The organism is Primorskyibacter flagellatus, assembly GCF_900176485.1.
GTDB lineage: Bacteria > Pseudomonadota > Alphaproteobacteria > Rhodobacterales > Rhodobacteraceae > Primorskyibacter > Primorskyibacter flagellatus.
On record NZ_FWYD01000015.1, the window covers coordinates 1 to 57,671 of the forward strand.

50 protein-coding genes and 1 pseudogene (1 of these 51 running past the window's edge) are annotated in these 57,671 nt (G+C 59.2%); 12 read left to right on the top strand and 39 right to left on the bottom strand.

Annotated elements, in window-relative coordinates; genetic code table 11:
- The coding region (locus B8991_RS15045) for a hydantoinase/oxoprolinase family protein (RefSeq protein ID WP_084353825.1) at nucleotides 1-1,739 on the bottom strand (1,739 nt) is incomplete at its 3' end.
- Nucleotides 1,740-1,826: 87 nt separating this feature from the next.
- Nucleotides 1,827-2,756, bottom strand: coding sequence for a helix-turn-helix domain-containing protein (locus B8991_RS15050; protein ID WP_235866648.1), 930 nt, complete (start codon nucleotides 2,754-2,756; stop codon nucleotides 1,827-1,829).
- 584 nt (nucleotides 2,757-3,340) lie between these two features.
- Here B8991_RS15050 and B8991_RS15055 point away from each other — a divergent pair.
- The 3 genes from B8991_RS15055 to B8991_RS21525 all read left to right on the top strand — a co-directional run bounded on the left by B8991_RS15055 (nucleotide 3,341) and on the right by B8991_RS21525 (nucleotide 5,458).
- Entirely contained in the window at nucleotides 3,341-4,714 is a 1,374-nt protein-coding gene (locus tag B8991_RS15055; RefSeq protein ID WP_040701702.1) for an aspartate aminotransferase family protein, read from the top strand.
- Between the two features lie 258 nt (nucleotides 4,715-4,972).
- Entirely contained in the window at nucleotides 4,973-5,101 is a 129-nt protein-coding gene (locus B8991_RS22185) for a hypothetical protein (protein ID WP_007120576.1), read from the top strand.
- A 24-nt stretch (nucleotides 5,102-5,125) separates the two neighbouring features.
- Nucleotides 5,126-5,458, top strand: coding sequence for an endonuclease toxin domain-containing protein (locus B8991_RS21525; RefSeq protein WP_017467357.1), 333 nt, complete (start codon nucleotides 5,126-5,128; stop codon nucleotides 5,456-5,458).
- Nucleotides 5,459-5,517: 59 nt separating this feature from the next.
- Here the strand turns inward: B8991_RS21525 and sugE are convergent, their stop codons facing one another.
- The 4 genes from sugE to tnpA form a co-directional block, all read right to left on the bottom strand.
- Nucleotides 5,518-5,847, bottom strand: a complete 330-nt coding sequence (gene sugE / locus B8991_RS15065; protein WP_017467358.1) for a quaternary ammonium compound efflux SMR transporter SugE — start codon at nucleotides 5,845-5,847, stop codon at nucleotides 5,518-5,520.
- A gap of 32 nt (nucleotides 5,848-5,879) precedes the next feature.
- On the bottom strand, nucleotides 5,880-7,583 hold the full coding sequence (tnpC, locus tag B8991_RS15070) for an IS66 family transposase (RefSeq protein WP_065331082.1): 1,704 nt from the start codon (nucleotides 7,581-7,583) through the stop codon (nucleotides 5,880-5,882).
- A 69-nt stretch (nucleotides 7,584-7,652) separates the two neighbouring features.
- Nucleotides 7,653-8,000: an IS66 family insertion sequence element accessory protein TnpB gene (gene tnpB, locus B8991_RS15075; protein ID WP_017467473.1), complete on the bottom strand. Its 348-nt coding sequence runs from the start codon at nucleotides 7,998-8,000 to the stop codon at nucleotides 7,653-7,655.
- On the bottom strand, nucleotides 7,997-8,362 hold the full coding sequence (tnpA, locus tag B8991_RS15080; RefSeq protein WP_065331083.1) for an IS66-like element accessory protein TnpA: 366 nt from the start codon (nucleotides 8,360-8,362) through the stop codon (nucleotides 7,997-7,999). The genes tnpB and tnpA overlap by 4 nt, the downstream gene beginning before the upstream one ends.
- 120 nt (nucleotides 8,363-8,482) lie before the next feature.
- On the opposite strand from tnpA, the gene B8991_RS15085 reads away from it, so the two are divergent.
- Nucleotides 8,483-8,695 carry a DCL family protein gene (locus tag B8991_RS15085; protein WP_084353826.1) on the top strand — a complete coding sequence of 71 codons (213 nt, stop codon included), beginning with the start codon at nucleotides 8,483-8,485 and terminating at the stop codon, nucleotides 8,693-8,695.
- Nucleotides 8,696-8,926: 231 nt separating this feature from the next.
- On the opposite strand, the gene B8991_RS15090 is transcribed toward B8991_RS15085, so the two are convergent.
- A complete protein-coding gene (locus tag B8991_RS15090; RefSeq protein ID WP_007120621.1) occupies nucleotides 8,927-9,202 on the bottom strand; it encodes a WGR domain-containing protein in 276 nt (91 codons plus the stop codon).
- 174 nt (nucleotides 9,203-9,376) lie between these two features.
- On the opposite strand from B8991_RS15090, the gene B8991_RS15095 reads away from it, so the two are divergent.
- Entirely contained in the window at nucleotides 9,377-10,798 is a 1,422-nt protein-coding gene (locus B8991_RS15095; protein ID WP_040701697.1) for a phospholipase effector Tle1 domain-containing protein, read from the top strand.
- Between the two features lie 18 nt (nucleotides 10,799-10,816).
- Here the strand turns inward: B8991_RS15095 and B8991_RS15100 are convergent, their stop codons facing one another.
- The 5 genes from B8991_RS15100 to B8991_RS15120 form a co-directional block, all read right to left on the bottom strand.
- Nucleotides 10,817-12,724 carry a type IV secretory system conjugative DNA transfer family protein gene (locus B8991_RS15100; protein ID WP_084353827.1) on the bottom strand — a complete coding sequence of 636 codons (1,908 nt, stop codon included), beginning with the start codon at nucleotides 12,722-12,724 and terminating at the stop codon, nucleotides 10,817-10,819.
- 16 nt (nucleotides 12,725-12,740) lie between these two features.
- Complete coding sequence (locus B8991_RS15105) at nucleotides 12,741-14,681, bottom strand: relaxase/mobilization nuclease domain-containing protein (RefSeq protein WP_084353828.1); 1,941 nt, start codon at nucleotides 14,679-14,681, stop codon at nucleotides 12,741-12,743.
- On the bottom strand, nucleotides 14,674-15,387 hold the full coding sequence (locus B8991_RS15110; RefSeq protein ID WP_232272178.1) for a helix-turn-helix domain-containing protein: 714 nt from the start codon (nucleotides 15,385-15,387) through the stop codon (nucleotides 14,674-14,676). The genes B8991_RS15105 and B8991_RS15110 overlap by 8 nt, the downstream gene beginning before the upstream one ends.
- A 432-nt stretch (nucleotides 15,388-15,819) precedes the next feature.
- The gene (locus B8991_RS21530) at nucleotides 15,820-15,996 is read right to left on the bottom strand and encodes a hypothetical protein (protein ID WP_165198475.1); all 177 of its coding nucleotides are present in this window, start codon (nucleotides 15,994-15,996) and stop codon (nucleotides 15,820-15,822) included.
- Between the two features lie 634 nt (nucleotides 15,997-16,630).
- The gene (locus tag B8991_RS15120) at nucleotides 16,631-16,969 is read right to left on the bottom strand and encodes a DUF736 domain-containing protein (RefSeq protein WP_037207756.1); all 339 of its coding nucleotides are present in this window, start codon (nucleotides 16,967-16,969) and stop codon (nucleotides 16,631-16,633) included.
- A 582-nt stretch (nucleotides 16,970-17,551) separates the two neighbouring features.
- Here B8991_RS15120 and B8991_RS15130 point away from each other — a divergent pair.
- Together B8991_RS15130 and B8991_RS15135 are read left to right on the top strand one after the other, a co-directional pair.
- Nucleotides 17,552-18,475 (top strand): SIR2 family protein, encoded by a 924-nt coding sequence (locus B8991_RS15130; protein WP_143514619.1) that lies wholly within the window; start codon nucleotides 17,552-17,554, stop codon nucleotides 18,473-18,475.
- A gap of 9 nt (nucleotides 18,476-18,484) precedes the next feature.
- Nucleotides 18,485-20,230 carry an ATP-binding protein gene (locus B8991_RS15135; RefSeq protein WP_084353831.1) on the top strand — a complete coding sequence of 582 codons (1,746 nt, stop codon included), beginning with the start codon at nucleotides 18,485-18,487 and terminating at the stop codon, nucleotides 20,228-20,230.
- A 43-nt stretch (nucleotides 20,231-20,273) separates the two neighbouring features.
- Here the strand turns inward: B8991_RS15135 and B8991_RS15140 are convergent, their stop codons facing one another.
- The 3 genes from B8991_RS15140 to B8991_RS15150 are packed head-to-tail and all read right to left on the bottom strand — an operon-like array spanning nucleotide 20,274 to nucleotide 26,279.
- On the bottom strand, nucleotides 20,274-22,445 hold the full coding sequence (locus B8991_RS15140) for a DEAD/DEAH box helicase (protein ID WP_084353832.1): 2,172 nt from the start codon (nucleotides 22,443-22,445) through the stop codon (nucleotides 20,274-20,276).
- 5 nt (nucleotides 22,446-22,450) lie between these two features.
- Entirely contained in the window at nucleotides 22,451-23,758 is a 1,308-nt protein-coding gene (locus B8991_RS15145; RefSeq protein ID WP_084353833.1) for an ATP-binding protein, read from the bottom strand.
- Complete coding sequence (locus B8991_RS15150) at nucleotides 23,751-26,279, bottom strand: tellurite resistance TerB family protein (protein ID WP_084353834.1); 2,529 nt, start codon at nucleotides 26,277-26,279, stop codon at nucleotides 23,751-23,753. The genes B8991_RS15145 and B8991_RS15150 overlap by 8 nt, the downstream gene beginning before the upstream one ends.
- 416 nt (nucleotides 26,280-26,695) lie before the next feature.
- Here B8991_RS15150 and B8991_RS15155 point away from each other — a divergent pair, with 416 nt between their 5' ends.
- From B8991_RS15155 to B8991_RS15170, 4 genes are all read left to right on the top strand, one after another.
- Nucleotides 26,696-27,277 (top strand): plasmid pRiA4b ORF-3 family protein, encoded by a 582-nt coding sequence (locus B8991_RS15155; RefSeq protein WP_235866649.1) that lies wholly within the window; start codon nucleotides 26,696-26,698, stop codon nucleotides 27,275-27,277.
- Between the two features lie 246 nt (nucleotides 27,278-27,523).
- On the top strand, nucleotides 27,524-28,354 hold the full coding sequence (locus B8991_RS15160; protein WP_084353844.1) for a type IV toxin-antitoxin system AbiEi family antitoxin domain-containing protein: 831 nt from the start codon (nucleotides 27,524-27,526) through the stop codon (nucleotides 28,352-28,354).
- Complete coding sequence (locus B8991_RS15165) at nucleotides 28,344-29,261, top strand: nucleotidyl transferase AbiEii/AbiGii toxin family protein (RefSeq protein ID WP_084353836.1); 918 nt, start codon at nucleotides 28,344-28,346, stop codon at nucleotides 29,259-29,261. Before B8991_RS15160 ends, B8991_RS15165 begins: the two co-directional genes overlap by 11 nt.
- A gap of 13 nt (nucleotides 29,262-29,274) precedes the next feature.
- Nucleotides 29,275-30,114 (top strand): hypothetical protein, encoded by an 840-nt coding sequence (locus tag B8991_RS15170; protein ID WP_084353837.1) that lies wholly within the window; start codon nucleotides 29,275-29,277, stop codon nucleotides 30,112-30,114.
- 95 nt (nucleotides 30,115-30,209) lie between these two features.
- Here B8991_RS15170 and scpB read toward each other — a convergent pair whose 3' ends face one another.
- Complete coding sequence (scpB, locus tag B8991_RS15175) at nucleotides 30,210-30,806, bottom strand: SMC-Scp complex subunit ScpB (RefSeq protein WP_084353838.1); 597 nt, start codon at nucleotides 30,804-30,806, stop codon at nucleotides 30,210-30,212.
- A gap of 2 nt (nucleotides 30,807-30,808) precedes the next feature.
- Nucleotides 30,809-31,693: a DUF1403 family protein gene (locus tag B8991_RS15180; RefSeq protein ID WP_084353839.1), complete on the bottom strand. Its 885-nt coding sequence runs from the start codon at nucleotides 31,691-31,693 to the stop codon at nucleotides 30,809-30,811.
- A 156-nt stretch (nucleotides 31,694-31,849) separates the two neighbouring features.
- Here B8991_RS15180 and B8991_RS15185 point away from each other — a divergent pair, with 156 nt between their 5' ends.
- Entirely contained in the window at nucleotides 31,850-32,947 is a 1,098-nt protein-coding gene (locus tag B8991_RS15185; protein ID WP_084353840.1) for a tyrosine-type recombinase/integrase, read from the top strand.
- 97 nt (nucleotides 32,948-33,044) lie between these two features.
- On the opposite strand, the pseudogene B8991_RS22330 reads toward B8991_RS15185, so the two are convergent.
- The 22 genes and pseudogenes from B8991_RS22330 to B8991_RS15300 all read right to left on the bottom strand — a co-directional run.
- Nucleotides 33,045-34,403 (bottom strand): annotated as a pseudogene (locus B8991_RS22330) (ParB/RepB/Spo0J family partition protein); the annotation flags it as partial.
- 179 nt (nucleotides 34,404-34,582) lie between these two features.
- A complete protein-coding gene (repC, locus tag B8991_RS15195; RefSeq protein ID WP_037954835.1) occupies nucleotides 34,583-35,794 on the bottom strand; it encodes a plasmid replication protein RepC in 1,212 nt (403 codons plus the stop codon).
- A gap of 213 nt (nucleotides 35,795-36,007) precedes the next feature.
- Complete coding sequence (gene repB / locus B8991_RS15200) at nucleotides 36,008-36,937, bottom strand: plasmid partitioning protein RepB (RefSeq protein WP_037954833.1); 930 nt, start codon at nucleotides 36,935-36,937, stop codon at nucleotides 36,008-36,010.
- Nucleotides 36,921-38,114 (bottom strand): plasmid partitioning protein RepA, encoded by a 1,194-nt coding sequence (gene repA / locus B8991_RS15205; protein ID WP_009827042.1) that lies wholly within the window; start codon nucleotides 38,112-38,114, stop codon nucleotides 36,921-36,923. Before repA ends, repB begins: the two co-directional genes overlap by 17 nt.
- A 192-nt stretch (nucleotides 38,115-38,306) precedes the next feature.
- Nucleotides 38,307-39,218, bottom strand: a complete 912-nt coding sequence (locus tag B8991_RS15210) for a DUF2493 domain-containing protein (RefSeq protein ID WP_009827041.1) — start codon at nucleotides 39,216-39,218, stop codon at nucleotides 38,307-38,309.
- Nucleotides 39,219-39,530: 312 nt separating this feature from the next.
- On the bottom strand, nucleotides 39,531-40,577 hold the full coding sequence (locus B8991_RS15215) for a DUF7146 domain-containing protein (protein ID WP_009827040.1): 1,047 nt from the start codon (nucleotides 40,575-40,577) through the stop codon (nucleotides 39,531-39,533).
- A complete protein-coding gene (locus B8991_RS15220; RefSeq protein ID WP_009827039.1) occupies nucleotides 40,574-44,971 on the bottom strand; it encodes a strawberry notch-like NTP hydrolase domain-containing protein in 4,398 nt (1,465 codons plus the stop codon). Before B8991_RS15220 ends, B8991_RS15215 begins: the two co-directional genes overlap by 4 nt.
- Nucleotides 44,972-45,097: 126 nt before the next feature.
- Nucleotides 45,098-45,397, bottom strand: a complete 300-nt coding sequence (locus B8991_RS15225; RefSeq protein ID WP_009827038.1) for a type II toxin-antitoxin system RelE/ParE family toxin — start codon at nucleotides 45,395-45,397, stop codon at nucleotides 45,098-45,100.
- Complete coding sequence (locus tag B8991_RS15230; protein ID WP_009827037.1) at nucleotides 45,390-45,641, bottom strand: type II toxin-antitoxin system ParD family antitoxin; 252 nt, start codon at nucleotides 45,639-45,641, stop codon at nucleotides 45,390-45,392. Before B8991_RS15230 ends, B8991_RS15225 begins: the two co-directional genes overlap by 8 nt.
- Nucleotides 45,642-45,691: 50 nt before the next feature.
- Nucleotides 45,692-46,336, bottom strand: a complete 645-nt coding sequence (locus B8991_RS15235) for a hypothetical protein (RefSeq protein WP_009827036.1) — start codon at nucleotides 46,334-46,336, stop codon at nucleotides 45,692-45,694.
- Between the two features lie 105 nt (nucleotides 46,337-46,441).
- The gene (locus B8991_RS15240; RefSeq protein WP_009827035.1) at nucleotides 46,442-46,918 is read right to left on the bottom strand and encodes a DUF6915 family protein; all 477 of its coding nucleotides are present in this window, start codon (nucleotides 46,916-46,918) and stop codon (nucleotides 46,442-46,444) included.
- 1 nt (nucleotide 46,919) lies between these two features.
- Nucleotides 46,920-47,303 (bottom strand): DUF6878 family protein, encoded by a 384-nt coding sequence (locus tag B8991_RS15245; protein ID WP_009827034.1) that lies wholly within the window; start codon nucleotides 47,301-47,303, stop codon nucleotides 46,920-46,922.
- Nucleotides 47,304-47,381: 78 nt separating this feature from the next.
- Complete coding sequence (locus B8991_RS15250; RefSeq protein ID WP_009827033.1) at nucleotides 47,382-47,678, bottom strand: hypothetical protein; 297 nt, start codon at nucleotides 47,676-47,678, stop codon at nucleotides 47,382-47,384.
- Nucleotides 47,679-47,794: 116 nt separating this feature from the next.
- Nucleotides 47,795-48,175 carry a DUF3768 domain-containing protein gene (locus B8991_RS15255; RefSeq protein ID WP_009827032.1) on the bottom strand — a complete coding sequence of 127 codons (381 nt, stop codon included), beginning with the start codon at nucleotides 48,173-48,175 and terminating at the stop codon, nucleotides 47,795-47,797.
- A gap of 126 nt (nucleotides 48,176-48,301) precedes the next feature.
- Entirely contained in the window at nucleotides 48,302-50,473 is a 2,172-nt protein-coding gene (locus B8991_RS15260) for a ParB/RepB/Spo0J family partition protein (RefSeq protein ID WP_009827031.1), read from the bottom strand.
- Nucleotides 50,474-50,638: 165 nt separating this feature from the next.
- A protein-coding gene (locus B8991_RS15265; RefSeq protein ID WP_197918801.1) for an IS3 family transposase occupies nucleotides 50,639-51,765 on the bottom strand; the annotation gives its coding sequence in 2 pieces (ribosomal slippage) (nucleotides 50,639-51,495 and nucleotides 51,495-51,765; 1,128 coding nt in all).
- 204 nt (nucleotides 51,766-51,969) lie between these two features.
- Nucleotides 51,970-52,428, bottom strand: a complete 459-nt coding sequence (locus B8991_RS15275; RefSeq protein WP_007120589.1) for an acyl-CoA thioesterase — start codon at nucleotides 52,426-52,428, stop codon at nucleotides 51,970-51,972.
- A gap of 73 nt (nucleotides 52,429-52,501) precedes the next feature.
- Nucleotides 52,502-53,383: a helix-turn-helix domain-containing protein gene (locus B8991_RS15280; RefSeq protein WP_232272173.1), complete on the bottom strand. Its 882-nt coding sequence runs from the start codon at nucleotides 53,381-53,383 to the stop codon at nucleotides 52,502-52,504.
- Between the two features lie 52 nt (nucleotides 53,384-53,435).
- On the bottom strand, nucleotides 53,436-54,638 hold the full coding sequence (locus B8991_RS15285; protein WP_007120591.1) for a CaiB/BaiF CoA transferase family protein: 1,203 nt from the start codon (nucleotides 54,636-54,638) through the stop codon (nucleotides 53,436-53,438).
- A complete protein-coding gene (locus B8991_RS15290; RefSeq protein WP_007120592.1) occupies nucleotides 54,638-55,792 on the bottom strand; it encodes an iron-containing alcohol dehydrogenase in 1,155 nt (384 codons plus the stop codon). The genes B8991_RS15285 and B8991_RS15290 overlap by 1 nt, the downstream gene beginning before the upstream one ends.
- A gap of 18 nt (nucleotides 55,793-55,810) precedes the next feature.
- A complete protein-coding gene (locus B8991_RS15295) occupies nucleotides 55,811-56,971 on the bottom strand; it encodes an acyl-CoA dehydrogenase family protein (protein ID WP_007120593.1) in 1,161 nt (386 codons plus the stop codon).
- 15 nt (nucleotides 56,972-56,986) lie between these two features.
- A protein-coding gene (locus B8991_RS15300; protein ID WP_007120594.1) for an IclR family transcriptional regulator crosses the window boundary here: on the bottom strand, nucleotides 56,987-57,671 show its 3' portion. 110 nt of this gene lie beyond the right edge of the window; 685 of the gene's 795 nt are visible here — the last part of the coding sequence; its start codon lies off the right edge, out of view — the gene reads right to left on this strand; the stop codon is at nucleotides 56,987-56,989.

The window sequence follows — 57,671 nt, forward strand, 5'->3', positions numbered from 1 at the left end:
GGTGCGTCATCCCGGCGGAAGTTGAATTCGCGCTGGTGTTCGCTGTGGAACCCGTCGATCAAGGCCTCAATATCGGTGACCTTGGACGGCGCAGATACTGCCAAGGCACGCCATTGGCCCTGATACATCATCTCGACCGTGCGCTGCATGACAATGTCCTTGGGCGCTACGCCTTCGTGCTTCAAACGATCAGCGGCCATGGCCTCCAGCCGCTCGAAGGCGGCCTCCAAATCCTCCGGCTTGGTATCAGCCGCAGCAGCCATGAAGCTGTCTGAGAAGTCGTGCTGGATATCGACCAGCAGGCAACCCAGAGCCGATGTCACACCCGGATTGGGCGGGATAATGACAGTCGGGATCGACAACTCCTTGGCAATTGCCGCACCATGCAACGCCCCGGCTCCGCCAAACGCCACAAGCGCGAAGTCCCGTGGGTCATAACCTCGGCTAATCGACAGCAAACGCACCGCATTGGCCATATTTGCGTTTGCAACCGCAACCACGGCTTCGGCGGCTTCGTGCAGCTCCATTCCGAAAGGCTCGGCCACAGTCTCTCTGACCGACGCTTCGGCCAGGGCGGGATCAAGGGTAATCTTGCCCCCCGCGAGCGATGTGCCAAGGCGGCCCAGCACAACATTGGCGTCCGTGTTTGTGGCCACTTCATTGCCGTTCTTGTAGCAGGCAGGCCCAGGGAAGGCGCCCGCAGATTGCGGTCCGTTGCGCAGTGACCCGCCTTCGTCTTTCCACGCCAGAGATCCGCCGCCCGCACCAATGGTCAGCACTTCGATCGACGGGAACCGGATCGGATAGCCATATTCGATATACCAGTCTTTGGTGACACGCGACTTGCCTTCATACACCAAGGATACGTCCGTGCTGGTCCCGCCCATGTCAAAACCGATAGAATTGTCAAACCCGCAAAGGTTGCCAATAAAGCGGCTGGCAATCGCGCCCGCGGCAATGCCCGACCCTGCCAGACGCGCGGCAAAGTCTTTAACGCTGGCCGGGGTCATCACGCCGCCGCCCGTGTGCAGCAACAGCAGATCGCGTTCGTAGCCGCCGTCAGCCAGCTTACCCTCAAGGCGCGCTACATAATCAACGACCGAAGGCGACACGACCGCGTTTGCCATCGTTGTCGAGAAACGCTCGTGCTCAAAAATCTCCGGCAGGACCTGTGAAGAGATCGACACCGGCACATCCGGCATCACACTCAGCAGAATGTCTCGCATCCGCTCTTCATTGGCCCCATTGGTGTAAGAGTTCATAAAGCAGACAGCAACAGAGGCGACTTTGCGCTTCTTCAAAACATGCGCGATGCGCAGCGCTTCTTTTTCGTCCAGCTTTTCCAGAACCGTGCCGTTCGCGTCGACGCATTCACGGACGGTCAGACGGTCCCGACGCGGGATGTAGGGCTTGGCCACATCTTTGTAGGTGTCCCACAGATCCTCCTTGTTGGCCCGGCGGATTTCGACCACGTCGCGGAACCCTTCGGTGCAGATCATCGCAGAGCGCGCCAAATTACGTGTGATCAGCGCGTTTGTTGCCACGGTTGTCCCGTGCGAAAACATCGACACCTCGCTGAGGTCGATGCCGCCCTGATCAATCCCGTTGAGAATGGCAACCATCGGGTCATCCGGTGTCGATGACGTCTTTTCGATGCGGATCGCACCCGTTGTTTCGTCCATAATGACGACGTCGGTAAACGTCCCACCCACATCTACGGCAACTCTTGTGTTCTTCATGTCTACATCCTTCAAAAGACAACAGGGCATCAGGAAGGCGCCGGCGAAAGCCGACCCTACTTGGGGGTTTTCGGTTTTAGCTAAGGGTTACGGAGGGGCCGTCTTCTGGCCTTGCTGCGCGGCTTTGCGCGTTTCGGTCGGTGTGCAGCCGAACTGCGCACGATAGGCTTTGTTAAACTGGGATTGATCCGAAAACCCCCACCGATGGGCTATCTCGGCAATTGTGATGGGCCCTACGACGCTCAGGTCCTCGCGCGCGCGCACCAGACGCTTTTCGCGGATGAACCCGGAAACCGACCTGCCCGACTCCGAGAACAGTTGTTGCAGATAGCGCTGCGACACATTGCAGGCCTCTGCCACAAGACTTGAGGAGAGATTCTCATTGAAGAGGTTGTTGCGGATAAACTGTTCTGCGCGGTGCAGATGTGCTGCGCGGATTGTCGAGGTTTCGCTGTCCAGCACACGGTCATCTTTGCGGATTGAGAGGCACAGCAGATCAAGGATGTGCTTGCCAGCGGCCGCGCGCGCCTGCTCATCAAGCAAATCGACGTGCAGCGCCGTTGTCTTGACGGTATCCAGAAAATAACTGGCCACGCCGGCTGTGCCATCAAAACTCAGCGCGCCCAAACGGTCTGTTGGGCCGATGCGGGCCCGCACGCTTTCGGAAGACACCTTCAGCACCAACAGCTCGTTCGTCTGTTCATGCCAGAACTCGTAGGGCAAATCGCCCCGTTCTACCAGAAACTCGCCCGGTGAACATTTCGCCTGGCGGGCATTCTGGTCAAAGCCGACCGTCCCCAATCTTGGAATGGTAATCAGCAGACTGCTTTCAACTTCGTCCAGAAAGTGCCGCTTGTGCCTTTTGTAGAGAATGCCATCGCAACGCATCTGCGACAGACCGACGATACCGAGGTTCCAAGTATTGAGATCACCTGAAAAGGACTGGTCATCCGCCATCGTGGTCTCTAGGGGAAAGAACGTATCTGAGACAGCCGCCTGCCACTGGGTGGCAGTCATGAGCTTGTTTGCAGTTTTGTCCTTCTGATTCATCTAACGTCCCCAAAACACAAATGGCGAAAACACAACTGTCTCATGTGTTAAAATGATCGTAGCACCGTTCCGGCCAACCACTTTGGCAAAAAACGCACAAACTCTTGTGTCACGTGTCAATTCGCGCACTTGCGATTCTTTCATCGGGCCCAGAAAGGCCCTGGAAAATCCTAAATATCTAACTAAAACATATTTTTACCAACCATTTGCAGCGCGAGAACACCGCCAAATCGGGTCTTGGTTTTGTGAAACGGAAAGCTGCGAAGGCAACAACCTGAGCGGGATTGGGCCGCATTTTCCCCAAGATTCACGGCCGCTGCGCTTCAAAAAAACGAAGCATCCAAACAGAATCACAGGATGGAAGTGTCCTCAAACCACGACCGAAATCCCGGCGGGCGTTTCTGCTTCAAATGGGCGGCCTCGCTGGCCCGCAGACAGGATGCTCGGAACAAAACTGCTTGCTAAAAGCAAGAAAGCGGCGATAGCACTGAGGGCAAATCGCGGCCCCCTGCCGCGTGAAAAACGCCAACTTACAAGAAGTGATGCCTGCCATGGATGTGCGACCAAATTCAGACGAAGCCCGTGATATCGCTTATCATTTTCACAGCTATACCAATGCCGAAGCGCATGAAAAAATTGGTCCGCTGATCATTGAATCAGGCGAGGGAATCCACGTCACCGACTCAAACGGCAACCGCTATATCGAGGGCATGTCCGGCCTTTGGAGCGTGGCAGTCGGGTTCAACGAACAACGCCTTGTGGATGTCGCCAGCCGGCAAATGCAAAAGCTGCCTTACTACCACAACTTCTCGCACCGCTCGCATGGTCCGGCGATTGATCTTGCTGAAAAGCTGATCGAAATAGCCCCCGTGCCAATGAGCAAGGTTTTCTATACCAACTCGGGCTCCGAGGCGAACGATACGATCGTCAAGATGGTCTGGTATCGCTCGAACGCGCTCGGCAAGCCCGAGAAAAAGAAGATCATCTCGCGCCTGCGCGGCTATCACGGCGTGACAGTCGCAGCCGCGTCGATGACGGGTCTGCCCTATAACCACAAGTCCTTCGATCTGCCGATGGAGGGCATCTTGCACACCACTTGCCCGCACTACTGGCGCGAAGGTCAGGACGGCGAAAGCGAAGAAGCTTTTGCGTCACGCTGTGCCCAAGATCTTGATGACATGATCCAATCAGAGGGCCCCGAAACTGTAGCCGCATTCATCGCCGAGCCTGTCATGGGCGCGGGCGGTGTTGTTGTTCCTCCGGCGACCTACTGGGAGAAAATCCAAGCGGTTCTGGCGAAATACGATATCCTTCTTATCGCAGATGAAGTGATTTGCGGTTTTGGCCGCACGGGCAACATGTTTGGCTCTACAACCTTTGACATAAAGCCCGACATTCTCACCATGTCCAAGCAGATCACCTCCAGCTATTTCCCCTTTTCGGCTTTCATGATCAACGATCGGGTCTATCAGCCAATCGCCGACGAAAGCGGGCGCATCGGTGTTCTGGGGCATGGCTATACGGGCGGTGGCCACCCCGTCGGCGCAGCCGTAGCGCTGGAAAACATCAAGATTATCGAAGAGCGCGATCTTGTGGCCAATGCCGCCGAACGCGGTGCAGAATTGCAAGCTGGATTGACCGACCTGACGTCCCACCCTCTCGTTGGAGAGGCACGTGGCATTGGCCTCATAGGCGCACTTGAATTGATCGCCCCAGAGGGTAAATCAGGCGATTTTGCCCCTGGAAAACTCGGCGCCCAAATGAACGCAATCATGCTGCGCAACGGCCTCATCTCACGTAATATGACAGACGCGATGGCATTTTGTCCGCCATTGATAGTGGGCGCGAATGACGTGCGAGAAATCATCCAGATCACAAAAAAGAGTCTGGAGGAACTGGCCGCAGACATAAACGGGGCCGCCTAGTCAGGGGAACGACAAGCCAGAACTCTTACCCTTTCCCATCCGGGAAAAACTTGGGTCGGCCTGTCTACACATTTTCCGGGTGGCGCCTGTCACGCGAGCTGATCTTTACAAATCTCGTTCAACCAAGAGCTTCTTCGGGTGAACCTTTGCTGAGCGGCTTTCAGACCGGCGAGACTCCGTTCTTGTTGACGGCCTCTTCGTTGCTTTGGTGCGTTGCGGCGGCGCGGGCCGAGCTGTGACGCGCAGGACGCGGACGACATGCGCGACGCGCTTCTGCATGAGGCGGCAGAGGCGCGCCGCTTGCCCTCTGATCCTGACTGGGACGTCATCGAAAACTCCGGCCTCACCTGGGGCGGGCCGATCAGGGAGCAGGGTGGACCGTGGTAGGATCACCTGGAACGATTGGGCGGTTTGGGAGAGCGCACGCCCGACAACTTCAAGACGTTCGATTTCTTCGACGAAGATCGAGGCCTTGCCACAAGCGCAAAGACGCTCGAAACCCGCGCGCCGGGATATGCGGACCGGCCCAGCCGTATCTTTGGTGCATTGAAGCGCTATATTGATCAGATCGACAAGTTTGGAGGGGGTGTCGTAGGAGAAACAGTAATACTGCAAGCTCTCTGGGATTTCACCGTAAAGCCCTTCATCTACAAACTTCTCGGCCAGCTCCCGCAATGTCTCGACATGGTAGATGTCAATGTCATGCTGACCGAGCATTTCCTCGAAAGTGTATCCGCATTGTAAGCATCCAGGGAAGCCCCTCTGCACTGTGATCATAGCAGCTCGTTGATTGTCATTCGGCGCTAATGATTGGCCGTGGTTCCGACCAGTTTCAGCCCAACAATCCCAGCAACAATCAAGAGAAGACAGGCGACACGAGCCAAGTCTTTTTGCTCTCCCAAGATGGTCATTCCAATAATAGCAACGCCCACAGCCCCAATACCTGCCCAAACGGCATATGCAGTACCTACGGGAATGTCTTTCATTGCTTCAGCCAAGAGCCAGAAGCTTGCGATCATTGCGAGCACGGTCAGGACAGATGGCTGAAGTTTCGTGAAGCCTTGAGTGTATTTCAGACCAATTACCCACCCACATTCAAGAAGACCCGCAAAGAACAAGTAAACCCAAGCCATTTTACCTCCATAGGCGTCAATGAAAAGTTTGATCAGGCGGCGTGTTGATCCCCGACCTCAGCATTCTGCGCGTTGATCATGCCCTGAGATGCCCAAGGTAGCAACAGGGGGATGCGATTGACGGGATGATCCTGGATGCGTTCGAGCACCCAAGCGAGCCAGGCTTCGGGATTGACGTTGTTCATCTTTGCGGTCTCGATGAGAGTATAGGCGATTGCTGCGGATTTGCCGCCTGCCTCTGACCCCATGAAGAGGTAGTTCTTTCTTCCAACGGCCACAGGACGCACTGCCCGCTCGGCTGTGTTATTGTCGATTTCCAAGAAGCCGTTGTCGAGATAAGGCCGTGCCTTTGGCAGGCGCGCGAGGGCATATCGGATGGCCTTAGCCAGTGGCGTCTTGCCGGAGATTTTACCCAACTGCTCCTTGAGCCAGATCTCCAGATCATCAAAGATGGGCTTGGCGAGTTCCTGACGCAGGGCCACGCGCTCATGGGGTGGTAGGAACCGTGCCTGTGTTTCAACGTCATAGAGCTTTCGAATGCGCAAGACCGCTTCGCCCGCCACAGGCAGCTTCAGGCTTTCATACAGGGCATAAAACTCCCGTCGCACATGGGCCATACAGGCCATCTCCTTGATGCGCCCCGTGCGGTAGGCATCGTTATAGCCTGCATAGGCGTCCGCATGGGCGTAGCCCGTGTAGGATTTGAGATGTTCGCTCGGGTGTTCCGCACCTCGGTTGGTGGAGAACTGATACCACACGGCGGGTGGCGCGGCCCCGGACCAGGCGCTCTCATCTCGGGCATAGACCCATAGCCGTGCGGTTTTGCTCTTGTTTTTGCCACGCCCTTTGCCCTTCTGGAGCAGCTTGACCGTGGTATCATCCATGAAGATGGCTTGTGCCTCAAACACATGGTCACGGATGGCATCTGCCACGCGTTCAAGCAGCTTGGTGCATTTGCCCACCCAGAGGGCCATGAGCGATCCGCTCAGGTCGATGCCTTCGTTCTCAAACATCTGGCTTTGGCGATAGAGCGGCAGGTGATAGCCGTATTTGCAGCACAGGATATGCGCCATCAGCGCGGGACCCACAAAGCTCTTGGGGATGGGGCGGCTTGGCATCTCCGCCTGAACCACCTTGTCACAGCAGCTACAGGCCAAACGCGGGCGGTTGATCTGATTGACGATGTAATGGCCTGGAACATATTCCAACTCTTCCAGAACATCTGTTCCCAGCTCCCTGAAGCGGCCACCACAGTCTTCACAGGTCTCACCGGGGGTGATGGTCTTCTTGACCCGCTTAAGCCCCTTTGGGAAAGGCTTGCGTTTGCGCGGGGTGCGCGGCGGCTTTGGGACGTCTGCCTCGGAAGACGTCTGGCCCTCACCATCACCTTCAGTCTCTGCGGCTTGCTCGATCTCCAACTCTTCGAGGATCAGTTCCAGCGCCAGTTGCGCGCTGCTTTCCGACTTTGACCCAAAGCGGTGCTTTTTGTGACCATGCAATTGCAAGCGCAGATCAGCAATGAGGGTATCTCGGCTCTGGATGGCCCGCGCATGGGCGGTGCGCTCGGCAGCAAGGGCGGCTTCCATCTCATCCTTGAGGCGTTTTTGGGCGGAGGCATGGCTCAACGATTGGCCCAACAACTCCGCATCCTTACGGGCCAGTTCCGCCGCTTGTGCGGCTACAAAGGCCTGCACGTCAGGTGGCAGATCAGCCAGATTTGGAGGGGTCTTACGCATGCCATTCCATAGCAAAATCGGACATCAGGGGGAATCCCAAAACAGCAAGAAAGCCCATAAAACATTGCCTCAGCCCACCATCGCGGGCCGCCATGTCTTCTGCGGCATGCGCCAGTCTATGCCTTCCATCAGCATGGCCAACTGCGCGCGGCTCAGGTTGATTTTACCCTCGCTGGCCGTGGGCCAGACAAACCGACCCCGCTCCAAGCGCTTGGTGAACAAGCATGCACCCTGACCGTCCCACCAGATCATCTTGATCTGATCACCTCGCCGTCCCCGGAACAAAAACAGATGGCCGGAATAGGGATCGCCCGCCAGAACCTGCGCGGTCTGTGCCGCCAGACCGTTGAACCCACGCCGCATGTCCGTCACACCCGCCGCCAGCCAGATCTTCGCATCCGCCAGAACAGGGATCATGCCGCCAGCCCCCGCGCCAGTTCCAGCACAAAGCCAGCATCAACCCCGTCGCTAACGCTCAGCTTGCGCCCATTCTCCAGCGTGATCTCTATCCGGGAGCTGGCTGTAGGCCGCGCTTCCGGCAGCATCGGTACTGCATCGTGATCGCCGCCTGAAATCTCAACAGGCATGAACCCGGCATCATCAGACCCATCGGGTTGAAACCTGTCATCGCTGCGCCACGAATAAATCCGGCTTGTCGGCACGCCATGACGGCGAGAAACCATCGGCACACTGACACCATCGGCTTGGCTCTCTGCCACCAACCGCCGCTTGAACTCATCCGAGTATTTGGAACCCCGCCCAACCCGCCGTTTACTCATCTCAAAACCCTCATATTGCGCCAGTCAAATCGCCAGCCTCGCGCAATAATCGCACCTCAAATCAGCCCAAAATAGAGGGGGTTCCCTTGATGCTTACACGCAAACGACTTTTTTAGGGATATGCTGTACAAATATGAACTGGGTGACAAGGTAACCAATGAAGACGCCGAAATACTAACGCATCTCATGCATATGCATCCCGAAGCCGCCGAAAAGATCGGCCCGGGAATTGAAAGCTTCAGTGTAAGAACGGCGGATTACGGAACGCGCTGCTTCTGGGTCAACCGCGTCGATGGAACGACAGAAAAATTCTCCTTTCGAGCGTGTTACTGATCATCAACACAGAGCTGCCATCGGCTATCGCTCATTAATTGGCTCGTATTCGAGTTTATGCTCTTCCTGGTGTGCGGTGACCTGCCACTGGGCTCTGATCCAGCCATGACTGGTGCCCGGTTGGTCTTAAGCTGCCTACGGATTCTGGACCGCCGAAAGGTGGAGGATCCGGTTGCCGAAAACAAACGCGAAATACATGCTATGCGAAATCTTCTTCTCTAAAATTCAATCTTAGTTCTGCGCCACGGCTGCCCTATACCCTCGCTGCTTTTTGCTAGCATGGAGCTTCATGAGCGCCGTGACAGCCTTGCCCTCGTCATCATGAAATTCGATCATCATCTGCCCTCGAAACCCGATACGGCCCCATTCCCGCACGAGGCATGCGCCGCCAAACAGGTCTGGTTGAACACTCATTCTATAGAAGCGCCGCATGTTGATAGACAGGTCGACCCGCTTGAGATCGACTGTCGTCGGGAACACTTCCATTTGCTGCATCGTATCCAACATATTGGGCAATCCCTTCTCATGTGTCACAATATCAGGTAGACATATGTGTTTCCACTATGTTCTAATTTTTCCCGACTCGGGCGAAACATTTCCGCTGCACTCTCTCCTAGCTTGGCAGAACTGCTGCAGGTTTAGGATTTTGACTGTACTTCGTGTTCTTGAATAGGGCGACAAATGGTAAAGAACATCTGCATATTCTCGGACGGAACCGGCCAGATGGGTGGCGCCAGGCCAGACCAACGGCTGTCGAATGTTTACAAGATGTATCGAGCCATGCGTCCCGGCCCAGATTCACCAATTAGCCCTAAGGACCAAGTGGCTTTTTACGACCCGGGCTTGGGAACAGGAGAACGCGGTGGGTTTTTCGGTCGGATCAAGCCCATCCTGGAAAGCGCCGTCGGAACTGGCATCGACCACAACATAATCGATTGCTACGAGCAGATCATCGCCCATTACGAGCCCGGCGACCGTGTGTTGCTGTTTGGGTTCTCGCGCGGGGCCTACACAGTAAGAGCACTTGCAAACGTTATGAACCTCTGCGGTGTCCCGACGCAGATGCCAGATGGTTCGCCGGTCCCGCGTTACGGCCCCGGATTGCGCAAGATCGCCAAGGACGCTGTAAAATTCGTGTATAATCACGGTGCTGGAAAACCGCGCGGACAAGATCCTTACTTCAAGAACCGTGAAGAACTCGGCAAGCGATTTCGCAAGAAGTATTCGAGCTTTCCGCTCGTAGGCGAAGAAAATCAGGGAAACGTTCAGCCAACATTCATCGGGGTCTTCGACACGGTGGCATCACTGCGAACGGCAGTTGTCCGCACCTTGGTCTGGGGCGTCACGTTCGGGGTCGGGGCGGCTTTGGCCGCAGGCGTTGCACTCGGATGGTCTTGGCTTTTGGTTGTTCCGCTTGGCGTACTTCTAGTCGCGCTTCTTTGGCAGCTAGGTTCCCTGTTGCTCGACAACTTCAAGTATTTCTCGGACGATCCCGAGCGCAAACTGAAGCTCTGGCGCCCAACCGATTGGCCGCAGATTCTCAAGACGGGTCATTTCGCGGCTTGGAACAAGCGCAACTACGACAAGTGGCTGGATCCCGATGTCCAACACGCCCGTCACGCCATGGCGATCGACGAAGACCGTGCTGACTTTCCAAGGGTTGGATGGGCATCGAAGGCGGCCGCGATTGAGACCAAAGATCGAGAGCCGAAGTGGTTGAAGCAGGTCTGGTTCCCGGGCTGTCATAGCGACATCGGTGGAAGCTATCCTGAGGCAGAGTCCCGCCTGAGCGATATCGCCCTCGATTGGATGGTCGACGAATTGAAAGACTGCGTGCCGTCGATCCAGATCAACGAGAACGTCTTGAACCGCGCCCCTGACCCTCTGGGTTTGCAGCACCGCGAAGACGCGATGGTAGCATTTGGCCCCCTCCGCATCCGCTGGAAGAAGGGAATTCGCGCAGTTGGCGACGACTTCCCGCTCCATCCTTCAGTCGAAGAGCGCATGCGAGCCAAGGCCGTCGCCCAGTGTGGCGAGGTCAAACCCTACCGACCTGCCCAATTGAAAGAGCGACGCGACTTGAAATTCTACTACGACGAATAGGGGACTAGTCGACGGCGCTCACCCTCCCAACAATTCCTCGATGAAGTCCTCCTGCCGGTCGAGCGCCGCCTTCCAATCCTTCGGCACGGCGGCTTCCCTTTCGAGCGTCTCGGGCTCGGGCTGCCCGCGTCCGGCCTCAATCGGCATCACGCTCATCGCGCGCGCTTCGCGCCGCTGCGATCGATCCCGGACAGGCGCACGTTCGGCTAGTTTCGCCTGGTCGTCTGCGCCGACCTCAAAGTCACCGCCCCAGGGCCCCACGCCCTGCACACTCGGCGGATAGGGGAACGGCTTGCCGTCCTGGCGGGCCAGCATGTCCTTGAAGAACGGATCGTCGTAATACTTGATCCGGCTAGCCTTGATAGGGTGCTGGGGCGAAGCGAGGATTATGACCTCGTCGGGATCCATGAGGCGCGCTTCCGTCTCGGAAAGTAGCGGCCGCTCTTCCAGACGCGCCGAGGTCGAGGTCGCGCCAAGGAAGCCCTTGTTGCGACCGTACATCCGGGTCACCGCCTCGCGGGTGGTGCTGCCGACCGCGGCGGAGACCTCTTTCACCGTGCGCTGGTCCCGCGGGGTGATGTAGAGCTTCAGCCCTGCCCCGTTCTCGAGACTTTCACGGCCCTCGGGCCCGTAAATCCGATCAAGCGAAGCCAGCGACTGCGCGATCATCGCGACGCGGCCGCCATAGCTTGCCAGCGAATGGATCGCCCGCTCGAGATAGGGCATCGCCCCCATCTGCTGGAATTCGTCGATCATCATCATGACCGGCCAGGGCTCGTCCGGGCCGGGCTCGTTCAGCCGGATCGAGGCGATGAGATCGGCGAACATCAGGCGCAAGAGCGGCGCCAGCGTCGCGATGTGATCCTCGGACACCGCGATGTAAAGCGACTGAGGGGTCTTCCGGAAGGTCGAGAAATCGAAGTCGCTCGCCTCGGTGGCCGAGCGCACCGCCGGGTTGTCCCATTGCTTGAGACCGGCCGTCATCAGCGCCTGAATGTTCGAGGTCAGCAGCCGCGACGAGGCTGAGGCCGCATTGGTCCAGAGCTCGCGCAGGATGTCTTCCTCGGCCTCGTCGGCATAGGTCTTGTACTGGGCGTTCTTGTATTCGCCCCCGGCGACGATCTTGTTCACCTCGCCGAGGTTCGGCGTGCCGCGTTGGATCGCCAGCAGACAGGCCGCAACGAAGATCGACTTGCCGGCCTCGGAAAAGGTGTCGAGCGTCTTGTTGTCCTTGTCGAGGAAGAGGTCTGCCAGGATCGAGACCTCGGTGAAGCGCTGCGCGAATGTCGGGGCCTTGGCAATCCGCGCAAGCGGGTTGTACCGATGCGTGGCATTGGCCCAATCAAACGGGCTGAACCGATAGACCTCGTCGCCGTTGAGCGCCCGGAGCCGCGCGGTCTTCTCGAAGTTCTCGCCCTTCACGTCCAGCACCACAACCGAGCCCGCAAAGCTCAGAAGATTCGGGATCACGAAGCCAACCCCCTTACCGGCCCGGGTCGGCGCGACCATCATCACATGCGGGATGGTGGTCGAGGAGATGAACTCAGCTTTGGACGTCGGGGCTCCGAGCTTGCCACAGACAAAGCCCTTGCCAGGCGCTTGAAGCATGTCGTTCTTCTTCAGCTCCGCCTTGGTCTGCCAGTGGGCCGAGCCATAGTCGTCCCGCTCCTTCTTCCAGGTCCAGGCAAGCGCCAGGGCGCCGAGGCCAATCGCCCCGAAGCCTACGGCGCCAAACCCCACCTTGAACGCTTCGGGATGCGCCGCTCGGGTGCCCGCGCTGGCTTTCCAGAGCGCCAGCATGTCAAAACTACCAAACCCGGTTTTCAGGGCCAGGGTCAGGTAGAAGGCGGCGACGATGGTGCCGATGACGGCGCCGCAGATCACCCCGAAGAGGAGCGCGGCCCAAAGGGGGAGTGTCTTGGTCATGGTTGTCATCTCCCCCTTAGAATTCCATCTCGTCATCGAGACCACGATCTAGTGTTTTGTTTCGGGCAAGTTCACGCCCCATTTCCTGCGCCTCTTGCTGGCCGCGCATCCGCGCCACCTCCGTCGCCTTGTCCTGCTGCAACCCGGCGGCGCGGTCGGTGAAGACTTGGTCGCCGGTCTCCTCAAACGTCATCTCGAGGAATTCCTGCGTGACGGTGATCTGGTCGAGCTTGCTCGGAAGGGCCGCGTCCAGCACCTCGTAGTTGCCGCGGCGAAGTGCAGCCAAACCCTCCTCACCCAACTCCTTGAAGAGCTCGGATTGCAGGGTCCGCTCAACCACCTCTTCCTGTTCCTCGGTGAGCTTGCCGTCCCGAAGCATGTCGGCCAGGTCCTGCAGGTAGGGATTGGGCGTCCGGTCGTCTTCGTCGATGAGGGGCAGTGTCGCCTCCTCTTCGTCCGCGAGGGTTCGGCCGATCTCGACGCCCAGTTCCTTCGCCCGCTCCATCAGTGCGTCCATCACGCCGTCGACCTTTTCGAGCGCGGCATCGAGCTGGTCGTCACTCGCGGTCTCCACGCTGAGACCGTCCTTGGCCAGCACCGCGTTCATGTCGCGCTCGACCCAGTCTTGCGCCATGCCGTAGTTGCGCGTGCCGCCGGCAGTGATCCGGGCTACCAGCTCCTCGCTGTCCATGCCCACCTCCTCGGCGCGCTCGAGCACGTAGCGCAGCCCCTCGTCATTGCCGGATTGCAGCGCCGCAATCAGCACTTCGCTGCCCGCCCCCGGCGGATAGGGTTCTTCGAGCTGCTTTCCAAACCGTGCGCGCAGCTCCGGGTCAGGCACCATCTGCGAGAGGTCCGCGATGATCGGCGCGGCCTTGGCCTCGAAGGCGGCGCGCTCGGCCGGGTCCAATTCCTCGGCCTTGAGCCTCAGCGCCTCGATCGTGCGCTCGGAATAGTCGATCGCATCACCGACGGTCTTGATGTCCTTCATGTCTATCTCTCCTTCGGTGAAGTTCCAGGGCGTGCCGGAGCCGAGACCGTCTGCCATGCCGCGCACGGCGCGCGCCATGTGACGCTGGTCCATCCGGTCCAGCAGGTCGGCGAGGTACTTGTAGTCCTTGGCGAAGCCCACCACCTGCGCCTGCGCCATGGCGGATTCCTGGGCCGTCATGACGATCTCGCGCGGAAGGCGGGCCTCTTCCTTGGCGCGGTAGATCTCCTCAATCCCGGCGGGCTTCTCGAAAATGCCGCGCTCGAGCCGGGTGGTGGCGTCGAGCGTCACGCCGTAGCCTTCAGCGATCTCGGCCTGCTTCTCGCGCATCAGCTGCGGCGACATCACGCCCTCGGCCCAGCAAGAGAACCAGGTGCCGTTTTCGACGCCGCGATTGTTCAGGATGATATGGGCATGCTTGTGCGCCCGGTCGTCATGGACCGCGAGGACATAGTCCCACTGATCGCCATATTCCCCGCTCTCGAAGAAATGCTCCGTCCAGTCCATGGCGATGTCGCACACCTGATCGACCGTCACGTCGGTCGGGAACGAGAGCAGCATGTGCGAGGTGAACCCGAGCTTGGTCGAGCCGCGCCAGGTCCCGGCCCAATCCTCGATGATGTCTTCTTTCTGCTCCTCAGAAAGCACCGCCGCATCGGTCAGCGCGTTGGTCATCGTCGAATAGGTGTATACCGCCTTGTCGTTGATGTAGGAAATCTGCGCCCCGAGGCTACACCTCGTCTTGCAGCCTCCTGCCCGGATCCGTTTGAACACCGCAGCCCGGCTCTGCCCTGAAGCCACTTTCAGCGCGTTGCGCGCCGACATGGATCCGACGCGCGAGAAACTTCGCCCCTGCCGACGCCCCGCCAGCCGCGCGTCGATCCGCGCCGCGGCCTGACCCCGGATACGCTCATCCTCCCAGAGCCGGCCCATGACCGAGGCATAGAGGGCGAGCGGATCAGCCATTCCTGACGAGCCTCAAACCTGTCACGGTCTCGCGCGGGGTGCCCTCCAGAACCGCGCCATCCGCCCCCTGCCCTTCTTCCCTTTGCGGCCACTCCTGATGACGCAGCGCTTGCGCCGCATCCTTCATCCGGCCCATCTCACGGCTCATCGACTGCGCAAGATCGAGCAGTTCGATCAGCACTGCGCGATCCGCCGCCGAGACCTCCAGCCGACCGCGATGGACCGCCTTGGCGAGCACCATGCCAGCGTCGCTCACATCCTTCGCCTGTCGCCATGCGGCGCAAAATTCGGCGACCAGATCACGGGGCACATCGAGGAAACCGCACCGTCCGCGCAGCACCGCATTGAGCGCCTGTGACCGGTTGGAAAAACCCCGTTCGCGCCACTCGGCATCGAACGCTGCAAGCTCAGACTGACTAGCCCGGAAAGCCACTGTCTCGCTCGGATCGCGCGCTGCGATCCCCTCGCCCGCCTCCTCTTTCGCGAGCCGGTTCACGTGGCGCGGAGAGATACCGAACGCCGCCGCCAGCTCCTTCGCGCTCTCGCCCGCCGTGAAGCGCCGCGCCACTTCGATGCGCTCTTCAAGCTTCAGGTTTTTCGCTGGCCTCGGCACTAGGGCGTTCTCCCGCTGCCAGAAAAAGATTGCATGCGCAGACGCGCGCGAGGCAGCGATTGCTCGCAATCGCTTTCGCGTGCGGCGGAGCATTCAGCTTTGCGGGAAACGCCCATGACAGACCCCTCGGACAAAATGTGCAAACATTGGCCATATCCTGCCAACGTCTTCCTTCTCTCCTTTGCTTATACTTCAATACATCACATTGCGCAATATAACGTTTTGCATGCTGTGTCTTTTTGCTGGCAATAGGGTGCAGTCAAGACTGCTCCGCAGCGCGACATGGAACGCCGCCGTCCTCATCGATGCGCGGCAATCTGGTCGAATTAATCTGCCTAAACTTGCGCTGGAGCAGCACGCGATGTCAGGCAAACCGAGCGCCCGAGCCGGTAACGGATCGGGCGCGAAGAACACGAAAACGGCCCGCGCGAGATAGCGCGGGTCCCACCATTCGAGGGCGTCACGAAGCTTCTGAGAGACGGTGTCAAACCCCTGCGGATCAGTAGACCCGCAGGGGTGTCTGGGTCAGTGACCCAGTCCCTGAGAGCGCAGGTCGTCGTAGCGGCTGCGGGCGATCAGCGCCTCGGTCTCGAGGCTGTCGAGTGTCTCGGGATGGGCGTCTTCATCAAACGCGGCGAGGTAGGCATCAAAGGCCATGTCGGCTTGCAGTTCGGCGAGGTCGATGGATTGTTCGAGTGTCATGGTGTGATCCTTTCCGTTGATCGTCGTTGGACGGATCGTGGAAAAGACCGGGGGCATGAGAGCGGGCTGCACCCGGCACGGGGCGGAATGAAATGGAGCACGCCGGGGGCAGGTTTGTTGTGAGCGGTGCACCGCAGCGCTCAAGGCGCAGCCGTCCAGAAACCTGCCCCCAGCGTTGCCGGCCGCTCGACCCCGGGCTAGCGATCTGAGAGGCCAACAGGTCGACGGAAAGGCGCGCGACGGTGGCCCTGACGTGAGACGTCGCCCCCCGGACGCATGACGTTGATCTGCGGTTTACACCCTCGCGGCAAAGGGTGAGTTCGGCACCCTGGCAGCCTCGCCAACACGACCCAAGCGCGGGTTGCTCGACTGAGAGAAGGGGTGCGCTTACCTCGCACAGTGGGCTCCCATTTTTCCCCTGCTGACTTTCGGCTCACCCTCGGGTTCGCGCGATCCACTCTGTCCCTCAACAGAACGATCAAAGCTGCTTCTGCGATCGATCCAGTCAGACTATCCGCCTCGGTGTCAGCGTCCGAAATATGCCGCATCCTTCTGACACGGGTTTCGGACCCGAACCGCTGCCATTCCTCATAACGAGAAATAGCCAGACCGCCGGAGCGGTCTGGCCCTTGGCTTAGGCGGCGTCTTTCGGGCCCCAGGGGATGACGGCCTGCAGGGACAGATCGTCCTGGTTCGCGGCCTTGCCGAGGTTGGCGTTGAAGCCGTGGTCGCGGATGGTCAGCGTGTAGTAGTCGGCACCGGTCTCCTTGTTCTGCTTCTTCCAGATGCCGCCGCACTCGACCAGCTTGCCGCGCGGGGAGCGGCCGAGGACGCGGTGCGTGGGGGCCATCGGGTTCGTGCTCGCGACGGGCTCGACCGTGATGTCGAGGTCGAAGGTCAGGGTCGAGATGGAGCCTGTGCCCTTGGCGGTCTCGATGTCGGCGCTGGTGAATTTGATGCAGTTCGTGGTCATTGCTCTTCTCCTTGTTTGCGTTGCAATGATGGTCACCTTGCAGCTGGCCAAGGCCCGGGCACACCGAAGGCGAAGCGTAGCGGAGAGGGGCAGGTGCCGGTCTTTTTGCTCCGCGAGGAATGACCCGCAGGGTCAGGGGAAAAAGATCGGCGGCAACCTTTGTGGACGGGACGACAGCTGCGACCAGCATGTCATGCAACTCAGACAAAGGGAGAAGTGCGTTGGCCGCTAAGGAAGGATGGTGAACAGCCGTCAAAGATGCCAGAGGGCGCATGTTGATGCATGGATCATAGCTGGAGCAGGCATTTTCGGATCCATGTCACTTGCCAGATTCCCGACGCACCCACCTTGCGACGACAGCGAAAACTTGCTGTGACAAAGAAGTGCTACCGGGGGTATCGTAAGAGCGAAATTTTGGACCAAATCGTTTTCGGGCACAGACAAACTAAGCCGAAGTACAAGAAGTGAGGCAAAATAGCTTTGGAACTAGAAGAACTCGCAAAGCAGTGCCAAAACTGTGCACAGCATAGCCCAGTGATAGTCTTGGGCAGCGGGGCCTCGATACCGCATGGCATTCGTGGCATGGGGGATTTGGCCGTTTGGCTCCGCGATAATGTACAGGCCGACGATGGACCGGAAGTCGATGCCTGGACACTTGTTAGAACAGCCTTGGCCGCTGGAGATCATTTAGAAGCAGCACTAGAAAACAAGCCTCTACCCGACTCCTTGGTTGTCAAGATTGTCCGAAGTACCTGGGACTTCATCGCTCAGGGCGATTATAGCCTGCTCAAATCAGCTATAAAGACCGAGACCATTTTTCCGCTCCGCACCCTATTCACAGGTTTATTCCGAAGTACAAACCGCAATATCCATGTCGTAACAACAAACTACGACCGCGTTGCAGAGTATGCAGCCGATTCAGGCGGCTACATCCACAACACGGGTTTCCTTCCGGGCTATCTGCGACGGGCCGATGGGGCGGAGAATCTGATTTTCAAACAAGGGGCCAATTTGGCGCGGACGGTCACAGTCTGGAAAGTCCACGGGTCTCTTGATTGGTTTTCAGACCCGCATGGGGGTGTGATGTCGCTACCGATGACGAGCGAGTTGCCCGATGGTTTGGTTCCGTTGATCGTCACGCCAGGTGTAAGCAAATATCAGCGGACGCACGACGAGCCCTTTCGGAGCGCGATACAGGGCGCCGATCGTGTGTTGAGTGCCGCGACCGCATTCATTTGCATAGGATACGGGTTCCGCGACGGCCATATCCATCCGAAGCTGATGACGCGTTGTCGTGTGCATGACGTTCCCATCCTTGTCGCAGCGCGCACCTTAACGCCCGAAGCCAAGGATTTTCTCAAGAACAACGCCGGGCGTCACTACCTCGCGCTCGAGAACCACGATGAGGGGACGATGGTTTACAACCGTGACAGCCCAGACGGTATTGTTGTTACCGGGGGCAAATATTGGGAGTTGCCTGCATTGAACGAATTGATTGGGTTTTAGGAGGAAGAGTTGGGCATACTTGATTTCAACGATGATGAAAGTCTCGGCAAAATTATTGCCGTCGATACTGCCACTGTGACGGTGCGAGTCGATGAACTTGAACGCCTCAAACGGATTCAGGTCAATCGGTTGACCGCGATCAGAAGCTCGAAAGCCGGGCAGCACTTAATCGGGATAGTTTCGCGCATCACACGCAAAGCAGGTGACGAAACTGCAATAGACGGGTCTGAGGAGGATCCGGAAGCCGCGCTCCCCGAAAACAACCTCGTTCGGGTCGCTCTGATTGGAACACTCGTAGACAAGGAGGGGCTGAAAGAGAACGTCTTTAAGCGCACCCTAGAGACTGTGCCCGAAATCGATGCGGATTGCTTTTCCTTGGAAGGTCAGCGCCTGACAGACTTCATGCAGGTCATTTCGCAGGTTTCCGGCGACGGCCCGCAGCTTGATCTTGGTCGCTATGCTTTGGACGAGGACGCGCGGGCCTTCTTGAACGGCAACCGTCTGTTCCAACGTCATGCCATCGTGGTCGGTAGCACTGGCAGCGGCAAATCGTACACAACTGCGCGGCTCCTAGACCAGATTGCCGGTCTTCCACAAGCCAACGTAATCTTGTTCGATATCCATGGTGAGTACCAGACCCTCGATAGCGACGAGTTTCGGCATCTACGCATCGCTGGGCCGGGGGACATTGGACACGATCGCCGACTGGCCGACGGTGTTCTACATCTACCGTTCTGGCTTCTCGGCTATGAGGCATTGGTCGCTTTGTTTGTAGATCGGTCCGATCAGAACGCTCCGAACCAAGCCATGCTCATGACGCGCTGTATCACCGATGCGAAGCGCGCAATGCTTGATCCGGGAAAACACGCCGACATTCTTGCAAATTTCACTATCGATAGCCCCGTGCCTTTCGATATCGACAGTGTCCACAAGCAACTATCTGACTTGAACGAACAAATGGTTCCGGGCGCTAACAACAAGGATAAGCAAGGACCATACTTCGACAAGCTCAGCCGCTTAATCGCGCGATTTGAAGCCAAACGAAATGATCGCAGGCTTGGGTTCATATTTCAGCCGCCAGCAGCCTGTATGGATATGGCCTGGCTGTCGGAGGTAACGCATTTCCTGATAGGCGGGCGCGGATCGCAAGCTGATGGCAAGGGTGGGATCAAGATCATCAATTTCTCGGAAGTGCCGTCCGACATCCTGCCGCTCATGGTCAGCTTGATTGCTCGGCTGATATTCACAGTCAGCCAGTGGACGCCACCAGACAACCGTCATCCCATCGCATTGTTCTGCGATGAGGCACATCTGTATATCCCGGAGCGTGCATCGTCAGAGTCAGCCGATGAGATCTCTGTCGGGATTTTCGAGAGGATCGCCAAAGAAGGCAGGAAATACGGTGTTGGACTAGTGGTTATCAGCCAAAGACCATCCGAAGTGAACCGCACCGTTCTGAGCCAGTGCAACAATGTCATTGCGATGCGGCTGACCAACGGCGACGATCAATCCGTGATCAAACGGTTGCTGCCTGACAGCCTCGGCGGGTTTGGTGATCTTCTACCGGTCCTCGACATCGGTGAGGCATTGGTGGTCGGCGATGCGAGCTTGCTTCCGACGCGAGTTGTGGTGTCCGAGCCGCGCTTCAAGCCCAATAGCGCGACAGTCAATTTCTGGGATCGTTGGAGTGACGCGGCACCAGTTGCGGGAACGGAAGATGCCGTCCTTTCTTGGCGGAGACAAAGCAATCACTAGCCCTAGGAGCGATGAAAACAGTCAACGAGTATTGCCGCACATATTATGCTGGGACGATTCTACCGACCATCGCGGTAAGAGTATCGGGCGCAAGCTTGGAAGAAATTGCATCCAACTCCAAGAGGGGCTGCGACAGGTAAGGATGAAACTTCTCCGACATTAAATTCCCAGCTCCAGCGAACAGATCGACAGGTTCGCCAGATCGAATGTGCGCTAGTACCGTTTGAAGATCGGGGGTTTCGTCCCCGGCCTCCACCATCAGAAACCCGTCATGCAGTTCGACCGAAAACCCCTCACTTCTCAGTGCTAGCGCGAGGGTTGATGTCTTCACAGTACCGACCCGCGTCGCAATGACTGATGTATGCTCGCCAATGGTGTGTAGGTTATTGGCCCTAAACCCCAGCTGTTCATAGTGAGCACGCGCTTCCTCGAGCATCATCAAAGAGACTGTATCCATGTAAGCTGGGCTGGAATCCCCCTCGAGCACGGCGAACATTCGGTCGATCACTTTGTCATGAATGTCCCCCGCATCGCCGCCGAAGACGGGCGGCACACCAGCCTTCGCGGGTTTGACGACGATGACCTTTTCACGATCATGGATTTCTTGAACAACCCAACGTCGCCCAGAGAATATTAATAGCATCCCAGGGGCAAGAACATTATCGATCGGCAGGGTTCCAAGGTCCCGCCCCTCTGCGACCAACCGGAATTCCTCAGGCGTCTGAAACACCGCATAGAAGCTGTAATGCTCAACCAGTTTTTCGCCCGCGGGTCCCAAAAGCAACAGCCCGCTGCCGACCTGTTCGATCAAGCCGGTTTCTGGGTGGCCGATTGCACGCAACACATCTGCGAAGACTTCGGTTGTGACCTTCCGAAAGGGGCCTTCGCGGCAGAGCACATTGTAGACCACGCTTGCAGACGCACCGCCGCGCTGCGCTATGACTGACAGTATCTGGTGGACGAGCGTCGAGAGATGAAGCGCCTGAGGTTTTGGAGGTTCGCACCAGCCTTCCAGCAGCAAGTCTATCATCGCGATGGACCTGATCAGGCCGAGGCGAAGACGATCCACGAAACTGCTCTCCGGCGTCAACTTGGCTTCGACAGCATACTGCCTGAGAATGGCCGGCTGTCCTTCACGCCGGCCTGATCGGCCAAGCCGTTGTCGCAACGCGGCGACGCTGAATGGCGCACCGATTTGAGCCACGCAGGTCACGTCACCGATGTCGATTCCAAGCTCGAGCGTCGATGTGCAAACGGCTGTCGTCGGTTTCGCAGGGTCCTTCAAGCGCCGCTCAACGAAGTCACGGTGTTCTCGGGAGAGGCTCGCGTGGTGGGGATAGAATTCCTGTGGCAGGTGCTCCCGTTCGCAAAGCTCCCGCAACCGATCTGCGTAAATCTCGACCCGTTGACGCGCTCCGGCGAAGACCAGGTTGTCGCTGCCTCGAAGGTGTTTGAAAAGATGTGCTGCGATCGCGTCCGTTGCGGATGGGCTGTTTTCATCTTCATCGCCGGAAAGGTAACCGCGAAGCTGAAGCTTCAATTCAGCCTCGCCGCCATCTGCTTCGATCAGCTGGACAGCGTTTGCGGCGTCAGGGCGAAGATAGGCCTTAGCGAGGTCCATGTCGCCTAGCGTAGCTGACAGACCTATCCGACGGATTGGGCGCTTTATCGCGAGCTCGAGCCGTGTGAGCAGTGAACGAAGCTGGACACCGCGTTCGCTGTCCAGAACTGTGTGCAGCTCGTCGATCACGACCGCCCGTGTCGCCCCAAACAGGCGGGCAATTTCCAAACCGCGACGAATGAAAAGCGCCTCAAGGGACTCTGGGGTTATCAGAAGGATCCCTTTTGGAGATATCAACGCGCGCGTCTTGATGGATTGCGAGACATCTCCGTGCCAGGGAACAACCGGAAGCTCTGCTTCCTGGCAGATGCCCTCCAGCCGCATGGCCTGGTCCGTGATCAGGGCTTTCAGCGGACCGATGTAGAGCAGGTCGAAGCCGGTGCCGCCCGACGGCTCGTCAAGCACCTGTGAAATCAACGGCAGGAACGCCGCCTCGGTCTTTCCGCCCGCCGTAGAAGCTGCAACGATTAAATCGGCATTGGATTCGCAGATCGTCCGGATGGATCGCGCCTGGATGTCGCGAAGTTCGCGCCAACCTTTCTGGCGTATCCATTTCTGCACAGGCCTCGCCAGTTTGTCGAACGCACTGCTCATCGGCGTCAGAGCTTGAAGCTGATCAGATCATCGTCACCGGGGTCTTGGGCACCAGTCGACTCGTCTACCTCGTTCATGTCTTCGCCGAGGTCTTCGGAGACCTCGATCTTTTCGATCAGATCGCTCCACTCGACACCGGGGTTTTGCTCAAGCACGGAAAGCAGGTTCACGAATGCCGTCACCGTATTGCGCGGGGTGCGGAAGTAAGCTTCACCGATCCGGTCCGAACAATGCGCCATGAAGGCCTCGAGCGCGTCGTCCGGCAGAGCACCGGCATCGTCCTGCATGATCCGCCGCACATTGGCCAGAAGAACGAAGAGATCTTCAGGGGTCAGGCTGGCCAGCCGGACAACCGGTCCTGAAAGGTCGACCAATCCGTCCCGCGCGAAGGTGTTCTCGGCCAAACGCGATTGAAGGGCTTCGTAGCTATAGAGCCCTCGACGGGTGTTCATCAGAAACTCCGGGGTTCCACCCATAAGGAATCCGAGGTTCTCGGCGCTACCCTGCAGCACATCGTTCAGGATCCGGAGGATCTGTTCGTAGTTTGCATTGCGGGCCTGCGACGAAGTGAGCTTGTAGAGGTTCACCATCTCGTCGAGGCCGACCAGCAATCCTTTATACCCGGCCTCGCACACGAATGCCGACATCAGCTTCAGATGGTCATAGACACTGGCGTCGTCGATGATCGTTCGCACACCAAGTGCTTTGCGCGCGTCGGTGCGTGTCGCGAACTCGCCGCGCAGCCATCTCAGGGCTGCGGATTTCAACTCGTCGTCGCCGGTCTCATGGCCTTCCCAATATCGACGGATGACTTCGGCGAACTCAAACCCTCCGGTAAGTTCTTCAAAGTGGCCAAGGCGTTCACGAATGACGGTCCCCGTGGGCAAATCCCGTTCTTCAGCATCTCGGTGAGCCTGGCTGACAAATCGCTCCACCACGCTGGCCAATGCCCCGCCATCGGGCTTGGTCCGCGTCGAGAGGTTTCGGGCCATCTCGGCATACAGCCCGCGAGCTTGTCCGCCGGTCGCGTGAATGCGCCGATCTGGCGCTAAATCCGCGAACATCACGACCAGGCCTTTCTCCAGAGCCACGAGGCGGATCAGGTTCATGAAGAACGTCTTGCCCGATCCGTACTCCCCGATGATGAACCGGATCGCCGATCCGCCATCGGATATCCGGTCCATGTCCTTGACGAGCTCTTCAATCTCTCGGACGCGGCCAACCTGAATATGGCGCAAACCGAGTTTGGGCACGACCCCGGCCCGAAGCGCCTGTACGATTGCATCGCGTTCACGTGGTTTCAACTTAGACATCCCTGCCCTCCGCACTCATCTTTTCTTTTACCGCCTCCGCAATTTCCAGAGACACGTCATATCCATCATACTCGTCGAGCAGTGCTTCGTTGTAGGTCTCAAAAGCCCATTCATTCACGACTTCCAAAGCCCCGGATGCCATCAACCCATGCGAGGCGCAGATCGTCTCGAACTCGGTTTCAGACCAATGCTCTCGAGTGACCAGTTCGAGGACAAGGGCGCCGTGTTTCGGGTCAAGCCCTACCAGCTGGCTTTGGCTGGCAGGCGCGGAGGCACCACTTTCTTCCTCTTTGACATCGAAAATCTGACCGAGGACGGACGACACGCGCTCTGTGTCCGAACGAATTGCTGCGATCCGTGAAGCGTCGAGTTTCGGTCCGCTGGCTTTTTCGAGCGCGGGTATCGCTTCGCCCGGGCGACCCGGTTGCGACGCGCGAACAGTGCGTGGACCATCCGCAACTTCGCCAGCATGCAGGTCGGTGTAGGCAAGCGCAGGATCAAGTCCCAAAGCCTTGTAGATTTTCTCGATGCTTGCGACTTCGTCGGAGTGAATAATGCCATCGGCATGTGCTGCACCGACCAGCGCTGCCCGCATAGCGGCTTGGCTGTCTTGGCCCACCTCCTTCAGTTTGCGCCGCAGAAGCGTCATGTCCGGTGGCACGGCCAGGAACCATTCAAGGTTTGCACGCAGCCTGCGGCGTTCCTGATCGCTGAGGGCCGTGGCAGAAACCTGATCTTCCAACGCCCTGCGTTCAGGCTCCGCGATGCGACCATCAGCATGGGCGACTAACGACCCAAGTGCCAATTCGATCAAGGCGCTTCGATAGCTGTCGGAAACGTCCTCCAGTCTTTCGATGGGTTCGCCCAGACGAAACAGCACAACAGGCTCCTCCGTCTTGGGCGACCGGAGCGCAAACCGAGGGTCGGGCGCCAGACCGAAACCGAGGCGCGCGAGCGCGTCGGCGGCTCCTGTCATTTGCCGTTTTCCGATCTTCTCGTTCGTTTCTCCCTCCAGTCGTCCGATCACCTCCTCAAGCGGCACCAATCCCCCGCGATCGACGATATCGCTTGCCCAAGATTTCAAGCGGTCCATTTCCTCTGATGGGAAAGCATCCCAAAGTTCAGAGGGTAGCAAGGCATGCGCTTCCACACTTCCGCGGCCGTCAGGGTTTCGGCCCAGGAAGCGACTGAGCTTGTCGAGGTCGTTCATCACCTCGTCAGCCAGCTCTTGCGCAATCTCGACCGGCTTGCGCAAGCCGGAGATGTCGGGCACGGGTTTGCCATCCACGGTCGGATTGACTGACCCCTGAAACTCGCTGGAGGCGGCGCGATAGGATGCCGTGAGTGATTTCCGGGGTTTTGTCACTTTGAGCCCATCAGGAAAACGCCGATCAAACCGCATACGGAAAAGAGCGACGAACTCGTCACGGCACCGCGTCGCGGGAGTTCTCAGATTTGTTTCCGGATGGCAGATGAACCAACTCAGCAACCAGTCAGCCGTCAGGTTCTCGCCTTTGTCGATCCGAGCTCCGATTGCGTATTTGAGTGAGAACGGAAGTTCCCAGCCCTGCTTCTCGAAAATCGGTTCGATAGCGTCGAGGTCGGTTTCGGCAAGCATCGCAATGTCGAGGAACTCACCCAAATAGCGCCTGACGGAGTGGTTGTCAGGGTAAAGTGACTGCAGCCGCCGAACTTCCTGGACGATATCCTTGGCATCTTCGTTGGACTGATCGACGAAGAAGCGACGCTCCAGCCCGTAGAAGTACAGGAACATGTATCCGGGGTTGTAGGAGGCGTCGTTGCGCCCGCTGGCCAACCAGTCGAGGTAGGTCGCCCGGCACTGAGGTGAGATATCCGCGTATCCGGGCCAGTAAGGCATACCTTCACCAGCTTTGTCGGCTCCAGAGCGCGCGACAGACAGAGACGGATCGATATAGGCTCGGCACTTGTCACGATACCCGTAGGTGTTCAGCAAGGGAGCCGTGCCGACATAGACCATCCCGCCGATGTTGCGGCCGGCGACGCTAGCTGTTTCATAAGACGGGACCCACCCGCTTTTCGATGATCGGACCGATGCGCTCGATGCCACTCGCGAGGGCTGATTTCGTTCAGCGGCCGCGGCAAGTGCCGGCGCCGCAGACTTTCCAGCCCGAACGATTTCAGCGTAGTCCTGCTTTGGTGGGGAGTAAGCCTGCACGGCAGCCGGCTGTTTGGACGCGTTGGCTTCGCGAGTTCGTTCGCGCTCACGCTCGATACGCTTGTCGTAGGCACTTGGGCGCGGCACCGGCTCAGGTCGGGGGGGTAGATTTTCGGAACTCCCCTCAGCTTGCGCCTTTGCAGCGACTTTCCGCGATCTCCGTTTTTCTTGCCACCAGACCAGAATGACGGGAACACCAAATGCAAACAACATCTGGCCGCCAATCGGCCAACCCTGAAGCATTGTGGTCACCACGACCATACATAAGAAAAAATACAGGACGAGAAAGAATGTAATTCGGAAAAACTTGATTATTGAAGACATTATCGGAACCCTCTCCGAACCACACTATTTTGCACAGCCATCTTTGCAACGACTAACGTCATGGTTGAAGCACTTCCCATGCTTTATGCTTGATTGGGCCGATGGCCACATACATCTGTTCGCACCGTTGCGGGCACACCCCTGCCCCAGTGACCGTAACCGGAACGGCCGAGATGAAGCGTTGCCACGACCATGCGACGGCTGGTCGGGCTGGCTCCGGAGGAGACGGCCGGGCCAGCGGCACGTCGCAGGGAGAGGCGGCGTTTCAGCTCGGGGAGGGCGGCTGCGCGCAGCCGACCGAGTAGGGCGCGGTCCTGGCCAAAGGGCGGGAGGGGCCAATGTTCCCCTTGAATGCTTCAACTTAAGAATCAAAAGTTACTTCAACGGCAGGGCCATTGAGACAGGCGGAACACACTTTGATTGAGCTGAAAATCGAACTGGTTGGCATCAAACCACCCATCTGGCGCCGTATCGTCGTGCCGAATGACATCAGCTTGGACATCCTGCATTCCGTTCTCCAGGGCGCTATGCCTTGGCAAGACTATCATTTGCATGAGTTCGAGATTGGCGAAGACAGGTTCGAGGCCCGCGACGAAAGTGACGACAGCTGGGACCCTACCGATGGGCGGAAGGACGAGAAGAGGTTTACTCTTGGAAAGCTGGTCAAGAAAGGCAGTCAGTTCACATACACTTATGATTTCGGCGATGGCTGGCGGCATCTCGTCACCGTTGAGAAGTTTAGCAAACCAACCGGAAGACCAGATCTGGACTTTCCCGCCTGTGTTGACGGAGAGCGAGCCTGCCCGCCAGAGGACTGTGGAGGACCCTACTCTTACGAAGAGTTTCTCGACGCGCTGACCGACAAACACCACCCGGAACATCGCGATACAAAGCAATGGGCGGGCGCGTTCGAACCGGAAGTGTTCAGCGTGCAGCAAGCCAATGCTGCCGTCGGTGCGATGTTTGTATGGGCAAAAGAACGCCACAATCGAAAGTGAAACCTGACTCTGGTTTGGCGCAGCGGCTTCGACAGGGGCACATAGCTTCGACTGTTCGATCCGAATGGCCGGATGTCTTCTCAGCCCTCCGAGGGCATCCACGCCCTGCTTTGCTGGTGAGCTTCAGAGCTGACAACCACCAGTCTCTTTGAAAATTCCAGAATTTGTCGATCCTTGACGGACTATCTCACAGGTTATCACAGAAACAAGTGGCGGCATCTTTAAAAATACATCATTATGTCGCCCATGAGTGGACAAGAACACGAAAAACTAAAGAGTCTTCTTGAGGCTGTCCCCACGGGGTTCCTCGTGGACTCCGCCTGGCTGGAGCACCACGGGATAGGTCGGCGTTCGTCCTACGGCTATGTGCAACGCGGCTGGCTAGAACGCCTAGGACGCGGAGTGTTCCGCCGTCCCGCACCAAGCAGCGCCACCACGAATACGCTCGACTGGAAGACCAGCCTGCTCTCGCTCCAGCACATCATGCACTACCCTGTCCATATCGGGGGGGCGACGGCATTGGGCCTGCAAGGCTATGCGCACTACCTCTCACTCGGCGACAAGAGCACAGTCTGGCTCTACGGCTCAAAAATCCCCAACTGGCTCGAAAAACTGCCGCTCAACACCGAACTCCGCACACGCAGCGTATCGCTGTTCTCCGATCCAGAGTTGGGTGTCAATGACGCGCGAAATAATCTCAACGAGACAGCATCGTCCCTGCCATGGGACTGGAAACTGGTGATGTCCTCGCCGGAACGCGCCATCCTCGAAGCGCTTGACGAGTTGCCGGATCAGGAGAGCTTTCACAACCTCGACATGGTGTTCGAAAGCCTGACGACGTTGCGCCCAAGAACCCTCTCGGCACTGCTCAGAAGTTGCAAGAAGATCAAGGTCAAACGCCTGTTCTTCGTGTTCGCCGACCGCCACGACCATGCCTGGCGCAAGCGTCTCGATCCGGAAGACTTCGACCTCGGCAGCGGGGATCGCGCATTGGTCAAAGGCGGCAAGATACATCCACGCTACAGGATCATGGTGCCCGAAGAGTTTGTAAGAAAGGAACGTGGTGATGGCGCGTGAAGACTATGCCGCCCAAGTGGCCCTGCTCGTACGGGTACTTCCATATGTGGCGAAGGAGGAGATATTTGCGCTCAAGGGCGGGACGGCCATCAACCTCTTCTATCGCGACCTTCCGCGCCTCTCGGTCGATATCGATCTGACCTATCTGCCTGTCAAGGACCGCGCCGACAGCCTCGTCGAGATCAACGACGCGATGGACCGGATTACCGCCGCCATCGAAGGCGGCATCGCCGGCGCCAAAGCGCAGCGAATTGCCGGCGGTGGCGGCGGCGCCACGCGTGCGCTCGCCCGCCTCGGCACAGCCGAAATCAAAATCGAAACCTCCCCCGTTACCCGGGGCGTCGTGCATGATCCGGAACAACGCGAAGTCTCCGAAGCCGTCGAGGAGGCGTTCGGATATGCGACGATGAACATCGTCTCCTTCGAGGATTTGTTCGGCGGCAAGCTACATGCGGCCCTAGATCGCCAGCACCCGCGAGACCTCTACGACGTTAAACTGCTCTACGAGAACGAAGGGTTTACCGACGAGTTGTTCCGCACGTTTCTGATCTACCTCGCGAGTTCACCACGCCCGCCGCACGAACTGCTGAATCCAAACCTGATCGATCTAGATCAGCCCTACGCGCGGGAATTCGAGGGCATGACGAAGGAAGCAGTCGACCTAACGGAATTGGTCTCAACGCGCGACCGCCTGATCGGTGATATCCAATCCCGCTTGGATGAGGGCGCGAAGAGGTTTCTGAGAACCCTGCATGACGGCGATCCAGACTTCGACGCGATCGACCGCCCTCAAGCGGCCGAGCTTCCAGCGGTCCGATGGAAGCTCATCAACGTGAACAAGCTGAAAGCAGAAAACCCCAAGAAGCATGCCGCCCAAGGGGAAGAGTTGGAGAAGCTCCTCGGCTGAAGATGGACCAGAGATGACTGATTTCGAGAACGACCCCGACTACGAAGAATGCCTTGTGACCTTTTTTGATGTCCTCGGTTTCAGGAACCTCCTGCACACGCGAAGCGGTGCAGAGATCAGGCACTTGCTTTCGATGTTTCGCAGGGTGTCCGAAGGGGATGCCACGCCGCCCACCCGCTCCGACGAGATGCGGATGATCAGCGAAGTCCATGCAGAGATCGTGTCTGACGCGATCGTAAGAACCAGAACCATTGAAACTCAGTACCAGGCTGGCCCTTTGGTCTGGGAACTCATCGATCTGCTGCACATCCAGATCGAATGCGTGGCGAACGGCATAATGGTGCGCGGCGCGATGACCATCGGCCCTATGCATCTCGGCATCGACTTCAGTGGTCCGGTGTTTGGGCCTGCCCTCGTTCAGGCTTATTTCATGGAAGAAGGCGAGGTCATCTTCCCGCGCATTGCGATCCATGAAGATGTCATCGAACGCCACCGACAGGACCAAACGCTTTGGCGGGAAGGACATTCCTATGAGGATGAAGAGCGTCACCTGAACAACCTCCTGCGCCAGGACGAGTCAGGCCTCCACTACATCGACTATCTTCGCGCCAGTCTGAGCGAGCTCGACGGCGAATACGCCGGCTGGATCGAGTTTCTGGGTAGGCACAAAACGTTGGTGGAGAGCGGTCTCGCCGACAGTCCCAACGCGACGGTGCGGCGCAAATACAGCTGGCTCAAGAACTACCACAACGCAGTCATCGACGAGAACATAGCAAACCTGGAACCGGGCGCGATGACCGAGGATGGGGACCCTTGGGAAGCTCTGTTCAGAGGGCTCAGGATCGAAGCCTGAGTTCTCTCAACAAGTCACAACTGAGAGCGTCACGAAATGTCCACGACATGCCTCACCGTTTGGCCAATACGGGGATCGCCAGCCCGCAACCATTCCTATGACCCGCCATCCAGACCTGCGTCCTCCAACTGCTCCCGCTCTGGCAGATCCGCGAGAGTCTCCAGATCAAATGCAACAAGGAACTGCTCGGTCGTCACAAATGTGTATGGCGCACCGCGGCGCGGCGATCGTGGCCCGGTCCCGATCAAGTCGCGCGCATGCAGCCGACCGATCAGGTCGCGGCTGATCTCCTTGCCGAAGATGTCCTTGAGCCCGTCGCGCGTGATCGGCTGGTGATAGGCGATGGCGGCCAAGACCGCGACGTCGAATTCACTCAGGTCGAGTAGCTGATCCTCGACATCCGCGGCGACCCGGATCGCGGGAGCGTAGGCCGCCCGCGTCCGAAACATCCAGCCGCCAGAGACCTGGGCGATCTCGAAGGCCCGCCCTTCCAGATCGGCGACGAGATCCTCGACCAACAGATCCACCGAGACCCCCTGCCCCACGACGCGGGCGAGGTCTTGGCGCGGGACAGGCGAGGCGGAGGCAAACAGCACCGCCTCGATCCGGCGCATCCATTCCCGCCAGCGCAGCTCAGGCGGCAGGTCGGCCAACTCACGGTCCAGGTCCGGCTCTGAACGATCCTTCGCCATCGCTACACCCCGTAGAGCCGAAACGTGTCTCGCCCTGTCAGCTCGCGCACCGCGCCGAGATCGACCAGTCGGTCGCAAAGCCGCCGCGCGGCGCGATCCGACAAGGGCAAGGCCAAAGGTGCCACGGCATCGCGGGTGAGGAACATCTCGACAGCGGCATCCGCTCCCTTGGCGCGAAGCTTTGGCGCAACGGCCTTTAGGTGTGCCGCCCGACGCGCGAGGTCGGCGGAGAGACGCACAGCCTCGACCGCCGATAAGATGAGTGCCCGATGACAGACGAGACGCAAATCGTCGCCCTGCTTGCGCAGGTCGGCACGTTTCAGACCCGCGGCCAACAACGGCACGAGATGATCCCAACCGAATGTTTGGGCGAGAGCCGCATCCGCGAGGACCAGCGAAGCTACGTCAGCGCGTGGCGCCTCCGTCAGCACCGCCTCCAGCACCATCGCGGCCCGAGTCACCGGCGCCCCCTTCCCTGCATTGAGCCACATCGCGATCTTGCCCGACTCGAAGGCCGGCAAGGCTCGATCCAGAGCCTTGGTCGACACCGGCCGCTCCACCGCGCGCCGCCAGGCGAGGCAGGTCTCGCCAGCCGGTCCCGGCAGATCGCCAGAACGCAACAAATGCACCGCGTCGCGCAGATCCCCTGCTCTCTCCAGGCGCCCCGAAAACGCGACACAGGCCTCCGCTGCGCGCAGCGCGAGCCGATCCCGCAACAAGGCTTGGGGCACCTCCTCGCGCTCCAGCACAACATGCAGGTGGCTCAGCGCTGCGCCCGACAAAAACGCAACATCTTCAAGGCTTTCAGCCCGCGCTGAGGTGACCCAGGCGGGCATCCGGGGTAATGTGTCGAGGTCGCTGGTGTGATCGAGCCGAGCATATGTCATGCTTGGAGCCTACGTCATCGCGGCGCTTTTCACCAGAAAATAGCGTTAGAACCGCCGCAGCCTGCAAGATCGCGCTATGTCCAATAAGTTTGCCTTATCGGACATCAAGAGATATGCTAGGACGCAGTTTAATTTCACCACCGGATTCACTGGAAAATGCCCTCAGAGGACGAGAAGTCGACATCATCAAACTCTGGTGCGTTTTGTATCGCTCAGAACGGCGACAGCGATCAAGAAAAAAGCGACGACATCTCCCTACCCGCCCACGTCGCGGGATCCGGCAGCCTTGATCGCCTGGTCGACGCCGCCCGAGATTATGCGCGCGCCGCAGCTTCTGACAATACGCTGAAAGCCTATGCCAAGGATTGGGCGCATTTCGCGCGGTGGTGTCGGATGAAGGGCGCGGAGCCTCTGCCCCCGTCGCCTGAAATGATCGGGCTTTATCTCGCAGACCTGGCGTCCGGAGCGGGCCCCTCCCCTGCCCTATCGGTCAGTACCATCGAACGTCGCCTCTCCGGCCTTGCCTGGAACTATGCGCAACGCGGCTTTGTCCTCGATCGTAAGAACCGCCACATCGCAACAGTGCTGGCCGGGATCAAACGCAAACACGCCCGTCCGCCGGTGCAGAAGGAAGCGATCCTGGCCGAGGACATCCTCGCGATGGTCGCCACCCTGCCCTACGACCTGCGCGGGCTCAGGGACCGCGCCATCCTGCTCCTCGGGTACGCCGGCGGGCTCCGCCGCTCCGAGATCGTCAGCCTGGATGTCGGAAAGGACGACACGCCCGATTCAGGCGGCTGGATCGAGATCCTCGACGACGGCGCCGTGCTGACGCTCAACGCCAAGACCGGCTGGCGCGAGGTCGAGATCGGTCTGGGATCGTCTAACTCCAGCTGCCCTGTGCATGCGCTCGAGCAGTGGTTGCACTTCGCCAGGATCGACTTCGGGCCGGTCTTTGTCGGCACCACTCGGGGTGGAAAGAAGGCCCTGGAGACAAGGCTGAACGACAAGCATGTCGCGCGGCTGATCAAGCGAACGGTCCTGGACGCCGGCATCCGATCCGAACTGCCCGAAAAGGAACGCCTGGCACTGTTCTCTGGCCATTCTCTGCGCGCAGGTCTCGCCAGTTCGGCCGAGGTGGACGAGCGGTATGTGCAGAAGCACCTTGGCCACGCTTCGGCACAGATGACCCGCCGCTACCAACGCCGCCGCGACCGCTTCCGCGTGAACCTGACGAAAGCCGCTGGATTGTAATCTTGCGAACTGTCATCCTGTCATTAATCCTTGGCCGGTCTGAGCTGATGAAGTCAAGAAGATCTGCATCTTCAGCCTGCTCGGTGTCGGGAACGGGCTCAGGCAAGGGCTTCAACGCACCATCGTCCTCGTCGTCGCGTGCGTTCGCGCCAAGCGCTTGACCAGCAGAAGTGATTTCCGTACCGTGGCCGATACCATCCGCGTAACTCCCCGTTGAAAGCTCAGCGCCCTGCTGTCGGTTCACAGCTGAAGACATCAGCGTATTCCCGAGGCTCATCCTCGGGCCGGACAAAGCCGCGATTAACGACAAGCTCGCCATGCGATAAAGCGTCACAAAAGCCCCTGCCCGCGCGATCTCTTCATCGTCGAAGATCAACGGCCGAGTCTCGAGCTTCTCCATCGCAATTTCCAACTCGCCAAGTCGCGCGTCGACTTCCTCGGGGAATTCATCCTGGCCCTCGTATTCCTCTTCGAGCGCCCGGTATTCGGCAAGAAGCTTGGCATGGGCCGCGCCTTCGTCATCCGTCATCGGTGCCGGGTCTCCGCTCAGCCGCCGCAAACCGTGGCTGTAGCCATAGGGCAGGTCGAGCGAGACCTCGATCCATTTCCAACCTTCGGTCGCAATGGCTTCGGCTTCAGCCTGAAGCTTCTCGCTGACCAGACGATCGAACAGGGCGGGGTCTTCCAGCCAGCCGCCGTCATCGCCCTGGAAGAGGTCGTGCAACATGGTGCCGCCAGCAGACTCATAGGCATCGATGCCGACAAAGACAGCACGACGATCGGATGCCCGCACCGAGGTTTCCGTCAGCATCCGCCGGATCTGATAGGGCTCCTTGTTCCAGGACGAGCGGATCGCCTCCCAGACCTGAACCTGGCGCTCATGATCCGGGTTAACCGTCAAGGCCATCAGCTGCTCCAGCGTCATTTCATCCTCGGCATAAAGCTCGAGCAGGGCAGGGGCCACGACGGCGAGTTTCAAGCGCTGTTTGATCACCTGCGGCCTGACGAAGAAGGCGGTTGCGATCTCTTCGTCGCCCTGACCCTTCTCCTGCAGCGCCACGAAGGCGCGGAACTGATCGAGTGGATGCAGGACAGCGCGCTTCATGTTCTCGGCGAGCGAGTCGTCTTCGGCGAGGATCGTGGACTTCGCATCCCGCACGAAGCAGGGAATGGGCGTCGTCTTGGCCAGGCGCTTCTGCTTCACCAAGAGTGACAGGGCCTGGAAGCGCCTACCGCCAGCGGGTATTTTGAACTTGCCTGTCTCGGACCCATCATCCGCCAGAACGGGCCGGACGCACAGGCTTTGCAGCAACCCGCGGCGGGCGATGTCTTCGGCCAGTTCCTCGACCGAGATGCCGGCCTTGATGCGCCGGACGTTGGACTGGCTCAGCACGAGCTTGTCGAAGGGAATGTCCCGGAACGGGGACTGGGTGACTTTCTGGGCAGGTTTCGCCATCAGATCTCCTCCACGACGGGCGCCGGAAGCCACTCTTCCGATCTCACTTCCCGTCACCCTCAAACCAACAACCCTTTCCCTCTCATATTCTGACGCTCGCGAGGCAGGACTTTAACAGCTGTTAAGTCGACAGTCCCGAGGTGGCGGAAAAGTACGCAGTCTCTCAACCTTAACAGCTGTTAAGCTGCAGATCGTCGCCCAATCAATGCCATGACCATCGGCCCACAGGAGAACTCGCCGGCCGCAGCTTTGGCAGTCAGAGCTCGCAAGTATCCACCAGGCGATCTTATGTCGGCGAAGCGTTCCAGCATCGCAGCAACGACGATCGACGCTTGCTCCGGACCCATGAACCGCTGTGCTTCTTCCCATGCAGACGCACTGATCCCCATGGCTGGCCGCACATGGCCCGCCGCATCGAAAAGCTGATGCCAATGCCGGATCTCACCTTGGTAGAAGGTCTTCAGCGAGGGACATGCCGCTATCACTAGGTGAAGCGGGATCTTTGGCAGATGTCTTGTGTCCTGTTCATCAACGTCAGCCACCGGCTCATTCGTATCCACATCTGGCACACCCGCCGCCGCCCCGCTTTTTTCTAAAGCCGGCTCAAAATCTATAGATTCTTTATTTGAATTATGATGGTGACGCTCAGATTGGGCATCATTGGTGTTCATTTCTTCTGTTTCAGGGCCATCAATGATGTTGCGTGCCTGGTCAAGGAGAGCTTCAAGATCGGCTCGATAGGCCGCGAGGTCCTCAATTGAAAGCTTGCGGCGAAGCGCGCGGGCTGTGAGGGCAGCCTTGTCGCGAAGCTGATCCCAGAAGCCTAGGCCTGGCTGCATCTCGTCTCCGAACTCGGCGAGGGCCGCGAGATCGCGTCGCATGAGGCTTACGACCTCTCTCAGGCGCCTGACGCGCTCCTCAGCCTCACGTACGGCCTCTGCGGCCCGTGCTATCTCCTCGGACTGGCAGTAGAGCGGGGAAAGATCGAAGCCAAAGGCGACGCGGTCTTCGCCGTGCTTGCGGACGTAGCGCTTCCCATTGGGGCTATCGCGCCGCTGGAGCAAGCCAGCCTCGACGAGACGCGCGAGGTGACGACGCATCGTTGAGCACGGCATGCCATTCAGGCGCTCGCAGATCGCCTTGTTCGAGGGGAAGACGACCATCTCGGCGTTCCCGCCAAGCGCATCGTCCGGAAAGAAGCTGAGGAGCCCCTGCAAAACAGTCAGATCACGTTCCGAGACCCCAAAGGCCGCTTGCGCCTTGGAGAGCTCGCGCAGGAGTTCCCACTTGTTAACGGGTCTGGCCGGAACAGATGCCTCGGGTCGCTCGATGACGCGCAAATGAGCGTGCGAAATCGGCCGCATAAACGGCGAAATTGGTGTGTACTCCATGAAAATGTTCACGAAGACAAAAATTCTAGGGCCCGCGAATCGCTTTGCGCTTGCGGGGTAGGGGCCAGAACGCTACATTCAGAAGTGCGAAAACTGAGATTTTGTAGCGGGCTGATCCCGGTGCGAAACCTTACAAAGGTCTCGTGAAGCTAGCTTCTCGGGGCCTTTTTCTTTTTGCCTGTATCGTGCCTCCTTCTTGTTGGTTGCTCTTCCTCAGTCTTCTGAACGCTTCCAGCGCTCATGAAGCTCGGTAATCAGCTTTGGGGCATTGCCCTCCAACCAGCTGATAAAATCAGGTTCATCCGTAGTCAGATCGAGTTTAAGCTGCTTGCCTTGGCGGCTGGTCTTGACCGTCGCAGCTCCGACACCGGGGATCGCCAAAGCAGGCACGCCTTTTCTAGACGGGCTTGCTTTCTTCTCTGCGCTCTTCGCGGCTGCCAGAACTGCGAGAAACGCACGCTCAGAAACCTCATCGACCGAGCCGGAACTTTCGGACTTGGCTGCATGAGCTACGGCTTGCAGTTGGTCTCGATCACCGTCGTAGGCACCCAAAGCCTTTTTGAGCTCTTCCCATCTCGGGCGACCAATCCCGGGAGCCGCACCAATTGCCTGGATGAGTTCCTCGCCGACCGTCCGAACGACACTCAAGAGTTGTGAAACCCCGGCTTCGTGGAGGTTAAGGACTTCGGCGACACCTCGATTGGTGCGCTCAGCCCCTTCCAAATGATCACCGTCCAGAAGTGCCGTCGCAACGAGCGCACGCTCAATAAAGCTCAGATCACGACGCTCTTGGTTCTCGAGAAGCTGATCTCGAAGCGCTTGATCACCCTCAACCTCTGTGACGATGGCTCGAACTTTGATACCGAGTTCGCGACATGCTTCCAAGCGTCTGCGGCCATAGATCAGGTTGTAGCGATCGCCTTCCAGTGGGCGCACCAAGACGGGCACACGCTGACCGTTCTTGGAAATAGAGTTCTTCAGGCCCTCAACTTCAATCTGAAGCCTGTCATCCAACCGTCCTTCGGTAAGGATCTGCGCCGGATCGATCTCAAATACACCGCCACGCAGTCGGCGCCCTTCAAGAGCGTCAGGAGCGTTGCGAAGGGTCTGCAGCGGCAGGCCAAGTTTAGGCTTTCTTGCCATTCCGACCCCATGTGTTCTGGATGATTTCAGCGATCTCATCGTTCACTGCGTTCATGGATTCGATCGCACGATCAAACGTCTGACGCGTGAAGTCCTTTTTGTCAGCTTCGTAGAGCGTTTGCTTGGTCAAGCCGGCATCAGATATTGCGGTCGATTCAACCATGTGATTGGTCAGGACCGACCTCCCAAACAGCCCGCGAATGAAGGCGATGACTTCGGTTTGTGGCGCGTCGCCGACTTTGTATCGCGTTGGCAAGAAGCGCAGCCAATCGAAGCGCAGATTTGCGCCTGCATCCCTGATCACTCCCAGGAGATCCGCAGTCATTCGCAGGAATTGAGACATCGACATGAGGTCAAGCATCTGCGGGTGAACCGTCACGAGGACACCCGAGGACGCAGAAAGTGCTGACATCGTCAAGAAACCAAGCTGCGGCGGGCAGTCGATCACAACAACGTCGTAGTTTGCTTCAACACTATCGAGTGCGTCATGAACTCTCGCGAAGAACGCCTTCGCTCCGCCTCGCTGGATAGCAGCAGGCGTCTCGTGCTCGAACTCCATGAGTTCAAGGTTGCCCGGGATAAGATCAAGGCCGCGGATGTAAGTCTTGCGGATCACTTCGGCGATCGGAACCGGATCGTCGTAGCGAACGGCATCATAGAGGGTTCCGCCCTCCATAAGGTCGAGTTCTGGCTGGATTCCATGAAGAGCCGAAAGAGATGCTTGGGGGTCGAGATCGATCGCAAGAACCCTGTACCCCTTTAGCGCCAAGCGCTGAGCGAGGTGAGCAGACGTCGTCGTTTTGCCGGAGCCGCCCTTGAAGTTCACCACTGATATGACTTGAAGCTCGTCACCGTCGCGACGCCCAGGCACGTAAGTTCCAGACTTTTTTGCATTTCCTTCAAGCGTCTGCCGGATTTCCCAGATATCGTCGAGCGTATAGCGGCGATGACTTCCCGCCGTCGTCTCGACGTCAACGATCTTTCCTTCTCGATGAAGCTTCCGAAGATAGGTATGGTCGACGCCAAGGAGCTCAGCAGCTTCGCCGCTGGTCAAAGTGCGCATCACCTTCTTTGCATCTGGTGGGAAGTGCGCAGCGCGCTGAGCATGCAGGTTCGACGCGAGAAGTTCCGCGTAGTGCCCGATGGCGATATCAAGATCCTGTTCTGCTTCGCTCATGTCTGCCCCGATCCGTGGGCGCGTTTTTTATGTGACCGCGCGTTATTTTTCGAGACTATTGCCCGACCAGCCAGATTCGTGCAAGCACTTTCTAGATATTGCGTCGTGCACCAAGTCCACCACAAGGGTAGCGTTCCATTACTCCGAGGCTGTGGTCGTGCGGGATCTCCTGCGCGGTGCGTGAACCGGGGCCTAAGCCCCGATCCTCTTGATGCGGATGCCGAGTTTGCGGGCCTTGTCGACGATATTCTCGGTGATGCCCGAACCGGGCGTGGCGATCAGACCCTGGGGCATGGTCTCGAGCATCTTGTCGTTGCGCTTGAAGGGGGCAGCCTTGCCATGGCTCTTCCAGTCGGGTTTGAACGCCACCTGCGTGACACCACGGGTATCTGCCCAGCGGGCAGCGATCATCTCGGCACCTTTTGGTGTGCCGCCGTGTAAAAGAATCATGTCTGGGTATTTCGCATGGGTGGCATCGAGGACGGACCAGATCAGGTCGTAGGCGTGATAGTCCCCGCCCGAGAAGGCGATCCGCGTGCCTTCGGGGCAGTGAACCTCGGTCTCCTTGCGCCGCTTGGCCGAGAGATAGGCCCGGCTGTCCACCACGGCGGAGGTGAGACCGCGATGCGAGACCTTGGATCCGGTGCGGGGCAGCCAGGGTGAACCGGTGGCGGCCGAGAAGTGGTCCACGGCCAGATCGCGCATCTGCTCGAAAGCGTCGCGATGGTCCCAGAGCTTCAGCCCGATCATCTGGAGGCGCTCGAGTTCGACCGAGGCGACCTCGGAGCCGTCCTGGATGGCCAGACTTTCCCGGACCTCGAATTCGTTGTCATCGAGGAGCTTCTGGATATGGGTGAGCCGGCGATGGAAGATCGAGGTCAGGGACCAGAGCATCTCTTCGAGATTGTCTTCCAACTGGCTTCCGGTGAGGAGGCCGATGGTGGTGTCAAAGAGCGTCGCCATGGCGAGTTCGACCTCGTCGGGCTGGGGCAGGGGGCGATGATCGGTCTCGCCGGGCCCGGGCGTTGCGACGTGAAGTGCGAGGTGGTCGAGGATGGCGGAGGTCACGCCGGTTTCCTCTTGGATGTCTGTCTGATGGGGCATTGTCTGGTTCCTCTGTTTGATCTGACCCGATTTGGATGGGGCGATAACAGGACCGGCGGCGACCGGGCCGCATCCGTCAGGATCGGAGCGCAGCGGAGAATGTGACCCGGACCGGAAAATTGTTCCCGCGAGGAATGGCCCGCCACGGTCATGTGGTGGGGCAGGGGAATTTTCCGGGTAGCGGGCGCATTGCTGCCCGGGCGAGGAGCACTCTGCTCCGACCCGCCGGTCCATCGCTCCCCTTGTCCAAACGGGATCAGATAGAACCGGCGAAACCTTTGCCCGGTCAGGCATCCCCGGGGAGGTTGGCGGTCACCCGTCCTCGATCTCCAGACCTTGTGCTTTCATGGCCTTTAGCAGAGAACGGCGCAGCGCATCTTTGCCAAATGCCCGCAGATCGTCGTTGAAATCGCCCATGTTTGGTACGAGATCACCACAGGTAATTCCAAGCGATTCCAGTTGGTTAAGCAATCTTATTGATGCGTCGCGTCCAGCTTCGTCATTGTCCCGCGCGATCCAGATACGCTTGATCCTCGGCGGCGGGATGAAGAGGCCGAGATGGGTGGCAGTGAGACAGGAGGCGAGATCGAACTCGGGGAGAGCCGTGCCGACCGAGAGGGTGTTCTCGAGACCTTCACCGACGATGAGATCGCTGCGCGCCTTGCCGGACCAGAAGCGGATGGCATGGCCGTGCAGCTGTCCGAGGATCCGCTTCGGGCTCTCGATCTCGGCCAAACCGCCGGTGGACGGGTCGAGAAAAACCCTTGCGCATCCGGTGATCTGGCCGCGATTGTCGGTGATCTTTGCCAGTAGGGCAGGGGCCCGTTCCAGCAGATCGGGGTCGTCCTCGCCCTGCCGCAGGAAGACACGCGCGTGATAGCGCAGGGCCGGGCCGAGCCGTGTGATCCCGCGCCCCTGCAGATAGGTGGCGGCCAAGGTGCCAAACACCGGCTTGCCAGCAGCGAAAAGTTTGCGCGCCCGCGCGATGCGTTTGCTGGAGGCTGCATCCGGGCGCTCAGCCCTTTGGGTGTCTCGAGGTACGGCAGGGCAGGGGGCTTCGCCGAGGAAGGATCGAGCCTCCCTCAGGGTCTCCTTGAGCGTGACAGACCCAAGCCGTTCATGCAGCAGGTCGATCAGGTCGCCATATTCACCCGTCGCGAAATCTTGCCAGGACCCGGCTTTACGACCAACCTGCGCCTGCAGACGGATGGCGAGGCTCTGGCCCTTTGCACCGGACGTGTCGCCGACCTGCCAATAATTACCCAGCTTGCGCCCCTCGGGGAAATACTGGCGGCAGAAACTCTCGGCATGGTCTGCCAGATCGGCCGAGAGGTCCGCGATACTGTGGCGCGCGCTCATGCGGCGGCCTCCGATGTGCCGGCGCCAACTGGATGCTCGGCAAGGACCCGTGTCAGCACCTCGATGCCGTCGACCGGAATGAACACCCGCGTCTTCCACTGGATCACTTCCGTGAAACAGCCCATTGCCTTCAGTCCGGGCAGGGCCGCGCCTGAAGCACCTATCAGCTCAAGCCTCGGCTGCCCCATGACCAGCGACCGGCGCAGCTGATAGCCGCCGAGGAGGTTCAGCGTCGTCCTGGCTTCCATCACGGCGGCGAGCACTTCCCGCGGCGTCATCTCGATCTGGCAATCGAGACCAAGGCGTGCAAAGACATTGAGAAGCTGCTCCTGGCTGACCAGTCGACCGATGGCGCGCTCCCCATCCTCGGTCTGAAGGCGGTAGATGCGCATGTTGTCAGCGGGAAGCCGATCCCAGATCGGCAGGAGAAGCCCGCAGATGAGCGTAATCTTTGAGGTGGTGAACTCCGGCACTGCCTCGACCTCGGCCTGCCAGAGCTGTTCGAATATCGCATCATCGATCTCTTCCCAGTGCGACTTCGAGAACTCGGTCAGCGCGAGGATTTCTGTGGCCATCGGACGCAGAAGCTTCACCCGCAGGATCGGCACGCCGTCCTCGTCCATGAAGGCCGGCGCATTCACCATCAGCGCCGCGCGTTTGGAGGAGGTGTTCCAGCACAGCGTCGCGCCGTCCGTATTTGCGCAGATCGATTTGATCCGGGGCAGGGTGAGCGGATCGTTGCGATCGGTACGCTCCACGGTCAGCGCAGTTGCCGTTGCGCCCGTAGCCCCGTGCTCGAAGATGACCTTGCGGTCGACGATTTCGAATTTCTCGGCCTTGAGCGTTTCGAGGCCGACATCGAGCGTGCCTGCCTGGCGCGCATCTTCGATGATGGCCGAGAGGAACCCGCCGAAGGCCTCGAAGATCGCGTCCTGCATGTCGATGCGGAGCGCGAGGCAACGATTCAGGAACTGCTGGATCGGCGGCAGGGTCTCTTTCATCGTGCCATCCGCTTCATCGAGCGTCAGCCCAGTCATCTCCTGGAATTTCGCATAGGAGCAGGCCTCGATCTTACCCGCACGCAGCTTGTAGAAGAACTGGCGCAGCGCAGCGCGTGCGTAGGGGCTCTCAAGGTTGTCCTCGGCACGGAACATGTTCTGACCGCCGGTCTCGCGCTGTCCCTTGGTGATGGCACCCAGCGTGTCGAGGCGGCGGGCGATGGTGGAGAGAAAGCGCTTCTCGCCCTTCACGTCTGTGGCGACGGGGCGAAAGAGTGGCGGCTGCGCCTGGTTCGTGCGGTTGGTCCTCCCGAGACCCTGAATCGCATTGTCGGCCTTCCACCCGGGCTCCAGGAGGTAATGCACCCGAAGGCGCTGGTTCTTGGCCCCGAGATCGGCGTGGTAGCTGCGCCCGGTGCCACCCGCATCGGAGAAGATCAGGATGCGTTTTGCATCGTCCATGAAGGCCTGGGTTTCGCCGAGGTTGGAGGAGGCGGGGCGGTTCTCGACCTTGAGCCGCCCCTCACGCGTCTTGACGATGCGCCGCTTGCGCCCCGTGACCTCAGCCACTGCATCGCCTCCGAAATGCCAGAGGATCTGGTCGAGCGCGCCCTGCACCGGGGCGAGGGCCCCAAGATGCTCGACAAGATCATCCCGCCGCCGCTCCGCCTCGCGGCAGATGATCGGGTTGCCATCGCAATCGAGGGCGGGGCGCGAGCGCAGATCGCCATTCTCGTCGGTGTAAGGCTCAAAAAGCTGCGTCGGGAAGCTGTGCATCAGGTAGTCCATGATGTTCTCCCTCGGCGTGAAATCGACCTGCAGATCGTCCCAGTCCGAGGAAGGGATCTCTTCAAGGCGGCGTTCCATCACCGCTTCGCTGGTCGAGACCACCTGAATCACGGCCGAGTGCCCTGCTGCAAGGTCCGCCTCGATGGCGCGGATCAGCGAGGGACATTTCATGGCGGTGATGAGATGGTTGAAGAAGCGCTGCTTGTTGCTCTCGAAGGCCGAACGCGCGGCGGATTTCGCTTGGGCGTTCAGCGTGCCGGTCTCAGAAGAAATACCCGAGGCCTGAAGCGCTGCCTCAAGGTTGTTGTGGATGATCTGGTAGGCATCGGCGTAGCTGTCGTATATGGCGACTTGAGCGGGGCTCAGCTCATGGACCAGCATCTCGTATTCGACCCCGGCATAGGAGAGGGACCGCGCCAGATAGAGCCCAAGCGCCTTCAGGTCGCGCGAGATCATCTCCATGGCCGCAATGCCCCCGGCCTCCATCGCGGCGACGAACTCGGCCCGCGTCACGAAGGGGAAATCGCCGGTGCCCCAGAGACCGAGGCGCGAAGCATAGGCAAGATTGCCGACGACTGTGGCACCGGTCGCCGAGACATAGAGAACCCGTGCATCGGGCGCGGCGTTCTGCAGCGCGAGGCCAGCGAGGCCCTGCTGGGACGCCTTCTTGTCGCCGCGGTCGGACTTTTCTCCGGCAGCATTCGCCATGGCATGGCTTTCATCAAAAGCAATGACCCCGTCGAACCCATCGCTGAGCCAGGACGTGACCTGATCGAGGCGGGAGGCTTTGCCCTCACGTTCAGCCGAGCGCAGCGTGGCGTAGGTGACGAAGAGGATGCCCTCGGGCAGGCGGATGTCGCTGCCCTGGCGGAACTTCGAGAGCGGCACGATATCGCTTTCGCGTCCCCCGAGCGCTATCCAGTCGCGACGCGCATCTTCGATGAGCTTGTCGCTCTTCGAGACCCAGACCGCCCGTCGGCGCCCTTTGAGCCAATTATCGAGGATGATACCGGCAACCTGTCGCCCTTTACCGCATCCCGTGCCATCACCCAGAAACCAGCCCTTGCGCAGGCGAAACGCGCCTTCGTCGCCCTCGGCCGCCGCCATCAACTGGCCTTCGATCTCGCCGCGCTTGAACCAGCCCTTGAGATGCGTCTCATGCGCGTTGCCCGCATAGATGACACTTTCCAGCTGCGGCGCAGAAAGAAGGCCGTCCTGAACGAGGTTCTTCGGCAGGATGGGACGATAGGTCGGCACGGGCGGCGGCACCGAGGCCATGGCGGTGGATTGCACCAGCGCGGTCGGATGTTCCGCCGCGCCATCGATCCTGATCGCCTGAAGGTCATAGGCCTCGTAGACCGTGTCCTGCAGCGTGCCGTCGGGTTGGCTCCAAGCCTTCGGCAGGTAGTCGATCGGGGCCGTCGTGATATCGTCAAACGGGTGCCTTGCGCGTTCTTCGGCGAGGGCACGGGTTTCCTTGCGCGCGGCATTGCGCAGGGCCTGCAGGTTGGTGCGGGTCGAAGCGGTCGGAGCCGACAGGGCCGTACTGGTGGGGCAGGGCGAGGGGCTGTGGCGCTGCGGGCAGTGGGTGAGCACTGCGTTGAGAAGGTCGGCGGTGGTCGCGCAGATCGGATGGTAGACGGCCTCGCTTTCGACCGATGCGATCTCATCAGCGCCAGTCGCACGCTTGTCGATCACCGTCAGCCGTGTGTCGATCGTGGTGCCATGCCGCGCAAAGACCTTGCCGTCGATAGCGGCGGAAAATACCACATCGGCGCTTTGTGCGATCCGCTGAAACGTCGACTGAAAGGATTTCGTCGAGGGGCGGAAGCTCTCGCCGGTGATGACGACAAGCCGCCCACCCGGCGCGAGACGCGCTAGGGCGGACAGGACATGTTGGCTGGTGGCCTGCCGGAACCGGCCGTCGACATGGTTGGCCGCAGAAAACGGTGGGTTCATCACGATGACCGAGGGCGTGATCGACCGATCCAGCCGGTCATCGATCGAGGCGGCATCGTGATCCGAGACGACTGCACCGGGGAACAGATGTCCCAGCAGGGCGCGGCGGGTCTCGGCAAGCTCATTCAGCGCCAGGCGAGCGCCTGCAATCTTTGCGAAAATCGCCAGCAGGCCGGTACCGGCCGAAGGCTCGAGCACCAGGTCGTCGTCCCGAAAGCCCGCCGCCTGCGCAACGATGGCCGCGAGGGGCAGAGGGGTCGAGAATTGTTGCAGGCGGACACTGTCTTCAGAGCGCCGCGTGTGGGAGGGGGCCAGACCGGCGAGACGCTCGATCATGGTGAGAAATGCCCGCGGCGCGGATACCTGGCGCTGCATCAGCGCACCGTAGCGCGAAAGCATCAGGATCTGGGCGACCTCTGCGGCTTCGTAAGCATCCTTCCAGATCCAGGAGCCGCTGGTGTCGCTGGCACCGAAGGCTTGCTCCATCGCAGTGCGAAGGGCGGCGGCGTCGATGGACCTGCCCGCCTCGAACAGGGGGACGAGGGCTTTCGCAACCTGCATCAGGTGTTGGGCGAAGCCCGGAGCCTCTGGCAGGGCAGGGGCGTCGGGCTCGGTTGCAAGTTGGACGGAATGGGGGTGAGCGTTCATCGGCAATCTCCGGGGTTTAGGGTTGGCCCCAAGCCCCGCGCGCACTCTCTCACCCGGGAGGGGTCACCCCTCCTGCCCTGCCTCTCGCTCTTTCATGGCAAAGCCCCGGTGCGAATTCGCCCGTTATCAGGACGACCGCAGATGCCTCGGCACGTCCATGGACTGATGCAAGACTCGGATCACGAAGATCCTGTCCGGGTCCACCTCGTAGAACACGAGGTGCCGGCCCGTGATCAGTTTACGCGCACCCTGCAAGAGATCGGAACAGTCAGACCCCATTTGCGGGTTGGCGATGAGACCCTTCAGGGCGCGATCGATATCATCGAGATAGCGGTCCGCCTGCGCCTCGCCCCACTGTCGGTCTGTCTCGACCCAGATATCGACGAGGTCGGATTTTGCCGCCTGAGAGTGATGAATGTCACGCATCAGAAGCGCCAGAGCGGCTCCGCGCGTCGCGCTTGATCTCATCCATGTCAAGCGGACCGGCGTCACCGGATTGTTTGCCCTCCATCAGCGCAACGCGAAGCCGCGCCCGCTGACCTTCCTGCTCCTCCATCAGGCGCAGAGAGGCGCGGATCAACTCGCTGGTTGACCCGTAACGCCCCTCTTTAAGCATCAGGGCGATGAATTCGTCCCAATGGGGGCCAAGTGTGACGCTTGTGCTTGCCATGCTCACCTCCGTAATACGCATGAATAAGATATATGAGTATTGCGGGCGTTTCAACTCGGGGGTGGGCTTGCGCCCTGTTCCGCAGCGGCGGGTCTTTGTACCTCTCGCAAAATCAGAGGATCTACAACCGCCCGCGCCTCGGACAGGCAGTCCAGATCATAGTGCTCGAAGAACCCCCAACAGGCGTCGATCTCTTCACCGTCACGCTCGACGACATAGCCATAAACCCGTCCGCCGAGGTAGGCATCGAAGGTGACGATCTCAGCGCGCAGAATGTCCTTGGCCTTTTCGCGCATCGCCTTGGTGACGCGCTTCGCGCCGAACTCCTTTCGAACCGTTTCGAGCGTTACGTATACAAAGCCAACTTGGCCGGAATCCCACGGACAATGGAACTCGATGGTGTTCATCGCGAGGCCGGAATGGTCGTAGAGGTACACGGGCAAGATGATTGCCTTGCGCTCGGCGCGCTCGCGGAGGCGATCCAGTGAAAGATCGCTCTGATCCGAGACGCCCGCAAGATCGCGCAGGAACGCCTCGGGGCAGTCGAACCGGTGGCTGTCCCCCAGCCGGTATCGGCGGTGCCAACAGATCAGCGCTCCGAGGTTGGACCACTCCCTTGGGTTCTCAGAATCGGGGTCGTGATAGATCTTGATGACGTGGCCTTGGTAGGCCTCCTCGTAGACAGGGTCTTGCATGTCGATATCCTTTCTTGAAACGCAATCGACCCGCCAAGCCGGTTGTGGCGCAGGCGGGTCGAAGTGGATGGGATCCGGTGGTTGGTGAGTTTTCTGGCCGGCGGATCAGGCAGCGGCGCGGTTTTGGCGATGCTGGATGTGCTCGACAGAGACCTTCAGCAGCCAGTCCTCAAAACCGAGAATGGTCTGGTGATTGGAGACCGCCTCGATCCAGACCGCACGCGGATCGCCAACAATCTGCGTAGGATCGTTGTCGATCCGGCCATTGGCCATCCACGGTTCCGGCTGAATGCGGACAAGCCAGTCCGCCAGCGACGGGATCCGTCCCTGGCAGTCCTCGCGCACATGCTGCTCACCGATCCAGCGGATCGGGACGACCCGGCCCGCGCTGTTGGTCAGGCTGCGGCCGAAGTGACGTTCGGCATCATAGATCCCGACTGTATGATGTTTTTGGGCTCTGTGAACAAAGAGACCTAGGTGCTCTTTGGATGAGTCAAACCAGTCATGCACGAACTGATAGTCATCTGGAACACCGCCGAATTTTCGGGCGGAGCTTTCGGCGTGGTGGAGGGGATGTGCCATGTCAGAGCCCCTCGTGTTCGGTGGTGTTGGTTTCGATATAGCGGTTCGAGTGGCTAACATCGATCTTGTCCGTCTCGAGCGCCCAGGTCAGCTCGCCATAACCGCCCTCGTTGTTCTCGAATCCGGGGCTCAGCGCATAGGCGAAATCCCAACCAAAATCTTCAACCCGGCGTCGCAACTCTTCTGTCAGCGTGATCGTGTCGGGTGTCACGACGACATCCTCGACATTGCCGGAATCGCCGTAGCCTTCATATTGCACCTCGATGCTGGTCACGCCGAAGGCACGCAGCTCGGAGAGAAGGGCAGCGCGAGTCTCGCCCCGCTCTTCGGATGCGCGTCTCTGGGATTCGAGCATCTGTGCGTAGAAATCAGTCGCTTGTGTCATGTCTTTTTGTCCTTTGGAATTGGGAGAGGGGAGGGCGACCGTTACGCGAGGCCGCCCCGGAGTTTCCTTTGGGGGGCTTCAGGCCGCAGCGTCGCCGCGGTTTTCAGCCGTCCGGTCAACCAGGTTGAAATACAGATTCTCGGTCGCGCGCTTGAACCCCGGCGGTTTGCGCGGGGCGAGGCAACGCACCGAAGCACTGCAACTCTCACCATGCTCCATTGCGAACTGCGTCACCTTGTCGATCAAATCGTCCATGCCCGCGGCCTGGACGCGCTTTTCGGGGTAGGTCGCCATCATATGGAACTGGGTAACAACGAAGGCGCCGTCACGATGCGCGGGATAGAGGGTGATCTGGTAATCGAGTGTCTTGGCCATCTCTGGTCTCCTGCAGCAGGCCGGACGCGATCATCGCGCCCCTTGAAACCCGCCAGCCCGAAAGGACCGCCCTTTATGCAAGGACGGCCCGGGGCGGCGATTGGGGGTGGAGGGCGTCAGTATTCCGACGGGAGAAGCAAGGTCAGCACGCGACGCGTCTGTTTCGGGTCGGAAGGCTCAGGCGAGCCGTACTGATAATCGACGTCGTACAAGTCGATCTTGAACCAAACCTTCGTGCCATTGAATTCGATGACCCCCATCTCGTGCAATCCCTGCGGGTCACTGTCGGCATTGAAGGCGTCGAACGCGGCAACGCGGCGTGTGAGTTCCAGTTGTGCGTCGGGTCCAAGCGCGGCGACGCCACATGTCATCACAAACTGTCCCTGCGGGGCATCGGCAACGGAAGGATTGCCGAGGATGGAATTGCGAAACGCGTCATTCTGCGCGGCGATGCGTGCGGCTTCCTGAACAGGATCGAGGTCGAGTCTGGTGGTCATAGGATGTCTCCGGGACGGGCCAGCCGATCCGATATCGGCTGTCGGCAACCCGTCAGCCGGAAAGAGCCGCCCTCGATGTGAGGGCGGCCCAAAGCTCATGTCGTGATCAGGTCGGTGTTCGCTTCGTCAGGCCGCATCTCCGCTAAGGAAGGCGGGCAAGGACGATGGTTCATTGCTCTCCGCCTCGGCCAGAGCGTCTGCGGCAGGCACGTCGCCTTCCTCCGCCTCGGGCGCATCGCCAATCATTTTGGCGTCGGCCTCCGCCGCACCGGCAAACACCATCCCGTCTGGCAGCCAGCGCGTTGTCTTTGCTGCCGTCGCCGCGTCGAAACCTTCCGTCTCGCCGGCCGTTTCCGCGAAAGCGCGCTCCATCGCGGCTGCGAGATCGCCCTTGCGTTCGCGATTGCGATCCTCGGCGTAATCATCGCCGATGAGCTTGCGCGCCGTGGCCACCGCATGCCCCTTGTTGACGCGACCCCAGTAGTTCTGGGCACTCGGGCGCCAGCAGGCCGCCACATCGACGTCGAGCCGCGCACCAATCTCCTCAATGATGTGGGAGGGGCGATTGTCAGAGGAGAGCTGCGGCTTGACCGCGAGACCCGTCGCCCAGGCGAAAAGCGCCTGCTTGTCCGCAATGGGCAGGGCCGACATCGCCCGGAAGTCATCGGGTTTCTCCAGCTTCATCCAGTCGGTGGCGAGGTCCTGCTCCAACGCCTCAAGCATCTTCTGAGCGACGGTGTCCGCATGCAGCACCTCGCGGTTTTGCGCCTGGAAGGGCCGGATGGAGATATCGAGCGCCTCGTTGTTGTAGGACCGCCCCAAAGCCTGCTCGCAGAGCGCGTAGAGCATCGCATCGAAAGCCACCTCGAAATCCGCCGCCAGATGCGCCCGCAGGATGTGCTGACGCGTGGCGCGCAGATCGTCGGCCAGGCTCGCCGAAATCCCGTCCGCCTTGCGCAACGTCGCGGCCGGGTCGGAGCTCGGCACCGGCGTGGAGGAGGTCGGCGGCGTCACCTGTGGGCGGGCAGGGGAGGGAGCGCCATCCGGATCTGCGGTGGTATCGTCCGGTTCGGGCGCAACAGGAATGTCCTCGGGCCGCACCAGGCCTTTCTCGACGCGCAACACCCCGTCATGGCCGATGGTCAGGACTACACCGGCGATAGCGCGATCTGCCTCGGCATAGGGTTGCCGTTCGCGCTGCATGGCTTCAATTTCGCGCAAACGCGGCTCGATGGCGTAGTATTCTTCGGTCTCCGCGTCGGTCCAGTCCTCCCCGTCGTTCTGCGCCGCCAATTCTTCCTCACGCGCGATGAGACGTTCCTCCTCGGCCAGCATGTCCGCATCCGGTTCGATGTCCTGCGGATAGACCCGCCCGAAACTGCGAAACGCGCCATAATCCACCGAAAGATGCACTTCGACCCATTTCCATATCCCTTCGAAGGGTTTGGCCGCAGCCTGCAGTTTCTCAATGGCGAGACGCTCCAAGAGGTCGGGGTTTTCCATATGAGCGGTTGCCCGGTCGTCGAAGAGATCCCGCAGCAGAACCCCGCCCGCCGCCTCATACGCCTCGATGCCGACAAATCGACCAATTGCCGAGTTCGCCGAATGTGCGGCCCCGGTCAGCTGACGTTTGATGCTCTGCGGATGGATGTGATAGCCGCCCTTCACGGCGTTCCAGACCGCGAGCTGGCGGTCATGGTCGTCGGTCAGCGTGAAAGCCATCACGCATTCGAGGGTCAGATCACCGGCACGAAACTGCTCGATGATTTCGGGTGCGACACGGGCGAGTTTGAGGCGACGGCGCACCAGGTCGACGGAGACGCCGAATTTGAGCGCAATCTCGTCTTCGCTGCGACCCTCGCCGATCATCTTGTCGAAGGCCTCGAACTGGTCTGCCGGATGCATCGCCGCGCGCTGGAGGTTTTCTGTGGCCGAGGTAAGGATGGCGTTGCGCTCGTCCTCGACAAGGCAGGGCACTGGATGATCAGCGGGGATCACACCGTCCTCGGCGAGTTGTTTCAGCGCCTTGAGGCGACGACCGCCTGCGTCGACGGCAAAACGTGTCTCGGAAAGTGCGTGAACCACCAGGTTCTGCTTGATTCCCGTCTCGCGGATGCTCGCAAGAATCTCGGCATCGTCGCTGGCGCTTGCGGCCACCTTGCGGACGTTGAGTGGGCTCGGCTCCAGCTTGTCGAGCGGGATCATCCGGATGTCGGCACCGCCGTCAGGCGCGGCCGATCCAACGGCTTCGGTCTTTTTTGAGGTGGTGGGATTCGGGCGGGTCGTGGTCTTGGCCATGGTCAGGGTCCTTGTCTCGCCGGACCCGGATGAGCCTCTCTCTATCCTTTCAAGCCCGGCACCCGGGCTTCCCTTTCTCTGGCTTTCACTGTGCGTTGACGTGTGAAGTGGTCCCATCTTTTCGGACAGGTTTGCAGCGTTTCTAAGGTGTATCGGGTTTAGGTTTCATGCTGCGTGTCGCTCTTCCAAGCCTGCCCAATATGCGTCGTCCGGCGTCTGCCGATCAAGCGCGGAATGGGGTCGGCTGGTGTTATAGAATGCCATCCAGCCCTTGATGACACGACGGGCCCGGAAGCCTTCATTGATTTCTTCGAGATAGATGGCCTCCTGCTTCAGGGATCGCCAGAGGCGTTCGATGAAGATGTTGTCGAGGTAACGCCCGCGCCCGTCCATCGAGATGCGCACGCCCGCCTCGGTCAGCGTCGTGATCCAGGCCGATCCGGTGAACTGCGATCCCTGATCTGTGTTCATGATCTCAGGCGGGCCGTACCTGGCGATGGCCTCGCTCAGTGCTTCGACGCAGAAGTCGGCGTGCATCGTGTTCGACAACCGCCAGCTCAGCACCTTGCGCGTCGCCCAGTCCATGATTGCCACCAGATAGAGGAAGCCATTTCTGACTGGCACAAAGGTGATATCGGCGCACCAGACCTGGTTCGGTCGGTCAATCACCATCTTCCTCAGCAGATACGGGAAGACCGGGTGCTGAGGATGCGGCTGGCTGGTTCGTGGGCGCTTGTAGACCGCTTCAAGACCCATCTTCGCCATCAATCGCCTGACGCGATGGCGGCCAACAACAATGCCTTCCCGGCGCAGATAGGCCGCGATCTGGCGCGACCCGAAGAATGGGTATTTGGTGAACACCCGGTCGATCTCTTTCATCATCGACAGCGTGTCGGCGTCGATCCCGGCGGGCGTGTAGTAGAACGCCGACCGGCTCAGGCTCACCAGCTTGCACTGCTGGCTGATGCTCAGCTTGGGGTGATCCCGGTTGATCATCGCGCGTTTCTTTCCAGGGCTCATCGCTTCAGCCCTTCCGACAAAAAATCGTTCTCGACCGCCAGCCTCCCGATCTTGGCGTGAAGTTCCTTTACTTCCGCCTCGGTCGGGCCGCTCTGCTTGCCACCCGAGAACACATCGGCCATGCCCTCGATGGCCTGCCGCTTCCATGTGCTGACCTGATTTGGGTGCAACTGATGCTTCGCCGCGATCTCCTGCACGGTCTTGTCGCCACGCAGCGCTTCCAACGCCACCTTGGCCTTAAACTGATCTGTAAAGTTCCGGCGCTTTGCCATGTTCGTATCCCTTCAAAGGTTCGGGAAACACCTTAGCTGACTGTCCGGTTTCCTGGGACCACTTCAGACCTCATCCGCTGACCTTCGTCTCTGGCCGCGGCTTTTCAAAATGCCATTCTTGAAGGCCAGATAGAAATTTGCACTCGGTCACACGCAAACGGGGCGAAAAACCTCTTTGATTACAGGCGGCAACCTCAAAGGTTGCTAGCTCACTGTTTGATTTTCCGAACCCACTTCCGCGAGCAAAATCTGCCGAATTGAGCTTTCAATTTTGACTTTTCCAAATGTTGAAGCATCTCGGAAAACTGACTTCGTTTCGCATTCGAAGCAAATCAAGTCATGCTGACGGCCGACAACTTTTAGACCAACTGAACTTTCCCCGACATGGACCACATAGACCTCGCATGCTAGGTTCGCGCCTGCTTTCACCGGCGCATGGAATTGTAGGTCCATAGAGACAAAAGGCATGGCCGTGTTTCTTTCCGTGAGTAGAAAAAGCCAGCCCCGGCCTGAAAGCAAATCGTCCCAGAAAGTCTCGATCGCTTCCAGCGCGAAATTCGTGATCCGGCCAGTAAAGGCGATTCCCAGCTGGTCACAGTCGCCAAAGAAAATCCTGCGTTCGAAGGCAAATCGTGGTTTAAATTCTGTTTCTGGTACATTCATTGCAGCGTTACGGGCTCAACATTTCTTTGTCTCTGGTGCGTGACAGCGATAGGAAGGAATAGTTTTCCGGTAATTATGCCATGCGCCGGAATTCGGCGGGGGTCGCGCCTGTCATTTTTCGAAAAGTTCGACTAAAATGACTCTGATCTGCAAAACCGCAGTCAAGCGCGACCACTTTCAGGGGGGCATTACCCTTTCTCAGCATCTCCTGGGCCTTCGATATTCGCTTGCGCAAAACATATGCATACGGTGCCAACCCAAACTCCGCCTTGAACTGACGCGAAAAGTGAAACTGGCTGAAACCGATAGATGCGGCCATGTCTTCCAGACTGAGGTTTTCACCTAAGCAGCTTTCAACGAGATCGATGATTCTCTGCCTTTGAGCAGGGCTGAAGTTCGAGTTTGCGTCGCTGGTCAAAGAGACCTTGGCGTACTGACGCAGAAGGTGAACGGCGATCTGGATGCGCAGGGCGTCGATGATCAATCTCTGGCCGATTCCACCGTTCTTTAGCTCATTCTCTAGCAATTGGATGCAGTTCAGGATACAGGGGTCCTTCGCAGACAGACAATCATTGATCTCAATGGACTTCGGGTCACGATCAAAGACCGAAAGGGCCGTGTTTTCGAGTTCACTGTGACTGAGATAGACGTGTCTAACCGTGATAGGCTCGGACCAACTCCAAGTGGATTCCTCTGCACGCGTGAGCAAGGAAATCCTACCTTTCTCTACGCGCGCGCTTTGCCATGGGCCGCCACTCGTGCGGCGCATAGTGGTTGGCGCGCCATCATATGCAACAATCATATAGTCGCGCATGGGGGGAATTGCCGCGTCTTGTCGCTCATAACGATAGCCCTTCAGGGTAATGCCGTTCCAGTTGCACCCGGAACTGTCCAACGTAGTCGTGCCGGGAATCCATTCGGGTATCCGGTCCGGTGATATGAGCAGTCTTTCCATCTTGGCCTCCCTGAACTTTTTCACGATCGTCCGCTTGAGCTGAAATTTCGGCTTAGGTCGTCTCGCGCATCCGCGGTTCTTCTCGAACGATATTCGCTTGAGTCAATCTATCGATTTCAGCTTCTGTCAGTCCAGCCTCGCTAAGCAACTCCCTACTATGCTGCCCGAAGCGAGGCGGTGCCGCGCGAACCGCTCCGGGGGTACGCGACAAGCGTGCTGGCACGCCGGTGCCGCGGTAGGTGCCAACTGATACCACCATGCCGCGATGTCGGGTGTGTGGATGCTCCAACGCTTCATTCACATTCCGAACGACTCCGGCGGGAATCCCAGCTTTCAAAAGCACCGGCTCAAGTTTGAAGGCGTCATGTTGCACCAGGCACTCTGACAAGACCTCTGTCATCTCTGACCGATGCGCAAGACGCGCGGCATTGTCGGCAAATCGTGGATCGCAGGGCACCTCAGGTAGGCCAAGCACGTCACAGAGTTTTGCGAACTGACCATTGTTACCGATAGCCAGATAGAGTTTGCCATTACTTGTTTCGAACATGTCGTATGGTACGATATTTGGATGCCCATTGCCGGTCGCCATTGGTATCTGTCCGGACATGAGGGAATTAGCCGCTTGGGGATGCATCATGCTGATCGCGCAATCATATAGCGGCACTTCGATGGCTTGGCCCAATCCGGACCGGCCCCGTTCCAAAAGTGCGGCGAGAATAGCGTTACAGGCGATCAGACCGGTGCCGATGTCCACGATGGGCGTACCCATGCGTGTCGGGCCTTCGGAGGGATTGCCGTTGATGCTCATGAGGCCCGTCATAGCTTGTACCACGGCGTCATAGCCGGGAAAACCGCCAAGTGGGCCATCGGAACCAAATCCAGTCACATGGCAGAGTACCAGTCTAGGAAAACGTGCCCTGAGAACATCAGCATAACCAAGCCCCCATTTTTCAAGAGTACCAGACTTAAAATTGTGAACTAAAACATCCGCATCCTGAAGAAACCGCAAAATCAGGTCGCGCCCTTCCGGTTGCTGCAGATCGATAGCGATGGACCGCTTGTTGCGGTTGGCGCCAGAGAAATAAGCGCTGAGTTCATCATTGAAAGGCGGGCCCCAACTGCGGGTCTCGTCGCCCAGAGGCGGCTCCACCTTGATGACCTCAGCGCCATGATCCGCAAGCATTTGGGTGCAGTAAGGCCCGCCCAGCACGCGGCTGAGGTCGACCACCTTGATCCCGTCCAATGAGCCAGCCATCAAAGCGCCTCCTGATAGAGGCGCGACACATCTTCGGCTGTCATGTCGCGCGGGTTGGTCTCCAGCAATCGCGTGATACCGGTCACGACCTCATTAGCCATTCCGGGAATGGCTGCCTCGGTCACTCCGACACCAGAAAGTCGAGACTCAAGTCCGCTTTCGACTAGCATCCGTTCCATCTCGTCGATCAGGCCATGGGCCGCAGCCGCATCAGAGTTGAAAGGCCGCGAGGGCAGTAGTAACCGCGATAGACGAGCATATTCAGCTTCTGCAACGGGCATGTTGAACCTCATCACTGGTCCTGCGACCAGAGCGTTTGCGTGCCCGTGAGGAACCTTGAAACCTGTTCCAAGTGGGTATGACAAGGCATGAATCGCCCCCACGCTGGCATTAATGAAGGCCATCCCAGCCAGTGTCGCCCCCAACAGCATGGCCTCTCGCGCTGACAGGTCCGAAGGCGTTTCCATGACGATTGGTAAGTTCTGACCGAGAAGCACCAGCGCTTTGTCCGCCATTCCATCGGAAATGGGATTCTTTCTGGTGCGACTGGTTACTGCCTCAATGGCGTGAACCATTGCGTCTAACGCCGTGGCCGCTGTGATGTGACGAGGCATTCCCAATGTTAGCTTTGCATCTAGCAAGGCAACGTCAGGCAGAAGCTGCGGTGCATATACCGCTTTTTTTTCGTGGCTTTCCGAAGTCAGCACGGACACCCATGTTACCTCTGATCCGGTCCCTGCCGTGGTTGGCACCTGGATCAGTGGCAAGCGTTTATCGGTGACCTGATTAATCCCGATCATGTCCGTAATCGGTTGATCGTTGGCTACCGCCGCTGCGATGACCTTGGCAGTGTCCAGTGAACTGCCGCCGCCAAGTCCGATGATTCCGTCAGCACCAAAGGCCCGCGCGACCTCTACCGCGGCCTCGACGACAGCGATCGGGGGGTCCGCTTCGACTTTATGAAAAATCTCAACCTCGATGCCAGCAGCCCTAAGTGAGGCGGCTGCCTCGTCCGCAAAACCACAGGCCAATATGCCCGGGTCCGTCACGACCAGCGCACGGGTGCAAGACAAATCTTGCATCAGGCTGCCGATCCGGCCAAGCCCACCGCTCTCGCAGACGATCCTCGGGGTGGAAAGGAAATTGAAGTCCATAGTTTGTCTTCGCTCCTGTTAAGCTGCTGCAGTGCGGATCATATTCCGCGCGATCAGTATTTGCTGAATCTGGGTTGTCCCCTCGTAGATGCGGAAGAGACGCACATCGCGATAGAAGCGCTCGACCGCATATTCGGCCATGTATCCTGCACCGCCGTGGATTTGCACTGCGCGATCGGCCACTCGACCTACCATCTCACTGGCAAACATCTTGCAGCAGGCAGCATCAGTCGACACGTTCTGACCAGCGTCCTTGCGGCGTGCTGTTTCTTCGATCATGCAACGCGCTGCGAAGGCCTCGGCGCGACTGTCAGCCAGCATGGCTTGGATCAGTTGCTTTTCAGCGATGGGTTCACCGAATTGTTTGCGTTCCATCGCATAGGATAGGCTGTCACGGATCAGCCGTTCGGCGGCGCCCACACAGACGGCAGAAATATGCAGTCGGCCCCGGTCAAGGACTTTCATTGCTGTCTTAAAGCCCTTGTTCAGACGGTCCGGCCCGCCGATAATGTTCGCGGCAGGCACGCGGACATTGTCAAGGATGACGTCGCATGTGTGCGAGCCCTTCTGCCCCATCTTCCTGTCAGGCTGGCCAAGCGTTATGCCTGGCGTCCCTGCCTCGACGAGAAAGGCGCTTACGCCGGCAGAACCTTCCGCCTCTGGATTGGTCCGGGCAAAAACCGTGAATAGATCGGCACGCGGTGCATTGGTAATGTAGCGTTTCGTGCCGTTCAGAAGGAAATCGTTACCGTCACGCCGCGCCGTAGTGCGCAGACTGCCAGCATCCGACCCAGCATCTGGCTCGGTTAGGGCGAAGGATGCGATCATATCTCCGGACGCGAGAGCTGGTAGATACTGCGCCTTCTGCTCGTCGGTTCCATCGATGATGATTCCCTGAGAGCCGATCCCGTTGTTGGTGCCAACTAGCGACCGGAACGCAGGCGAAGCCTGGCCAAGAACGAAAGCGGCTTGCACTTCCTCTATCATCGACAAGCCGAGCCCGCCGAAATCTTCCGGGATCGACATGCCGAAAAGGCCCATCATGCGGATTTCATCGACCAGCATCGGCGGAATCACATCCTCGTCGGCGACGCGATCCTCGTAAGGGATTAGTCGCTCTTTCACGAAGCGGTCGAGCGCGTCGAGAAACTGGGAAAGGGTATCTTTATCAAGGGCCATGATGCTCTCTATTGTTCAGGGTGCGACCGCCGCAACGCGGCGGACAAGATCGACAAGGCGGTGCGCGACGTCGCTTTCGATCCAGTCGCGCGTAAGGGTTTGCGAAGGGCCACCGCAGTTGAAGGCAATAATGGGTGAGCCGTCCTTCGGCACGAAGGGCACCGCTACAGCGTTCACATCACGTTTCCACTCCGTGAAGGACGTGCAGTAACCGTGCTGTTGGTAGTCTGCGATAGCTGCTTCGATTCCGGGCTGCACATTCGGCCAGTTGTCGCCTTCATGTTCCTCCACAAGGGCCAGAATTCTGGCCCGCTCATCCGGGTCGTGCGCCGCTATGCAGGCGCGACCAACCGCGGTCGTGGCCAGTTTAATATGGGCACCAACCTCGATCGCCAGCGTGACGGCATTAGTGCCCTTGCACCGCTCCAGATAGACCATCGATAGCCGGTCACGACTGGCCATGGCCACCGGCATGCCTGTGTAATCAGCCAGCTCCTGCATAAAGGGCTTCGCCAGTTGCCGCAGCGGAATCCCTGCAAGGCAGGAGAAACCCAACGAAAGCACTGGAGGGGCCAGTCGATAACGTGCTGTATCCGGGTCGTAGCTGAGGTATTCCAGCTTGTTCAGTGTATAGGCCAGCCGGGAGACCGTCGATCTGCTCAGGCCAGTGCGCTCGGCCAACTCACCGTTCCCCAGAGCC

Coding starts and splice junctions, on each gene's coding strand:
- B8991_RS15090 (WP_007120621.1), bottom strand. CDS start 9,202: ATGTTGGATACGATGCAGCAAATGGAAGTGTTCCCGACGACAGTCGAT.
- B8991_RS15255 (WP_009827032.1), bottom strand. CDS start 48,175: ATGACCACCAGACTCGACCTCGATCCTGTTCAGGAAGCCGCACGCATC.
- B8991_RS15225 (WP_009827038.1), bottom strand. CDS start 45,397: ATGCGTGACATTCATCACTCTCAGGCGGCAAAATCCGACCTCGTCGAT.
- scpB (WP_084353838.1), bottom strand. CDS start 30,806: ATGGCGAAGGATCGTTCAGAGCCGGACCTGGACCGTGAGTTGGCCGAC.
- B8991_RS15235 (WP_009827036.1), bottom strand. CDS start 46,336: ATGCAAGACCCTGTCTACGAGGAGGCCTACCAAGGCCACGTCATCAAG.
- B8991_RS15085 (WP_084353826.1), top strand. CDS start 8,483: ATGCTGTACAAATATGAACTGGGTGACAAGGTAACCAATGAAGACGCC.
- B8991_RS15290 (WP_007120592.1), bottom strand. CDS start 55,792: ATGGACTTCAATTTCCTTTCCACCCCGAGGATCGTCTGCGAGAGCGGT.
- B8991_RS15170 (WP_084353837.1), top strand. CDS start 29,275: ATGACTGATTTCGAGAACGACCCCGACTACGAAGAATGCCTTGTGACC.
- B8991_RS15100 (WP_084353827.1), bottom strand. CDS start 12,724: ATGACCAAGACACTCCCCCTTTGGGCCGCGCTCCTCTTCGGGGTGATC.
- B8991_RS15105 (WP_084353828.1), bottom strand. CDS start 14,681: ATGGCTGATCCGCTCGCCCTCTATGCCTCGGTCATGGGCCGGCTCTGG.
- B8991_RS15140 (WP_084353832.1), bottom strand. CDS start 22,445: ATGAGCAGTGCGTTCGACAAACTGGCGAGGCCTGTGCAGAAATGGATA.
- tnpC (WP_065331082.1), bottom strand. CDS start 7,583: ATGCGTAAGACCCCTCCAAATCTGGCTGATCTGCCACCTGACGTGCAG.
- B8991_RS15110 (WP_232272178.1), bottom strand. CDS start 15,387: ATGCTCCGCCGCACGCGAAAGCGATTGCGAGCAATCGCTGCCTCGCGC.
- B8991_RS15280 (WP_232272173.1), bottom strand. CDS start 53,383: ATGGAAAGACTGCTCATATCACCGGACCGGATACCCGAATGGATTCCC.
- repB (WP_037954833.1), bottom strand. CDS start 36,937: ATGGCAAGAAAGCCTAAACTTGGCCTGCCGCTGCAGACCCTTCGCAAC.
- B8991_RS22185 (WP_007120576.1), top strand. CDS start 4,973: ATGCGCGACGCGCTTCTGCATGAGGCGGCAGAGGCGCGCCGCTTGCCC.
- B8991_RS15240 (WP_009827035.1), bottom strand. CDS start 46,918: ATGGCACATCCCCTCCACCACGCCGAAAGCTCCGCCCGAAAATTCGGC.
- B8991_RS15160 (WP_084353844.1), top strand. CDS start 27,524: ATGAGTGGACAAGAACACGAAAAACTAAAGAGTCTTCTTGAGGCTGTC.
- B8991_RS15095 (WP_040701697.1), top strand. CDS start 9,377: ATGGTAAAGAACATCTGCATATTCTCGGACGGAACCGGCCAGATGGGT.
- B8991_RS15245 (WP_009827034.1), bottom strand. CDS start 47,303: ATGACACAAGCGACTGATTTCTACGCACAGATGCTCGAATCCCAGAGA.
- B8991_RS15215 (WP_009827040.1), bottom strand. CDS start 40,577: ATGAGCGCGCGCCACAGTATCGCGGACCTCTCGGCCGATCTGGCAGAC.
- B8991_RS15055 (WP_040701702.1), top strand. CDS start 3,341: ATGGATGTGCGACCAAATTCAGACGAAGCCCGTGATATCGCTTATCAT.
- B8991_RS15250 (WP_009827033.1), bottom strand. CDS start 47,678: ATGGCCAAGACACTCGATTACCAGATCACCCTCTATCCCGCGCATCGT.
- B8991_RS15185 (WP_084353840.1), top strand. CDS start 31,850: ATGCCCTCAGAGGACGAGAAGTCGACATCATCAAACTCTGGTGCGTTT.
- repA (WP_009827042.1), bottom strand. CDS start 38,114: ATGAGCGAAGCAGAACAGGATCTTGATATCGCCATCGGGCACTACGCG.
- B8991_RS21530 (WP_165198475.1), bottom strand. CDS start 15,996: ATGACACTCGAACAATCCATCGACCTCGCCGAACTGCAAGCCGACATG.
- B8991_RS15180 (WP_084353839.1), bottom strand. CDS start 31,693: ATGACATATGCTCGGCTCGATCACACCAGCGACCTCGACACATTACCC.
- B8991_RS15150 (WP_084353834.1), bottom strand. CDS start 26,279: ATGTCTTCAATAATCAAGTTTTTCCGAATTACATTCTTTCTCGTCCTG.
- repC (WP_037954835.1), bottom strand. CDS start 35,794: ATGGAGTACACACCAATTTCGCCGTTTATGCGGCCGATTTCGCACGCT.
- tnpA (WP_065331083.1), bottom strand. CDS start 8,362: ATGAGTAAACGGCGGGTTGGGCGGGGTTCCAAATACTCGGATGAGTTC.
- B8991_RS15050 (WP_235866648.1), bottom strand. CDS start 2,756: ATGACTGCCACCCAGTGGCAGGCGGCTGTCTCAGATACGTTCTTTCCC.
- B8991_RS15130 (WP_143514619.1), top strand. CDS start 17,552: ATGGGGGATTTGGCCGTTTGGCTCCGCGATAATGTACAGGCCGACGAT.
- B8991_RS15210 (WP_009827041.1), bottom strand. CDS start 39,218: ATGCCCCATCAGACAGACATCCAAGAGGAAACCGGCGTGACCTCCGCC.
- B8991_RS15295 (WP_007120593.1), bottom strand. CDS start 56,971: ATGGCCCTTGATAAAGATACCCTTTCCCAGTTTCTCGACGCGCTCGAC.
- tnpB (WP_017467473.1), bottom strand. CDS start 8,000: ATGATCCCTGTTCTGGCGGATGCGAAGATCTGGCTGGCGGCGGGTGTG.
- B8991_RS15145 (WP_084353833.1), bottom strand. CDS start 23,758: ATGTCTAAGTTGAAACCACGTGAACGCGATGCAATCGTACAGGCGCTT.
- B8991_RS15120 (WP_037207756.1), bottom strand. CDS start 16,969: ATGACCACGAACTGCATCAAATTCACCAGCGCCGACATCGAGACCGCC.
- B8991_RS15230 (WP_009827037.1), bottom strand. CDS start 45,641: ATGGCAAGCACAAGCGTCACACTTGGCCCCCATTGGGACGAATTCATC.
- B8991_RS15260 (WP_009827031.1), bottom strand. CDS start 50,473: ATGGCCAAGACCACGACCCGCCCGAATCCCACCACCTCAAAAAAGACC.
- B8991_RS15165 (WP_084353836.1), top strand. CDS start 28,344: ATGGCGCGTGAAGACTATGCCGCCCAAGTGGCCCTGCTCGTACGGGTA.
- B8991_RS15275 (WP_007120589.1), bottom strand. CDS start 52,428: ATGAATGTACCAGAAACAGAATTTAAACCACGATTTGCCTTCGAACGC.
- sugE (WP_017467358.1), bottom strand. CDS start 5,847: ATGGCTTGGGTTTACTTGTTCTTTGCGGGTCTTCTTGAATGTGGGTGG.
- B8991_RS15220 (WP_009827039.1), bottom strand. CDS start 44,971: ATGAACGCTCACCCCCATTCCGTCCAACTTGCAACCGAGCCCGACGCC.
- B8991_RS15285 (WP_007120591.1), bottom strand. CDS start 54,638: ATGGCTGGCTCATTGGACGGGATCAAGGTGGTCGACCTCAGCCGCGTG.